Source organism: Clostridium sp. HGF2 (assembly GCF_964240115.1).
Lineage (GTDB): Bacteria > Bacillota_I > Bacilli_A > Erysipelotrichales > Erysipelotrichaceae > Clostridium_AQ > Clostridium_AQ innocuum.
In genome coordinates this window covers 1-57671 of sequence record NZ_CAXSSO010000012.1, presented here as the reverse complement: position 1 = coordinate 57671, position 57671 = coordinate 1, and the positions used below count along the sequence as shown (strand labels likewise).

46 protein-coding genes, 1 tRNA gene and 1 other annotated feature (1 of these 48 running past the window's edge) are annotated in these 57671 nt (G+C 44.6%); of the genes, 42 read left to right on the top strand and 5 right to left on the bottom strand.

Features of this window, described 5'->3' with window-relative positions:
• From ACESPQ_RS17635 to ACESPQ_RS17490, 30 genes are all read left to right on the top strand, one after another.
• Window positions 1-146, top strand: partial view of a hypothetical protein gene (locus ACESPQ_RS17635; RefSeq protein ID WP_373144630.1) — the final stretch only. 391 nt of this gene lie to the left of the window's left edge; 146 of the gene's 537 nt are visible here — the last part of the coding sequence; its start codon lies beyond the left edge, outside the window; its stop codon occupies window positions 144-146.
• Window positions 147-161: 15 nt separating this feature from the next.
• Complete coding sequence (locus tag ACESPQ_RS17630) at window positions 162-977, top strand: class II fructose-bisphosphate aldolase (protein WP_373144629.1); 816 nt, start codon at window positions 162-164, stop codon at window positions 975-977.
• A gap of 42 nt (window positions 978-1019) precedes the next feature.
• Window positions 1020-2990, top strand: a complete 1971-nt coding sequence (locus ACESPQ_RS17625) for a BglG family transcription antiterminator (RefSeq protein ID WP_373144627.1) — start codon at window positions 1020-1022, stop codon at window positions 2988-2990.
• Between the two features lie 130 nt (window positions 2991-3120).
• Window positions 3121-3930: a MerR family transcriptional regulator gene (locus ACESPQ_RS17620; protein ID WP_373144625.1), complete on the top strand. Its 810-nt coding sequence runs from the start codon at window positions 3121-3123 to the stop codon at window positions 3928-3930.
• Window positions 3927-4970: a BtrH N-terminal domain-containing protein gene (locus tag ACESPQ_RS17615; protein ID WP_002607349.1), complete on the top strand. Its 1044-nt coding sequence runs from the start codon at window positions 3927-3929 to the stop codon at window positions 4968-4970. The genes ACESPQ_RS17620 and ACESPQ_RS17615 overlap by 4 nt, the downstream gene beginning before the upstream one ends.
• 185 nt (window positions 4971-5155) lie before the next feature.
• Window positions 5156-5599, top strand: coding sequence for a PTS fructose transporter subunit IIA (locus tag ACESPQ_RS17610; protein ID WP_257327986.1), 444 nt, complete (start codon window positions 5156-5158; stop codon window positions 5597-5599).
• A gap of 173 nt (window positions 5600-5772) precedes the next feature.
• Window positions 5773-6933 carry an iron-containing alcohol dehydrogenase gene (locus tag ACESPQ_RS17605; RefSeq protein ID WP_109770936.1) on the top strand — a complete coding sequence of 387 codons (1161 nt, stop codon included), beginning with the start codon at window positions 5773-5775 and terminating at the stop codon, window positions 6931-6933.
• An 803-nt stretch (window positions 6934-7736) separates the two neighbouring features.
• Window positions 7737-9710: a BglG family transcription antiterminator gene (locus ACESPQ_RS17600; RefSeq protein ID WP_373144622.1), complete on the top strand. Its 1974-nt coding sequence runs from the start codon at window positions 7737-7739 to the stop codon at window positions 9708-9710.
• A 4-nt stretch (window positions 9711-9714) separates the two neighbouring features.
• The gene (locus ACESPQ_RS17595) at window positions 9715-10155 is read left to right on the top strand and encodes a PTS sugar transporter subunit IIA (protein WP_002607353.1); all 441 of its coding nucleotides are present in this window, start codon (window positions 9715-9717) and stop codon (window positions 10153-10155) included.
• Between the two features lie 37 nt (window positions 10156-10192).
• On the top strand, window positions 10193-10480 hold the full coding sequence (locus ACESPQ_RS17590; RefSeq protein WP_009269779.1) for a PTS sugar transporter subunit IIB: 288 nt from the start codon (window positions 10193-10195) through the stop codon (window positions 10478-10480).
• A 31-nt stretch (window positions 10481-10511) separates the two neighbouring features.
• On the top strand, window positions 10512-11795 hold the full coding sequence (locus tag ACESPQ_RS17585; protein ID WP_002607355.1) for a PTS sugar transporter subunit IIC: 1284 nt from the start codon (window positions 10512-10514) through the stop codon (window positions 11793-11795).
• Between the two features lie 10 nt (window positions 11796-11805).
• A complete protein-coding gene (locus ACESPQ_RS17580; protein WP_002607356.1) occupies window positions 11806-12183 on the top strand; it encodes a hypothetical protein in 378 nt (125 codons plus the stop codon).
• 39 nt (window positions 12184-12222) lie between these two features.
• The gene (locus tag ACESPQ_RS17575; RefSeq protein WP_257327985.1) at window positions 12223-13059 is read left to right on the top strand and encodes a class II fructose-bisphosphate aldolase; all 837 of its coding nucleotides are present in this window, start codon (window positions 12223-12225) and stop codon (window positions 13057-13059) included.
• Between the two features lie 82 nt (window positions 13060-13141).
• Window positions 13142-13744: an AAA family ATPase gene (locus ACESPQ_RS17570; RefSeq protein ID WP_002607358.1), complete on the top strand. Its 603-nt coding sequence runs from the start codon at window positions 13142-13144 to the stop codon at window positions 13742-13744.
• Between the two features lie 645 nt (window positions 13745-14389).
• Entirely contained in the window at window positions 14390-14917 is a 528-nt protein-coding gene (locus ACESPQ_RS17565; RefSeq protein ID WP_109770939.1) for an RNA polymerase sigma factor, read from the top strand.
• A complete protein-coding gene (locus ACESPQ_RS17560; protein WP_022300285.1) occupies window positions 14914-15648 on the top strand; it encodes a hypothetical protein in 735 nt (244 codons plus the stop codon). Before ACESPQ_RS17565 ends, ACESPQ_RS17560 begins: the two co-directional genes overlap by 4 nt.
• Window positions 15641-16816, top strand: coding sequence for a hypothetical protein (locus tag ACESPQ_RS17555; protein ID WP_118001812.1), 1176 nt, complete (start codon window positions 15641-15643; stop codon window positions 16814-16816). The genes ACESPQ_RS17560 and ACESPQ_RS17555 overlap by 8 nt, the downstream gene beginning before the upstream one ends.
• A gap of 131 nt (window positions 16817-16947) precedes the next feature.
• Window positions 16948-17811 carry an ATP-binding cassette domain-containing protein gene (locus ACESPQ_RS17550; protein ID WP_118001813.1) on the top strand — a complete coding sequence of 288 codons (864 nt, stop codon included), beginning with the start codon at window positions 16948-16950 and terminating at the stop codon, window positions 17809-17811.
• The gene (locus ACESPQ_RS17545; RefSeq protein ID WP_118001814.1) at window positions 17808-19142 is read left to right on the top strand and encodes an ABC transporter permease; all 1335 of its coding nucleotides are present in this window, start codon (window positions 17808-17810) and stop codon (window positions 19140-19142) included. Before ACESPQ_RS17550 ends, ACESPQ_RS17545 begins: the two co-directional genes overlap by 4 nt.
• A 298-nt stretch (window positions 19143-19440) precedes the next feature.
• On the top strand, window positions 19441-21108 hold the full coding sequence (locus ACESPQ_RS17540) for a hypothetical protein (RefSeq protein WP_257327983.1): 1668 nt from the start codon (window positions 19441-19443) through the stop codon (window positions 21106-21108).
• A gap of 274 nt (window positions 21109-21382) precedes the next feature.
• Entirely contained in the window at window positions 21383-24208 is a 2826-nt protein-coding gene (locus tag ACESPQ_RS17535) for a sigma 54-interacting transcriptional regulator (protein ID WP_118001816.1), read from the top strand.
• 155 nt (window positions 24209-24363) lie between these two features.
• A complete protein-coding gene (locus tag ACESPQ_RS17530) occupies window positions 24364-24798 on the top strand; it encodes a PTS sugar transporter subunit IIA (RefSeq protein ID WP_002607371.1) in 435 nt (144 codons plus the stop codon).
• A complete protein-coding gene (locus ACESPQ_RS17525; protein ID WP_109770944.1) occupies window positions 24792-25262 on the top strand; it encodes a PTS system mannose/fructose/N-acetylgalactosamine-transporter subunit IIB in 471 nt (156 codons plus the stop codon). The genes ACESPQ_RS17530 and ACESPQ_RS17525 overlap by 7 nt, the downstream gene beginning before the upstream one ends.
• A gap of 18 nt (window positions 25263-25280) precedes the next feature.
• Complete coding sequence (locus ACESPQ_RS17520; RefSeq protein ID WP_118001817.1) at window positions 25281-26072, top strand: PTS mannose/fructose/sorbose/N-acetylgalactosamine transporter subunit IIC; 792 nt, start codon at window positions 25281-25283, stop codon at window positions 26070-26072.
• Window positions 26065-26886, top strand: a complete 822-nt coding sequence (locus tag ACESPQ_RS17515) for a PTS system mannose/fructose/sorbose family transporter subunit IID (protein ID WP_118001818.1) — start codon at window positions 26065-26067, stop codon at window positions 26884-26886. The genes ACESPQ_RS17520 and ACESPQ_RS17515 overlap by 8 nt, the downstream gene beginning before the upstream one ends.
• Before the next feature lie 95 nt (window positions 26887-26981).
• Window positions 26982-28055, top strand: coding sequence for an SIS domain-containing protein (locus ACESPQ_RS17510; RefSeq protein ID WP_118001819.1), 1074 nt, complete (start codon window positions 26982-26984; stop codon window positions 28053-28055).
• A 425-nt stretch (window positions 28056-28480) separates the two neighbouring features.
• A complete protein-coding gene (locus tag ACESPQ_RS17505) occupies window positions 28481-28738 on the top strand; it encodes an HPr family phosphocarrier protein (protein ID WP_109770948.1) in 258 nt (85 codons plus the stop codon).
• 3 nt (window positions 28739-28741) lie between these two features.
• Entirely contained in the window at window positions 28742-29380 is a 639-nt protein-coding gene (locus ACESPQ_RS17500; protein WP_118001820.1) for an HAD family hydrolase, read from the top strand.
• 29 nt (window positions 29381-29409) lie between these two features.
• Window positions 29410-30753 carry an MATE family efflux transporter gene (locus ACESPQ_RS17495; RefSeq protein ID WP_118001821.1) on the top strand — a complete coding sequence of 448 codons (1344 nt, stop codon included), beginning with the start codon at window positions 29410-29412 and terminating at the stop codon, window positions 30751-30753.
• Between the two features lie 269 nt (window positions 30754-31022).
• Window positions 31023-32060 (top strand): hypothetical protein, encoded by a 1038-nt coding sequence (locus ACESPQ_RS17490; RefSeq protein ID WP_373144617.1) that lies wholly within the window; start codon window positions 31023-31025, stop codon window positions 32058-32060.
• A 109-nt stretch (window positions 32061-32169) separates the two neighbouring features.
• Here the strand turns inward: ACESPQ_RS17490 and ACESPQ_RS17485 are convergent, their stop codons facing one another.
• On the bottom strand, window positions 32170-33243 hold the full coding sequence (locus ACESPQ_RS17485; RefSeq protein ID WP_109770952.1) for a helix-turn-helix domain-containing protein: 1074 nt from the start codon (window positions 33241-33243) through the stop codon (window positions 32170-32172).
• 137 nt (window positions 33244-33380) lie between these two features.
• On the opposite strand from ACESPQ_RS17485, the gene ACESPQ_RS17480 reads away from it, so the two are divergent.
• Together ACESPQ_RS17480 and ACESPQ_RS17475 are read left to right on the top strand one after the other, a co-directional pair.
• Entirely contained in the window at window positions 33381-34112 is a 732-nt protein-coding gene (locus ACESPQ_RS17480; protein ID WP_002607381.1) for a metallophosphoesterase, read from the top strand.
• A 69-nt stretch (window positions 34113-34181) separates the two neighbouring features.
• On the top strand, window positions 34182-35003 hold the full coding sequence (locus tag ACESPQ_RS17475) for a MerR family transcriptional regulator (RefSeq protein ID WP_109770954.1): 822 nt from the start codon (window positions 34182-34184) through the stop codon (window positions 35001-35003).
• A gap of 94 nt (window positions 35004-35097) precedes the next feature.
• On the opposite strand, the gene ACESPQ_RS17470 is transcribed toward ACESPQ_RS17475, so the two are convergent.
• A complete protein-coding gene (locus ACESPQ_RS17470; protein ID WP_118001824.1) occupies window positions 35098-36066 on the bottom strand; it encodes an alpha/beta hydrolase in 969 nt (322 codons plus the stop codon).
• A gap of 798 nt (window positions 36067-36864) precedes the next feature.
• On the opposite strand from ACESPQ_RS17470, the gene rplK reads away from it, so the two are divergent.
• The 8 genes from rplK to ACESPQ_RS17430 all read left to right on the top strand — a co-directional run bounded on the left by rplK (window position 36865) and on the right by ACESPQ_RS17430 (window position 48207).
• Window positions 36865-37281 (top strand): 50S ribosomal protein L11, encoded by a 417-nt coding sequence (gene rplK, locus ACESPQ_RS17465; protein ID WP_002607384.1) that lies wholly within the window; start codon window positions 36865-36867, stop codon window positions 37279-37281.
• 17 nt (window positions 37282-37298) lie between these two features.
• On the top strand, window positions 37299-37985 hold the full coding sequence (rplA, locus tag ACESPQ_RS17460) for a 50S ribosomal protein L1 (RefSeq protein ID WP_002607385.1): 687 nt from the start codon (window positions 37299-37301) through the stop codon (window positions 37983-37985).
• Between the two features lie 33 nt (window positions 37986-38018).
• Window positions 38019-38145, top strand: a sequence feature (ribosomal protein L10 leader region).
• A 43-nt stretch (window positions 38146-38188) separates the two neighbouring features.
• Entirely contained in the window at window positions 38189-38710 is a 522-nt protein-coding gene (rplJ, locus tag ACESPQ_RS17455) for a 50S ribosomal protein L10 (protein WP_002607386.1), read from the top strand.
• A gap of 21 nt (window positions 38711-38731) precedes the next feature.
• Window positions 38732-39103: a 50S ribosomal protein L7/L12 gene (rplL, locus tag ACESPQ_RS17450; RefSeq protein ID WP_002607387.1), complete on the top strand. Its 372-nt coding sequence runs from the start codon at window positions 38732-38734 to the stop codon at window positions 39101-39103.
• Between the two features lie 71 nt (window positions 39104-39174).
• Entirely contained in the window at window positions 39175-39786 is a 612-nt protein-coding gene (locus ACESPQ_RS17445; protein WP_373144615.1) for a class I SAM-dependent methyltransferase, read from the top strand.
• 100 nt (window positions 39787-39886) lie between these two features.
• Window positions 39887-44098 (top strand): DNA-directed RNA polymerase subunit beta, encoded by a 4212-nt coding sequence (locus ACESPQ_RS17440; RefSeq protein ID WP_373144613.1) that lies wholly within the window; start codon window positions 39887-39889, stop codon window positions 44096-44098.
• Window positions 44099-44102: 4 nt separating this feature from the next.
• The gene (gene rpoC / locus ACESPQ_RS17435) at window positions 44103-47963 is read left to right on the top strand and encodes a DNA-directed RNA polymerase subunit beta' (protein ID WP_008728941.1); all 3861 of its coding nucleotides are present in this window, start codon (window positions 44103-44105) and stop codon (window positions 47961-47963) included.
• Window positions 47964-48118: 155 nt separating this feature from the next.
• Window positions 48119-48207 (top strand) — tRNA-Ser (locus ACESPQ_RS17430).
• A 586-nt stretch (window positions 48208-48793) separates the two neighbouring features.
• Here the strand turns inward: ACESPQ_RS17430 and ACESPQ_RS17425 are convergent.
• The 3 genes from ACESPQ_RS17425 to ACESPQ_RS17415 form a co-directional block, all read right to left on the bottom strand.
• A complete protein-coding gene (locus tag ACESPQ_RS17425) occupies window positions 48794-49093 on the bottom strand; it encodes a hypothetical protein (protein ID WP_002607391.1) in 300 nt (99 codons plus the stop codon).
• A 108-nt stretch (window positions 49094-49201) separates the two neighbouring features.
• Window positions 49202-49762 (bottom strand): IbrB-like domain-containing protein, encoded by a 561-nt coding sequence (locus ACESPQ_RS17420; RefSeq protein WP_373144612.1) that lies wholly within the window; start codon window positions 49760-49762, stop codon window positions 49202-49204.
• The gene (locus tag ACESPQ_RS17415; RefSeq protein ID WP_373144611.1) at window positions 49763-51085 is read right to left on the bottom strand and encodes a phosphoadenosine phosphosulfate reductase; all 1323 of its coding nucleotides are present in this window, start codon (window positions 51083-51085) and stop codon (window positions 49763-49765) included.
• Window positions 51086-51855: 770 nt separating this feature from the next.
• On the opposite strand from ACESPQ_RS17415, the gene ACESPQ_RS17410 reads away from it, so the two are divergent.
• Window positions 51856-52479 carry a superoxide dismutase gene (locus ACESPQ_RS17410; protein WP_002607394.1) on the top strand — a complete coding sequence of 208 codons (624 nt, stop codon included), beginning with the start codon at window positions 51856-51858 and terminating at the stop codon, window positions 52477-52479.
• Between the two features lie 157 nt (window positions 52480-52636).
• The gene (locus ACESPQ_RS17405) at window positions 52637-56899 is read left to right on the top strand and encodes a DEAD/DEAH box helicase (protein WP_373144610.1); all 4263 of its coding nucleotides are present in this window, start codon (window positions 52637-52639) and stop codon (window positions 56897-56899) included.
• Window positions 56900-57671: the final 772 nt, after the last annotated feature.

Genomic DNA, 57671 nt, shown 5'->3' with positions numbered 1-57671 from the left:
CAGAGCCATTCCTGTTTGTGATTGCTTTCCTTGTTGGTGTAGCTGTTACCGCAGGGGTACTGCTTCTGTTAAAGCCGAATCAAAGTGTTGCTGCCGAGGATACCGAGGAGGACTATGATTTTACCATTGAATTCAATACAAAATAAGAAGGAGAATATAATATGCTTGTACCAATGAGGGATTTGCTGGATAAGGCGACGATAGAGGGGTATGGTGTAGTGGCACCAAATGTTATCAACGAATGCACCACCCGCGTTTGTATAGAGGCGGCAGAGGAGATGCATGCACCGCTGATATTGGATGTAGGCTATGTGTTCCATCCGGATCTGGTTTTTCTGGGTCGCATGCTGGAAGAAATGGCTGTTCGATCATCGGTGCCTATAGCTGTTAATCTTGATCATGGCGCAACCTATGAACAGGCCATGTGGGCATTGCGTGCCGGATTTACATCTGTTATGATAGATCGCAGTACTGCATCCTTTGAGGTGAATGTACGTGATACTGCTGAAATTGTTAAAGCTGCACACGCTGTACAGGTCAGTGTGGAGGCAGAACTGGGGCATGTGGGAGATGGCTTCTCCTATGGACGTGAGGCTTGTCTGTATACGGATCCATTGCAGGCCGTTGAATTTGTAAAGCAGACAAGTGTTGATTGTCTGGCGATTTCTGTAGGAACTGCACATGGTGTCTATGCGGGAAAGCCGCAGCTTGATTTTAAGCGTATCCGTGAAATTCGGCAGGCTGTCGATATACCGCTGGTCCTGCATGGCGGCAGTGGAAGCGGCGATGCAAACCTGCAGAAAGCAATACAGTGCGGTATTTCCAAAATCAATATCGGCACCGATAATTTTACAGCTGCTATCAAAGCGGGCGGGCAGGCAGGTGAACCTCATATGGTCTACCATCGTATGCAGCAGGGGTTTAAGGATATGGTTAAGCATTATATGCATATTTTTCATCAGGAGGGGAAAGCATAGAAAGGGGACAGTCTGTCCCCTTTTGTAAAAGGAGGTATACCTATGCTGAGCAGAAGACAGAAAGATATCCTGCAGCAGCTGGAGCGCGCGGATGATTTTATCAGTATACGCACCCTGTGTGATACCTGTTCCCTGTCTGAAAAGACGATGCTTTCAGAACTAACAGTAATCGAAGCCATCCTTCAGGAACAGGAAATCGGTGTGTTGATTCGCAAACGAGGTAGCGGAGTGTCTCTGCAGCTGCAAAAGGATAAACGCAGGCAATACGAAATGCTGCTGCATACCCGTCAGGACCAGGAGGAGGCATTCATTGTAAGGAGTCTGTTCTTTCATAATGCAGACCACGTATGGAGTGAAAAGCGTTTTTGTGAGGCACTGCATGCGGGACGCCATGTTGTTCACGGCTACCTGCGTGAGCTTTCTGAGTTCTGCTGCAATTATAGTATAGTGATCCGCAATCGACAGAAATATGGCATTTTAGTAAAGGGGGATGAATTTCATATCCGTGATTGTATCATTGCCCTGTTCATGGAACGAAGCGACTACCCGTTTGTAAAGGGGAAGGTTGGGCAGATTCTGGATGAGCAGCAGAGCAAGCAGTTTCAAGAGCTGTTTCAGGGATTTTTGTATCATCCGCTTGAAACCTGTGTATTGGAGCTGGAAAAGGACTGTCATGTATATCTGGATCATATCAGTCGATTAAATGTTTTCCTGCATCTTTGCATTTGTATTCTGCGTGTCCAGCAGAAGGCTTATGTGGACATGCGGCAGGAGCAGATGGATATGCTGCATAAAAAGCAGCGCAGCAATCGACTTTTAAAGGTCTTTGAAACAATGGAAGCAATCTATCATATTCCTTTGCCGGAGCAGGAAAAATGCTATATTCAGCTGTATCTTGATATTTACGGTCTGGTAGATGATAGTATGTTTGATGTGGCACGTGAAGATTTGGAGCATACCGAGCATTTTCATATCTTTGTAGACCAGTTTCTGGATATATTAAATGGCATTTTGAGTATCAGCATAGATCGTGAGGAGGAATTGATGGAAGGACTGCTCACACATCTCGCAGGAACGATAATACGTTTGAAAAACGGTGTTCGGATTCATAATCCGCTGCTTCATGAGGTTCGCAACAGCTTTTCATCCATATATCAGGCGACATGGGCAACCAGTATTTTATTTGACCAATATTATAGCGTCACGATTACAGAGGATGAAATTGCATACATAGCTTTATATCTTGGTGTCGTTAGAGAAAAGACAGATTATGATTTGCATGTCTGCCTCCTTGTAAAGCGCTATGACAATGTGATTCGTATTTTGCGGGAGCAGATTCAGAAGCTGCATCATGCCATAAGGATTGATGATATTATGACGGAACAGGAATATCAGAGCAGGAAGCAGCATCGAAGATGGGATTTGGTGATCGCCACGATTGATCTTCATGATGATTTTCCTCAAATTCATGTAAATGAAATTTTAAAGGAGGAGGATTGCCTGTACATTCGCTCCATTGTAAATCATATATTGGACAAGAAGATTCTGCAGGGTGAAAACAATCTGCCACATGCAGATAGCATGTTTGATGAGAATCTGATTTTTCTTGAACAGTCTGTGGAAAGCAAGGAGGAGCTTTTGAAGCAGATTTGTGAAAAATTGCTGAAGGCTGGTTATGTAAAGGAGCCGTTTTTCTCTTCTGTCATGCAAAGAGAACGCGAAATATCAACAGAGATCGGATCAGGTGTTGCCATTCCACACGGCAATGCGCAATATGTTAACGATACAGTGATCGTGTATGCCGGACTGCAAAAAACCATTCCATGGGGACGTGATGAGTCAGTTCAGCATGTGTTTCTGCCGGTGATATCCGTAAGCAATAAAAATGAGGTTGAACGCTCCATCAAGAATTTTTACCGCAGGCTGATTGCTTTGATTGAGCATGGGGAAATCAGAAGGCTGCTGGATATGCGGGATGCCTCAGAGGTAATTGCACATTTTGAAGACATATAAACAGTATACACTTTCAACAAAAAGGAATCGTATACTGTTTTTCAATATCAATTCGCGAAATATGCTATTATCTACTTGACACTCCTGTGCACAGGAACGTTTACAATAAAGCAGAGGGAGGTGAAGCATTATGTACACCATCAGCCAGTTTTCCAAATTGTGCGGTTTAACAGTAAAAGCATTGCGGTATTATGACACAGAGGGATTGCTGAAGCCATCCTTTCGAAAAGCGGAAAATCAGTACCGTTATTACAATGATGAGGATTTAAAAACGGCACAGATGATCCAGTATCTACGCTCTCTTGAATTTACCATCATGGAAATAAAGGATATTCTGGATAATAGCAGAGGGGAAGACCTCTCCTATATTCTGCAGGAAAAAATCAGCCGGATGGAGGCTAATATACAGAAAGAAAGGGAGCTGATTCAGCGAATGCGGGAGCATAGCTTTCCACAGGGTGCGGAGTATGTGGAAAATACGTATGCTATTGATACGGCTACCATTGCAGGACAACTGATCGCATCCATTCGCTTTACAGGCAGATACCGGGATCTGGATACGCACATTCCGTTGCTTTACAAAGCTGTAAAAGGAAATGCGAACGGTAAACATTTCAATCTGTATCACGATGAGGATTGTAAGGAAGCTGCCGATATTGAATTATGTATTCCCGTGAAAAAGGAGATACACCATCCCTCGCTAACCTGCAGATATCTTGAGGAGCTGCATGCCTTGCATACAACACATCATGGCGGCTATGATACACTCTGGATTGCCTATAAGGCTTTGTTTGCCTATGCAAATGACCAAGGCATTCGCATTCTGACACCATCCAGAGAGGATTACGTGAAGGGACCAGGAATGCTGTTTCGCGGTAACCCGGATGCCTATGTAACGGAAATCTATTTGCCCTTTGCAAGAGAGGAGCACCGTAGATGAAAAATACAGTGGAGAATTTCGTCCCGCAGGGAGGGAAGCACTGCATTACCAATTCCCTGAAACAAATCTTTACGTATTACGGATATCCGATGTCAGAGGAGTTAATGTTTGGGCTGGCCTCGGGATTATCTTTTCTCTATCTGAATCAGGCAGCCTCTCCCATGATCAACGGACGTACCAAGGTATTCGAATTTGAAAAAAAGCTGGCAGACAGATTACAGATTACCATTCACTGCAGAGCCGGTAAGAATTATGAGAGAATATTTCAGACAACAAAGCAAATGATTGATGCCGGCGAGCCTGTTCTGGTTTATGTGGATATGCCATTTCTTCCCTATCTCGGCCTGGATGCGAAAAGCCATTTTGGCGGACATGCCGTTGTGCTGTTTGGCTACGATGATGAGCAGCGGAAATTTCTCGTCAGTGACAGGGATCAGCAGGATGCTCCCATACAAACGCCCAACGGACTGCTTGCTAAGGACTATCACATGGTGGATTATGAGGATATCAAGCGGGCCCGCTGCAGCAGCTTTCGTCCGTTTCCTGCAAAGAATAAGTATCTGACCTTTGATTTTCAGGGATATCGCACCGTGGATAAACAAATCTTGCGGGAAGCGATTCTGGATACCTGTGACTGCATGCTGCATCCACCGGCTCAGCTGTTGGGTGTTTCCGGTATACTGAAATTCTCCAGAGAAATCAATAAGTGGAAAGCATTTCATGCAGAAAAGCTGAAGCTGGCAGGAATAACAAACTATTTTCAAATCAATGAGAGAGGCGGAACCGGAGGGGGAATCTTTCGCAGAATGTATGGTGATTTTCTGAAGGAAGCTGCTGGTATATGGCAGGATACGCGTTTATTTGAGCTGGGAGAACAGTTTATTGCGGTATCCTTTTTATGGGATGCTGTTGCAGAGCTGCTGTGGAAGCTGTCGCAAACCAAAGATATACGACTGCTGGAAATGATTTCACAGCGTGTGCTGGTGATTTATGAGCGGGAAAGCTCCTTGTATCATGCGCTTTATGCACTTGCCGCTTAGAGGAAGAGGAGGTAATACAGCAGACGAAAGAATAAATCGGAAGATTTCCACGGTACTTCATTCGTGAGAAAAAAGGAAACATTTACCAATGTATATAGCCATGCTGTCTGCTTTCCTGTAAAATATAGCTGAATAGATGCAGACAGGAATTCGTATCGATGGCTGCACAGGTGGAGGAAATGAACATGAATCTGATTACGGAGCAACATATCATATTGGATATGGAAGGCAATACCCAAAAGGAAATTCTGCATGCACTTGCAGAAATTGCATTTCGTGAGGGAAAGGTGAGTGATGCAGATACCTTCATTCAGGAGCTGTGCAAGCGGGAACAGGAATGCACAACCGGCTTTGGAAAAGGAATTGCCATCCCGCATGCCCGTCATGCCTGTATAAAGGAAGCAGGAATTCTGTTCGTCAGAATGAAACATAAAATAGAGTGGAAATCCATAGATGAAAAGCCGGTGGAAGCAGCTGTCTGCCTGCTTGCCCCGGATGATAAACATGACTTTCACCTCAAGGCATTGTCAAAGCTTGCCCGCAGACTGATGCATGAGGATTTTGTTGACATATTAAAAACGGCAGAGAAACAGCAGATCTTAAGTGAAATTATAGATACGGTATCCTGAAGGATAAATGTGACATCACATGGAAGCTTCCACATGGTATGAATTTCCCGGGAAATATATGTACAAAGACCGTTTTGAGATTTGTCTGTTTTCCATAGGACAAACACTGAAAAAACAGCTATGTTCAAGCTGCTGTGAACGTTGTATAATAAAAGCAAGGAGGGTTTTTGTATATGGAAAACTTTGTTTATTCAATTCCCACAGAAATTTATTTTGGTAAGGGGCAGATTGTCAATATCGGCGATATCGTATCCAGATATGGTAGGAAGGCATTGCTGGTTTATGGTGGCGGCAGTATCAAGCGCAACGGTATTTATGATGATGTTGTAAAAATTTTCAAAGAGAACGGCATCGCATGGTGCGAGCTGTCCGGCGTGGAGCCGAATCCGAGAATTACAACGGTGCGCGAGGGTGTGAAGCTGTGCCGTGAGGAAGGTGTTGAAGTTTTAGTACCGATTGGTGGCGGTAGTACCATTGACTGCGCCAAGGTGATTGCTGGTGCTGTCAGCTATGACGGCGATGCATGGGATATCGTTTTAAATCCTGCAAAGGTAGTTAGTGTGCTTCCAATCGTAACAGTTTTGACCCTGTCGGCAACCGGTAGTGAAATGGATACCTTTGCCGTTATCAGTAATCTGGAAACCAATGATAAAATCGGAACGGGGCATGAGGATATGCGGCCGAAGGCATCAATTCTGGACCCAAGCTATACCTGCAGTGTATCCGCATACCAGACTGCGGCAGGTACGGCGGATATTATGAGTCATATCTTCGAATGCTATTTCTCCAATGTACAGGGCTATATGCAGGATCGCATGGCGGAAGGACTGTTAAAGACATGCATTGAATTCGGTGTACGTGCAGTACAAAATCCTGAGGATTATGAAGCGCGGGCAAACCTGATGTGGACCAGTAGCTGGGCAATCAACAATTTCATTAAGCTGGGAAAAACGGTGGAATGGACGGTGCATCCGATGGAGCATCAGCTTTCTGCATATTATGACATCACACATGGTGTGGGGCTGGCTATTTTAACGCCGCACTGGATGGAATACGTGCTGAATGAGGAAACTGTGGAAAAATTTAAAGACTATGGTGTTAATGTATGGGGCATTGACAGGGAAAAGGATCCGTTTGAAATTGCGCATGAAGCCATCAAAAAGACGAAAGACTATTTTGTTGCTATGGGAATTCCGACAACGATGCGTGAAGTGGGAATTAAAGATGAAACAAACTTTGATGTCATGGCGGAAAAAGCTGCAGCGGATTTGAAGGGAGCTTATGTAGAGCTTACGAAAGAGGATGTAAAAAACATCTACCGCGCCGCATTATAAGTATTTTATAAGGAAGCCAAGGCTGCTTTCATACGCAATATAGAGAAAGCCTGTAATACATAAGGTTCTTTCTCGATTGTGGGTAAACTTAACATAGGGAGACTTCCATACGATTGTAGTTAACAATAGTATGAAAGTCTCCCTTTTGCAAACACTCTAACGTTAGAAAGAACCATGCATAAGCAGGGTTTTTTTCATATGAATCAGTGAGTGAACAATATGCTGGATAAGACTATACAGTTTCTGATGAAAGGTTTCTAAGCAATAACATGATGAGTTTCAAAATAGAACTTCAAGCTTATATAAGGACGCTTACGAAAGGAAGCCTATCTGCCGATAGATGGTGAAAAGGAATACTCGCAGCGTTCGTTGAAATGGCAGGCTATAGCACTTCCTGTACAGGGAGTGATGTGTGATAGCATACGCATATAATGGAATTTCAGTATTTGCTGTTATTTTGGAAAGTAAGAAACCAGTAAACAGAAGCTACATCATTCACTCTTTCCATATAAAAAAAGAGTTGCAGGGCTTTGTAGGATAGCGAAACATTCTGCAGGTCTTGACAGGAGAAACTGAAAGATTGATGAAAAGAAAAAGAAGAGAAGGTATTCATTTTGTCAGGAGTTGTGATGGAACGGATATCATTTTTTTTCGTTTTGTGTCACTATGAATCTGCTTGGTCTATTATAGGAAAGCGATTAGGAAAAGATTTCCTGTTTTTGCCGCAGATAGTGGAAAATGATAGCCTATCAATCCCCCCAATGCTCTTTTATAATAAGACCATAAGCAAGGAGGGAACAGTATTGGAACTATATAACAAACGTATGATTCAGATTCTGGAACTGCTGACACAAAACCGAAAGGTATTGAGCAGCGACCAAATTGCTTTATCGATCGGCGTGTCATCAAGAACGATTCGAAACGATATAAAGGAATTGAACGGCATCCTTCATGCTCATGGTGCAACCATTCTTTCCGAAGCAGGCAGTGGATATTATCTGAATACGGAACAACCAGAGGCTTTCACAGAGCTCATGGATCAATTGCATGCCGAGGAAGAAAAGGATGCGGATACGATTATCCCCAGTGATCCCAGAGACAGGGCAGCCTATATCATGCAGCATCTGTTAAAAAACACGTTGCGCAATGAAGAAATTATTGATCCCAACGATTTGGCGGATGAGGTGTTTGTCAGTATGTCCACGCTGAAAAAGGATATCCGGCAGATTGATAAAATGCTGGAGCGCTTTTCCTTAAAGGTCGGTATCAGCACAAAGAAAGGTGTGCATATCATCGGAAGTGAAGCCAATATCCGTTATTGCATATCGGAATTTATTTTCAAGCACAACGATGCGCGTGCATCCAGAGAAACGGGATTTTTTGATGATATCGTTAGTGAAGAGCTCTTTTCCCAGCTGCATGAAATCCTTCTGGAAACCATGAAAAAGTATGATATGCGTCTTACGGATATCGCATTCAAGAACCTGATCGTACATATTGTCATTATCTTAAAGCGCTCCTTTCATGAACGGCGTGTGGATTATGAAGAAGCGGAAATCCGTCAGCTGGAAAGTCATATGGAGTTTGCGGCGGCAAAGGAGGTTCTGGCTGTTATTTATCATAAACTGCACATTGATATCACCGATGAGGTGTACTATCTGACGCAGCATTTGATATCCAGTAAGAAGTTTCTTACCACAAACTTTACGGATGAAAATGAGGAGTATGAATTTAAGAAGGAAATTCAGGCAATTCTGTATCGAATCAGGGAGGATACCAATGTTGATCTTTCGGATGATACGCAATTGATCAATGGTTTGGCAGTTCACCTCAGTGTTGCAGTTCAGCGGCTTCGATTCCATATGAATATACGCAACGACTTTCTGGACTATATGAAAAACAATTATCCCTTTGCATTCGAGCTGGCAGTCAAGGCGAGTGAAATCGTGGAGCATGTTTTCTCCATTAAGACAAATGAAAATGAAATTGGTCTTCTTGCGATTCATTTCGGTGCAGCACTGGAGCGGAAGGGCCTGAATGAAAAGCAGAAAATCTTTGAAGCTGTCATCGTATGTGCCTCCGGAATGGCAACCGCAATGCTGATGAAGGAAAGAGTGAAACAGTTTTTCCAGAACCGGATTCATATTGTGAAAACCTGCCCGCTGTATGAGGTAACACAGGCACTGATTGACAGTGTGGACCTCGTACTGACAAGTGTGCCGGTGGAGACATTCCATAGTGAAAAAATCCTGCAGACACAATTATTGCTGGATGACCGGGATGTCCGCAATATTGAAACCTTCATGACGCATCACCATGAGGACAGCGGATATTTCAAGGAAATCTTTCGGGAGGATCTGTATTTCACAAATCTGAAGCTGAAAACAAGAGATGAGGTACTGCATTTTATTACCGATGCTATGATCGAAAAGGGGTATATGAAGGAGGAAAACAAACAATCCGTATTCAAACGGGAGGCTATGGCGACGACTGAGCTGGGCAGTATGGTTGCCATGCCGCATTCCTTGGAAAATGATATGCTGGAGGCCAGTGTATCCGTAACGATTCTGGATAAACCGATCGTCTGGGATCAGGAAAAGGTACAGGTTGTCCTGCTGTTAAATATACCGAAGAGCAAATACGGCATGTGGGAAGATGTCTTCAAAACACTGTATAAAAATCTGATACGTGATTTTGGTGTTCGCAGGCTTGCCAAGGGCTGCACCTATGAAGAGTTTATACGGGATTTGGAATATCAGAGGCAGGGAAAGGAATGAGGTTATGAAGGGAATTGAATTAAGTGAGAAAAATGTAAGGCTGCATGTAAGTGCAAGGGACTGGGAGGAAGCAGTCCGCATCGGCGGCAGGATTCTGGTGGAAAACGGAACCGCAAAGGAAAGCTATGTGGAGGGTATTGTAAATTCAATCAAAGAATACGGACCGTATGTTGTCATATCAAAGGGATTCGCCATTCCGCATACAAGAGCAGAGGATGGTTCTCTGGGCATCGGGTTTTCTCTGATTACACTCAGGGAACCGGTTTACTTCGACCCCAAGGATGATCCGGTTGAGGTCATGATCTGTTTTACCGCAATTGATTCCCAGACACATCTGGACATATTGAAAATGATTGTGACCTTTGTGGAAAAGGGGTATGTGGAGAAAATCGCAAAGCTGGATACGATCGATGAGCTCAACGCCCTGTTACAGAATGAAGAATAAGGTAGAAACGGCAACCCCGTGAAGATTGGAGGAAAATATGAAAATTTTAATGGTATGCGGTAACGGTCTGGGAAGCAGCTTTGCCTGTCAGATGACAGTGGAAACCGTGCTTCAGGAGCTTGGTGTCAGTGCCTCGCTGGATCATTGTGATCTATCCAGTGTGAAGGGAATGAAGGCGGATCTGATTCTTTCGGGTAAAAATTTTGAGAGCCAGTTCGCAAATCTGGAGCTGACGACACCGACCATCTTTTTGAACCGTCTGGTGGACAAAAATGAAATCAGGGAAAAGCTTGTACCATTCCTGAAGGAACAGGGCAAACTTTAAATTTTAAAAACAAGAGAGGAAGGGAACTACTATGCAAATTGTAAATTTTATCATTGACAACATTCTGACACAGGCACCGATCACCATCGCATTGATTGCGATGCTGGGATTGCTGCTGCAGAAAAAACCAACCGGACAGGTGATCTCGGGAACCTTTAAAACACTGCTGGGCTTCATGGTGTTATCAGCTGGTTCCAATGTCATTGTACAGGCACTTACGTATTTTGGGGCAATCTTTACCGAAGGCTTTGGCATGCAGGGGCTGGTACCCTCCATCGAAGCGATTAACGGACAGGCAATGGGGGAGCTTGGTCTGGGAAGTGAAATCGCACTAACACTGGGGGCAATCTTCATCTTCAATATTATCATTGCGCGCTTTACAAAATGGAAATATATCTTTCTGACAGGACAGGCACTGCTCTGGATGTCAACGATCTGCGCTGTCTTTGGATACTGGTGCGGACTGCGCGGGGTAACGCTAATTCTTGTTGGTGGACTGATTGGTGGAATCTTCGCTGTTGCCATGCCTGCGATTGCACAGCCTTATGTTAGAAAAATTACCGGCAACGATGATATCGCACTCGGGCATTTCTGTACTGTAGGCTATGTATTAACTGCATGGGTAGGTAAGCTGACCGGTGGTAAGAAATCAGTTTCCACAGAGGAGCTGCAGCTGCCAAAGGGTCTGGAATTTTTACAGGATACCTACTTGTCTATCGGTATCGTCATGATTCCGCTGTTTCTGGTAACGGCTTTCTTTGCGGGACCTGAGTTCTGTGCGGATTATGCAGGGGCAACAAATTATCTGGTACACGCCTTCCTGCAGGCAGTTCAATTTGTTGTAGGCGTATATGTATTGCTAGCCGGTGTCCGTCTGTTACTGGCAGAAATCGTTCCTGCGTTCCGTGGTATTGCTATGAAGCTGGTTCCGGATGCAAAGCCTGCACTGGACTGCCCGGTCTTGTTCCCATATGCACCTAACGCAGTTATTATCGGCTTTGTAAGTACGACGATTGGTTCTGTTATCGGCATGTTTCTCTTCCCGATGTTCGGTCTTCCGATGATCCTTCCGGGAATGATGACCAACTTCTTTGCCGGAGGCTGTGCCGGAATCTTCGGAAATGCGATGGGAGGTACCAGAGGTTGCATTATCTCCGGCATCATTCACGGCTTGTTTATCACACTCCTGCCTGCAATCCTGTCACCGATGCTGGCAGATATCGGATTCCTGAATGCAACCTGTACAGATGTGGATACCATCGTATGCGGGCTGCTGTATGGCTGGCTGTTAAAACCGGTTCTCGGCTTGTTCTAGGAGCTTGTATATGTTCTTTAAACGCAAAGAAAAGAAAGAGGAGCCTGTACAGGAAGAGGTACAGGATACTGGTGAGCTGCTGGCAAACGCACAACGAGCTGTTGCAGAGCTTAAGGATAAGAGTGGAGAGGAACGCATTGCGGCATTAAACGAAATAGGAATCCTGTATGCGGAAGCAAAACAGACTGATGAAGCTATCACATATCTGGAAATGAGTCTTTCGGAAAAGAAGGATCTGGGGAAGGGATATCGTACACTGCTGAATCTGTATAATACCAAACGAAGAGAGGCCGCAAAGGCAAAGGATGATGAACAGATTCAGTATTATCTTCGTAAGATTGATGAAATGATGGCGATTTCCAAGGAAGTCACGAGAGCCAGCTTTTAAAACCGGAAACGATATAATAAAAACAAGGAGGAGCTTGGAATGTATAAGAATCTGATAGAAATATTTAGGGAAAATGAAGGAAAGGGAGCTGTGGGAGCCTTCAATCTGCACTGCTTTGAAATGCTGCCGGCAATGATTGCGGCTGCACAGGAATTGGGAACACCCATCATTATTCAGACGTCTCTGGGGACTGCGGAATATATCGGATTTGAGGCACTGATTGCGGCTGTCAAAGCATTGGCACAGAAAGCGGATATCAATGTATGTCTGCATATGGATCACTGCAAATCCATAGAAGCGTTAAAAAAAGCAATAGATCTAGGGTATTCCAGTGTTATGTATGACGGCAGTGATCTGCCACTGGAGGAGAATATCAAAAACACACAGGAGGTCGTTGCCTACGCCCATGAGCGCAATGTATCTGTGGAAGGGGAAATCGGAAGCATTGGAGGAGCAGAGGATGGTATTGTGGTGGAAAAAAGCGATGCCGCCTACACTAAGCCTACGGATGCAATCCGTTTTGTAAAGGAAACGAACGTGGATGCTTTGGCAGTCGCAATCGGAACTACTCATGGACAGTATAAATCCAAAGCAAACATAAATTATGAGCTGCTGGAAACCTTACAGGATAAGCTGCCGGATGTCGGACTTGTGCTGCATGGCGGTACCGGTGTCAGTGATGAGGATATGAAGCGATGTGCAAAGGGTATGAAGAAAATCAATGTCGGCACGGAATTAAATAAATCTTATATTGAAGAAGTGAATGCCAGCTTCCCGGATGCAACACCGTTAACATCTTTACGAAAGCTGTTTACGCCGGCAAACGATCATATCAAACGTATCATCACAGAAAAATCCACATTATTTAAGATATAGCCAAATGCCAGCGGAACGGTGGGCATTTGTATAACAGAATCAGATAACACCTGATGAAAACAAACAAAGGAGAAGCTGTAAAGTGAAAAAGACACTCGTATTGCTGGCAGGCTATCCGGGCACCGGAAAATCCTATCTGATGCGTCAGATTCAGGAAGCATATCCAACATTTCAAATCCTTTCCCCGGATGAATATAAAGAAGAAATGTGGGATCGTTACGGTTTTGATACGATGGAGGAAAAAGAAGCCGATATACAAAAGGCTTGGCTAGCATATTACAAGGATATGAAGGATATGATGCAGATGGATATACCCATTCTGAGCGATTATCCTTTCAGTGATAAACAAAAAAGCAGACTGGAACAATTGGCAGCCACACACGCCTATCAGATTGTGACCATACGGCTTGTGGCAGATTTAGACATCTTGTATGAACGCCAAAGAGCACGTGATTTGGATGATACACGCCACCCGGGACATATTGCCGGCAGCTTTCACAAGGGAGATATACTTCAGAGCAGGGATGAGCAGCCCTGTATGGTTGGTTATGAGGAATTCATGAACCGGTGTAAGAACCGTGGGTATGGAACCTTTGCATTGGGTACGGTGCTAGAGCTTGATGTTACCGATTTCAGCCGTGCGGATTATCCTGCCCTCATGCAGAAGCTGAAAAGAATATTATGATAAGTCAGTAACTCAGAAAAGCGGTATTTTACATATAAGCGACTAGCTGCTATATTCTTCTGATATACGAAATTAGATAATAGAAATCAAGCCTAAATTTCAGAAAATATTACTTCATTATCAGCAGATCACTTGTCTGCGACAAAAAGATGGAATCATCCATTTTTTTGAGAAATATGTATAATATAAATCGGCTATCTTTGAAAGATAGTGTTGTTCTTGCACATACCGTAAATGATTTTAGCTAGTTTAGCGGTACATGCAACCTTGGCGGCTTTTGAATTTAACGGGTTCAATTGCTGCCTTTTCTTTTGATAAAACTGATTGATGGGAACATGTTTTATACTCTTTTCGGTGAAAAAGAAAACTATCATAATCATATAAAATGGTTGCTGTATTAAAAAATGTTTGATAGACAAGAAAATTGAAAAATAAATGAATTTACGAAGATGACAAACGCTTACTGCCTTGTCATCTTTCTTTAAATAACCATGGACATCATTTTTTGCTTCAAATGCCTTAAACTATAATGTTATATCATATAGAAATGAATGAATCTGGTATCATTTATAATGAGTTGAAGAAAATTGATTTTCTTTCATCTTTTCACAATTCACTGCGTTATACAGAATGAGGAGGGGCGTCATGCAGATGAAAATAAATAAACATGCTGTTTCTAAGGAAGCAGAGCTGGAAACAGCCATACGGGATGCCTATCCGAAAGTGTATTCCTACCTGTATCATCGAACACTGGATGCGGCACTGTCCAAGGATCTGACACAGGAAACCTTTTACCGGTTTTACAGACATCTGGACCAATATGAGGAACAGGGAAAGCTGCTGAATTTTCTATACCGTATTGCTAGGCATCTGGTGTATGACCATACCCGCTCCAGACGGTATACGGACGAGCTGCAGGAGGAGCAGATGCGCGATGATACGTATAATGGTGAGCGGCTGTTTCAGAAGAAGGAGGAATTTGTAATTCTTCGTTTATGGATAAGCGAGCTGCCTCCGCATTTGCAGGATGTGCTTCTGCTGCGGTATGATGAAGGATTGAAATACCGGGATATCTCACAGATTACGGGAATTCATGTTTCCACTGTGAAATCGCAGGTAAGGCTGGCACTCCATATATTGAAAAAACGTGCTCAGAAGGAGGGATGGAAGTGAAAAAAGAAAGGATTCGCCTGGAAACGCTGGAAATACCGGACATACCGGAGGACGATATTGTGGAGGTTATCACAAACGTAAAGGAACTGCTACAAAAGCGTGCTGTGAAAAAATATGAAAGCAGTATACTGAAAAGTCTGCGTGAGCTGCTGTATGTACATGGTTGGAAAAGTATTGTATTACAGGGGGGACTGACACTGCTTGTGGCACTAGCTGTATGGCTGTGTCTGCCAAATGGATATAAGATGAATTCTGTAGCCTTTCTTTCACTTGGAAGCTCTCTGTTGTCTGTTGCTGTTACAGTAGAGGTTTTCCGATGTGATATCTATGGTATGAAGGAGCTGGAAATGGCGTCGCCTTATTCGCCGCAGCGTATGCTTATGTGGAAAATGCTTCTGCTGGGTGGTATCTCCTTTCTGGGAATTCTGATTATCGCAGTCAGCATCTCCCTGCAAACGGATATTCATCTGCTTACGCTGCTGTATAGCGGCTGTATTCCGTTTTTGCTGCTGAATGCCTTTACCTTACACCTATATGCCCATGATCAGGTTTTGCAGGTGTTTCTGACGGTATACGGCTTTGCGGCAGGTGGTCTTGTCCTGCTGGAGCTGTTTGGAGTGGGATATTGGATCGGTTTTCTGGAACAATATGGCGGGCAGCTGTTTCTTGCTGTTCTGGTATACAGCGGTTATGTCCTGTGGGACCATTGCAGGAGGAATCTTCATGTGTAGACTGTGTCTGCGTGAGCTGCATAAATTTTTCCACTCCCGGCTGCATTGTGCCCTGCTGTGTGTCCTGCTGCTGTTTCCGCTTCTGCATCTTGCTTTTACGCTGCATGCGCAGACACAGGAGCGCTACGCCTTGCTCAATGATAAGGTATTGAACGCAAAAGAAGCAAAAGCCATAGCGGACGATCTGCGCAGAAGCATGTCCGGGACAGTGCAGAAGAGCTGGATTGCCGATCGAAAGCAGGAGCTGGAAAAGCTTGTCGAGCAGGAAATCCAGAAAGAGGATATTCGCTATCAAACACTGGATCAGGCATACTGGGACGGCTATCGTACCATGGAAATGGTGGATGCCATACGATTGGACCCGCAGACACCTGCTATCGTACGACATGATTTGAACACACACCAATGGCGCTATGGTCCATACGAGGGCTGGATGAGCCGCATGAAGATATTTGAGAACACTGCCAAACTGTATGCACTCTTCTGCCTGTTTCTGTTTGGAAGTATGTTTAATCAGGAGGAATCCTGCGATATGCTGGAGCTGTTGAAAAGCTGCCGAAAGGGGAGGAGGAAGCTTGCCTGTGCCAAACTGATTGTCTCTTTTTCACTGGCACTCATGCTGGCGGCCGCGCTGTATATCATACTGTCTGTATCAACCTCTATGATCCTGGACTTATCCGGTGGGGATACGACACTCATGATGCTGAGAACACTGCATATCTATACATTTTCACAGATTGATTTGCAGGCGCTTGGATTGTTGCTGCTCAGTGGAATAGCGTGTACTCTGTTTGCTGTCTTCACCTCCGTCATAGTAAAAAAACCGGCAGTTTCGCTGGGACTTGGCATGCTCTTTTTTCTATTGCCGATGCTGATAGCGATGGATGGTCTGCAAACCTCGTGGACATCATTTTTTCCATCCAATTTCCTTTCCTTTCGGGCAATCGATCAGCTTATGACAACGCCATGGCTTGCTGTTTTGGGAAACCTCTATCATCGTTTGCCCCTGTTGTACGCTGTATGGAGCTTTCTGTGTATCGTGCTGATTCCGGTTATGATTGCAAAACACAGCAGCATCCGTTCATGGTCGATCATGCGCATGATGAGTACATTGGGGAAGAGTACAAAACGGAAACCGAACCATACCGATCATAATATCCGTTCATAGGCTAATCATAGAAGTCTGTACAGCTTCCACCATGAAGGTGGAGTGAGGGAAAGAACAGAAATGAAGTGATCCGGCAAATGAAACATGCAGAAAATTATATACTTGTATTCAGCAAGAGATAGGAGATTTATATGAATGTAAAACTGGAACAGCTGTCCAAGCACTTTGGAAGCGTCATTGCGGTTCAACATATGAATGCCGTATTAAAGCCGGGAATCACCGGTCTTTTGGGAGCGAATGGCAGCGGAAAAACCACACTGCTGCGCATGATGGTCAACGTACTGCCTCCGGATGAGGGACATATCCTATACGGTGATATTGACATACGGGAAAAACGGGAGGAATATCTTGCCAATATCGGCTATATGCCGCAGCATCTGAGTATGTATCCAACCTTTCGGGTTGAGGAATTCCTTCAGTATATGGGGGCTGTCAAGGGCTTGACGAAGTCCTATACGATGCAGCGTATACAGGAGCTTCTTCCTGCAGTTCACCTGGAGCCACAGCGGAAAAAGAAGATTCGGACGCTTTCCGGCGGCATGCGGCAGCGCCTTGGCATTGCACAGGCACTCCTGAACGATCCTGCTGTCCTGATTCTCGATGAACCGACCGCAGGGCTGGATCCAAAGGAACGAAACCAGTTTTCCCAGCTTTTAAGCGAGATGTCCAAGGATAAAATCATTTTACTGTCAACACATATTGTCAGTGATGTGGAAGCCATAGCCGATCAGATTATGATCATGAAAAAGGGGTGTCTGATTGCCCATGATACACCGCAAAAGCTTCTTTCGATGCTGGACGGCAGGGTGAAGGAGCGTCAGGTATCACAAAAAGAGCTGGAGCAGCTGCGTGGGCATGCCGTTATATGCTATCAGCGTGCATCAACACAGGGAACACTTGTCCGCTATCTGGATGAAACAGGCAGGGATGCCTGCAGTGTGGAGCCGACCCTGAACGATTTGTATTTATATCATTTTCAGGAGGAAGAGGCATGAGACTGTATTTGCTGGAATGTAAAAAAATAATGACCTCCCGCTTTCATCTGATTCTTTTACTGCTGTTTATGATGCTTCCGATGGTCATTTTTCAAAATAGAATTACGGATACCGGAGAAAATACGAATCCTTATCGGCATGCGGATGGAAGCAGGATGAGCAAGGAAGAAATTCAGGAGGAAGTGCATCATGAAAAATTAAAATGGACCGGTACCATGGATACAGCGTGGTGGAACCGTTTAAAGGTGGCAAAAAAAGCGGCAGATAAACGCATAGATACGCATTTTTTCAACATGGAGAAAATGAATGCACTGTATGGGAAAGACTGGTATGAGGATTATCAAAGCAATAAAAGAGATTACGCCTATGCGGATGATACAAAGGAAGCAAAAAAAGGAAAGCGGATTCTCTATCTGCGCGAGGAGTTTCTACCAAATTATAAAGAGGATATCGCAGATGAGGTGGTCAGCATGCTGTATTTGAATTATGGAAAGACTATGCTAGCGGATAAACCATGGAACAGTGAGGATGGCACCTTTGGGACGATGTACAGCTCATTTAATAATGAAAAGGTCGCAGCCCCGGTATATTCCCTTGATGTGAGCAGGGCTGAGCTTCAGCTGCTGAAGGATTACATGAATGAAAAGAAATCCTTTCATTACGGAGACAGCAGAGAATGGTTTTCCTTACTGGAAACCTATTCCACAGTAGGCATCGTGCTTATGGTGTGGGTACTGGTGATATCCAGCAATGTGGTCAACAGGGAGCGTAAACAGAATATGCTGGAGGTGCTCAGCTCCTGCAGCAGAGGCGGCAGCGCTTTATTCTTGTCCAAGCTGGCCGCTGTGATAACCTGTGCACTGATTGGCTTGCTGCTGATGATTCTGCCGGTAACACTGTATGCGTGGCTGTCCGGAAATCTTGGTGATATGGCAGTAAATATCACCGAGGGTCTGCATATGATTTCTGTATTTACCTATCAGGAGGGATTCCTCATATCCATGGAGGTCCTTGTACTGGGAGCTGTGGTCTGTGCAATTCTGGGAACACTTGCCTCCACCTGTCTGAAATCCTCCTATGTATCTCTTGGACTCTGCATGCTGTGTATGCTTGCAGGTACTGCTCTGTCCTCCTACGCATCGTGGATGAAGCTGTTTCCCTTTAAATTTATGGAACTTACATGTGTCGCAGTCAGAGGCTTCACCTGCAATCTGTTTGATCAGGCCTTTTTCCTCTGGAAGCTGCTTCCTCTTGTATGGATTCCCTGCAGTTTTCTGCTTTGCTATGCAACCCTACGCATCTATCGCTCCCGCTCTTATCACAGAATTTAGAAGCTATAAAGCATGAAAAGGAACATGCTGTCCATGAAAGAGGATGCAAGGCATAGCTGTAGCTGAAATAAGCTGAAATGAGGATATATCCTATACGTGATTGATTGCACCCCTGTGGATATGAGGAAGGGGTGACCTTTATTCATAAACAAGGTCAATGGACTTAACTGGTAACAGATATGTTTGCACAGCATAGAGCTAACGTAGTTGTTTGAAAGACAAACTTATATGGAAAACAGTGTACGAACAGGCCGGAATATGATATATTTATAACAAATTCAAAAGCGAGGGATAAGCAATGAAGAAATATATATATTTTCTGATTCCTGTATATGCACTGTACATATTCGGAATGTTTTATGTGATGCTGCCACCATTGAACTGGCATGCACCGGCTTTCTGGAAGTTTCTGGCACTGAGTGCAGGACCGCTTCTGGTGCTGCTGATCGTGTTTTCCTTTACCAAGCGTCAGATCGATTCCTTTCAGAACTGGCGTTCATCCTTTCATAACAAGAATGCCGTTAACCTGACCAGTGAACAGAAGCGCTGGGGAACAATCTGCAAGGCTTCCATTCTGGCACTGATGTTTGTGGTTGTCTTTCCATCCGCAGCTACTCTGGTTACTTCACGCATTTTCCATGCAAAGGCATTCTCACAGAGAATTGAACCAAAGGATGTGGAATTCAGCGAGGTTCCGCAGGTGGATTTCAAAAAGACACCGATTATTGACCGTGACAGCTCCATCCGTCTGGGAGATAAGGTTATGGGAAACATGACCGAATGGGTTTCCCAGTTTGATGTCAGCAATGAGTATACACAGATTTCCTATAAGGACAGTGTGTATCGTGTGACACCGTTAACCTATAACGGATTTATCAAATACTTTAAAAACAAGAGCGGCGGGGTGCCTGCCTATATCACGGTGGACAGCACCAGTGGGAAAACAAAGCTGGCAAAGCTGAAGGATCTCGGAATGGATGGTATGAAGTATGTTCCATCTGCGTATTTCAATGAAAACCTGAGCCGTCATTTGCGTTTCCAGTATCCGACTGAAATTTTCGGAGAGCCATCCTTTGAAATTGATGAGGAAGGAAGACCATGGTACATTTGTACAACCTACACGTATTCCGGCGTTGGAAATAAGAAACGTGTCACCGGAGCTGTGTTTCTGGATCCGATTACCGGTAAGAGTGAGAAATATGACACCAAGCATATTCCATCCTGGGCAGACCGCATTTATCCGGAATCTCTGGTCGTGGAGGAGCTGGATGACAATGGCAGTCTGAAGAAGGGGTTCTGGAACTCCCAGTTTGGACAGACCGGTGTCATTGTAACCTCCGAGGGCTATAATTATCTGGAAAAGAACGGGGATATCTGGCTGTACAGCGGACTGACCTCCGCAAATGCGGATGAATCCAATCTGGGCTTTGTACTGGTAAATCTGCGTACACATGAAGCCATGAAAATCGCTACGGCGGGCGCCAATGAAAAGAGCGCGATGAAGAGTGCGCAGTCTGAGGTGAAAAACTACGGTTATCAGTCCACCTTCCCGTTACTGATCAATATTAAGGGGAATCCGGTATATCTGATGTCGTTAAAGGATAACGGTCTGATTAAGATGTATGCGACGGTTTCTGCTGTGGATTATCAGAAGGTGGCTACTGTATATACGGATGAAGGTCTGGATGCACTGTTTAAAAAGACACTGAATCTTTTAGGAAGCGGCAGTGAGGACAATATCAGTAAGGAGTCCTTAAAAACAGAAGATATCACGGTTGCCGGAGTGGAAAAAATCAACATGGACGGTAATACGATTTACTATATTCAATCGGAAAAGGGCGATATCTATAAGATTAGCTTTACAACGAAATATGAGAGTCAGCTCGTATTCCTGAAGGCCGGCGATAAGCTGAACATATCCTATATCGATGCCGAGGGCATTAAGACGATTAAGGAACTGAAATGAGGTAAGCATCCCTGAAACGGGGATGCTTTTTGTCTGGGCAAGATATTAAAGGTATACATTTTTTACCATATAGGTTTCACTTATGCTTCTCTACAACATCTTTTTCGCAGATAATGGTTCTTTCTTTCGTGAAACAGAAGGAAATTCATGTATAATAAAGAGTAATAGGAAGCATTTTGTATAATCAAATACATTATCTAATAATTATACAGAATATGTATGGGTGGTTCACTTCTGAAATACATGTATTTCATGGAAGAAAAGGAGAGAGTGCATGAGCGATAATACGATCAGGCAGGGCATTCTGGAACTGCTGGAAAGGGAATGCAGTATTCTGGATTTTGACAATTTATGGTCGTCTGAGGAACTGGAGGCACTGACGGCAACGTGGCTGAGCGATCATTTCCAATGCAGCCGAAATCTGATTTCCCATTACATGAGTGAGCTGCAGCAAAAGGGGCAGATTATCAAAATCAATACACGCCCGGTATACTTCTTTCTGCGAAAATCACTGGAGGAACGCTTTTCCGTACAGCTGCAGAGCGATATTTATGAGACACTGGAAGAAATGCGCAATGAATTAAAGGCAGCGGATAAGAAGCATGCATTTATGAATCTGATTGGTGCACAGGACAGTCTGAGCTATGTGGTAGAGCAATGCAAAGCAGCTGTCTCCTATCCTGATCACGGACTTCCGATTCTTTTACAGGGACCTACCGGAACCGGGAAAAGTCTGATCGCACAGCTGATGTTTCAATATGGGAAGGATACGCATATTCTATCCGCAGACAGCCGGTTTGTGACGGTAAACTGCTCGGAATATGCAAACAATCCGGAGATGCTGATGACCAATTTATTCGGCTATAAAAAAGGTGCCTATACCGGTGCGGAAAAGGATACCCCCGGATTGCTGGCACTGGCTGATGGCGGTATTCTGTTTATGGATGAGGTACACGGACTGAAGCCGGAATGTCAGGAAAAGATATTTCTCTTCATGGATAAGGGCATTTATCATATGGTCGGGGATAATGATGTATGGTATGAATCCAATGCGAGAGTGATTTTCGCGACAACCATGCAGCCAAGTGAGGTGCTGCTGAAAACACTGCTGCGAAGGATACCGCTGATTGTCAAGGTGCCTTCCCTTGCAGAGCGCCCTCTGCAGGAGAAGCGAAGACTTCTGCAATTTCTGATACAGGAGGAGGAACAGCATATTCAACGGGAAATCTGCCTGTCGGATCTGGTCTATCGCACGCTGGAGCGTCATGTTTTTGCCGGCAATGTCGGAGGGTTGAAAAACTGTATCCGGGCAAGCGTTGCCAAGGCATTTCTACGCAGTCAGGAAAAACAGAAGCATGTGGAGCTGCATCTGTATGATCTGCCCAGCGACCTGCTGGAAAGCACAGGTCAGGACCTGACACTGTACAGCTATGACGATAAAACAATGATTCGCAGCGGTGATATGCTGGTAAATATACAAAAGGACGGGCATCTGTATAAACTGAATTCCTACCTTGTTCACAAATACCGTACCTTGAATCATGCCGAGCTGAAGCTTTCCTCCTATGTGGAAAGCTGCTGCCGAAAGCTGGAACAGTATGTGGATTATCTGTTTGCGGGAAATACCTATGAATCGCCGAAGCTCGATATGATGAATCATCTGGTGAAGAATATCATGAATATAGTGATTCATAAGTATCATCTGGAAACATTCTCCAACAATGAAATATCCGTGCTTGTTCATTTTATGAATGATTATATGCAGAACTATGCTTCCATCAACCAGCTGAGAATCTGTAACCGCAAGGATGTGGAGCAGCTGCAGAATCTGCTGCATCGTGAATACGGACTGGAATATGATATTGTCTGTGATATCTGGCAGCTGGTCAGTGATGCGTTAAACTTTGTGCCCGGACCGTTTGCTTTTCTGGACCTGTTCCTATTTATCCGGTATTTTGACCGGGACATGCAGGCTGCGGATATTCCGGCAGTGATTATCGCCCATGGCTATGCAATTGCCAGCGGAATTGCCGAGGTTGCCAATCAGCTGTTGAAGCAGCATGTTTTTGATGCTATCGATATGCCGATTGAAAGTGACTTTGAAGTTATCGTAACGAAGCTGAGCGACTATTTAAAGGGGAAAGAAAGCAGTAAGGAAGTAATCGTCCTTGTCGATATGGGCTCCTTGGAGGATATCTATCAGCGATTGGGCAGTGTTAAGCTTATGGATATCGGTATCATCAATAATGTTACGACAAAGCTGGCGCTCGATATCGGCAGTATGATTTTGGAAAAAATGACGATACAGGATATCCTCAGGGAAGCCAGCAGTCATCTTCCTTATCATTATAAAATCATCAAAAACCGTGTGAAGCAGGATGCCGTCTTATCGGTATGTGAGACAGGAATCGGTACGGCGGAGAAAATCAGTAATCTGATGGAGGAATCATTACCTGAACATGTATCCATCAGTGTGATTCCCTATGATTTTGATTCCCTGATAAAATCGGGAAGAAGCTCTTCTATTTTTGAAAAATATAATATTCTGTTCATTGTTGGCACAAAGAATCCAAAAATAGCTGATATTCCTTTTATTTCATTGGAGGAAATGATTGAACAGAAGAGTGTGGAGAAAACGAATGCAGCGTTTGCCCAACGTATGCGTCCGGATCAGATCGAAGTCTTTAATGAAAATATGATTAAAAATTTCTCTATGGATAATTTACTGGACTATTTAACCATTCTGGACAGCGATAAGATTATCAACAGTGTGGAAAAAATCATTAAGACGATCCAGCGGGAACTGCAGATGGTTCTCAGCAGCAACATCGCACTGGGCCTGTATATCCATATCAGCTGTCTGATTGAGCGACTGATTATCAATAAGAATGTGACAAAGTTTCATAATCTGGATACCTTTATACAGGAGCATGGAGATTTCATCGCTATTGTAAAACGGGCATTTCATGATGTAGAGGTGCATTACAATGTGGAAATACCGGTTAGTGAAATTGGCTATATTTACGATTATATCTTTAAGCGGGACAGTGTCAAGGCGGTGGATGACAGTGTCAACGAATTATGGGAAACGATTGAATGATGGTTTTTTGATAGTAGCTGCAATATCTTCAATAAAATTAAATAAGCCCCTGTTTAATGGGGAAACAGGAACTGCGTGTCGATTTTACGAAAATTGGCACGCAGTTTGCTTATAGATTAGTGAGACGTGAAATATCAGGAAAGGAGGGGAGGAATTTGAGAAACATCATACTGGCTTCTCATGGTTCATTGGCCGAGGGCATGCTGAGTGCTGTGCGAATGATTGTGGGAAGCACGCAGGGAATCGCCGCATATGGATTGGACACTTATAAGACACCGCAGGATATCTACCAGCTGCTGAAGGAGCAGATTGAACAAAATCAGGATCAGGAGTACATCCTGCTCTGTGATATCAATGGCGGAAGTGTTCACAATCAGCTCATGCATTTATGCATCTTTCCCAAGGTTTATCTGATGACCGGAATGACGCTGTCTGTTGTATTGGAGCTGCTGCTGACACAGGATCATGGAAATACAGAGGAGCTTTTAAGGAAAACGATGGAGAATGCCAGGAAAAACATTCTGTTATTTAATTATCAAAGTGTTAAAAGTGAAATTGACAAAGGAATCGAGGATGATAAATTATGGTAGAACTTTGTAGAATTGATGATCGTCTGCTGCATGGACAGGTGGCGGTAACATGGGTTAGTGCAGTAGCGCCGGAAGCCATTCTGATTGCGAACAATGAAGCAGCGACCAATGAAATGAGTAAGCTCGCACTGAAAATGGCGAAGCCGGCCGGTATTAAGCTGGCAGTTAAAACAATCGATGATGCAGCTGCTCTGCTCAATAATCCGAACGCAAAAAAGATTAAGATTTTCCTTATTACAAGAACCATTCAGGATACATTGAGGCTTGTGAAAATAACAGACTGTATTCATCGTGTGAATATCGGCGGTGTTAAGAACAAGGAAGGAGGTAAGATGATTGCGGCAACCGTGTGTTTGAACGATGAAGATATTCAGGCACTGAAGGAGCTTAAATCGCTGGTAGATGATTTGGAACTTCGCATGGTGCCATCAGAAAGTAAAACGAATATTGATAGGTATCTTTAAAGAAAAGGAGGAATTATTATGATTCAGGCGCTATTAGTTGGATTAACAGTAACAATTCTGGGCTTTGCCGATTTCTGGTTATGCAATCCGATGCTGGATCGTCCGCTAATTGTCGGTACAGCGATTGGTATTGTCTTGGGTGATGTGAAAACAGGCGTTGAGGTAGGCGCTGCATTGGAACTGGTATTCATGGGGGTTATGGCAATCGGCGGAACAGTGCCGCCGGATTCCGTGTCCGGAACAGCTGTTGGTACAGCATATGCAATTATTCTGGGGGCAGGTGTTGAAACAGCGTTTGCACTGGCTGTCCCTACTTCTATTTTTTGCCAGATGTTATTCGTGCCGAAAATCGCAACACGTTCGCTTTTTACACCGTTTATTGATCGTATGGTAGAAAAAGGAAACTACAAGGGTATCCAAAGACTATTCCCCTTAGTTTCTATCACTACATGCATAGTCAGTGGTCTAATCTGTGCATTGGGTGTTGGACTGGGGGCAGATGTTATGAAAGAATTCATCAATATTTTACCACAGACGCTGCTGGATGGCATGGGAGTTGCGGCAGGAATGCTGGGAGCTGTCGGATTCGGCTTGCTGCTGAAGATGATGTGGCAGAAGAAAATGGCTGTCTATTTCTTCCTTGGATTCATCATGGCTTCCTATTGTGGTATGCCGCTGATGGCGATTGCAATTACTGGTGTGATCCTAGTCGTTATTCTGTATTTTGAAGGTGAATTCTCAAAGCGCCGGCAGGCAAATAAGCTTGTCGCAAGTGGTGATACAGGGGAGGAGGACTTGTTCGATGATTAAGGAAAAATTTGGCTTAACTGATGAAGAAGGGAAATTGATGGCCAAAGTAGCCCGTCGTTCTCACCAGGTTGGATCTGTATATACATGGGAGAAATTTCAGGCAATGGGGTATATGTGGGTTATGATTCCGGTTATCAATGCGATGTATGACAAAAAGGAAGATCGTATTGAGGGATATAAACGTCATTATGAATTGTTCAACACAAATCCGGTTGTCGGAGGATTTATCACCGGTCTTAGCGCTGCAATGGAGATACAATGCGCACGCGATAGGAATTTCGATAAGGCTTCCATCGGCGCTGTGAAAACATCCCTGATGGGTCCGTTTGCCGGTATTGGTGATTCCATTTTCCAGAGTACATGGCGTGTTATCACTATGGGAATCGGCTTGAGTATGGCGAAAGATGGAAATATTCTGGGTCCTATCGTCTTCCTGATACTGTTCAATCTGCTGGCAGAGCCTGTACGTATTCTATTTCCTTATATAGGATTCAAAATGGGTACAAAGTTTATGACACAGGCTGAAGAAAGCGGCATTATGAGTTATGTCACGAAAGCAGCGGGTATCATCGGTTTGATGACGGTTGGTGCTATGACAGCTACCATGGTATCTTTGAATATCGGTTATGTCTTTACTATGAACGGGGCGGAACAGTCTTTACAGGAAATGCTGGATTCTATTTTTCCATGCATGCTTCCGTTACTGTTGACGCTTGGCTGTTTTAAATTATTGAATAAGAATGTGAAGCCAACCACCCTGATTGTTTTAATTATGGTCCTTGGTATTGCCGGAAAATACATAGGTATTTTCTAAAGCTGAAGAATCTAAAGCTGAAGAATTTAAAATTGAAAGAACTAAAATTGAAAGAAACGCAGAGCCTCAAAGGAGGCATATAGGAGGAAATTAAAATGAGTTTAATTGATACAATAAGACGAGTACCAACACCGGTAAGAGCTGTGATAAACAATCGAAAAGAAATAACTGCAGGCTTATTCACCTATCTGGGGGATAGACTTGCAACAGTTAATGAAATCGTTTTGATCGGCTCTGGAACAAGTCATACCTGCTGCATGACGTCACATGTATTTGTAGAACAGGCAAGCGGTATCTCCACAACGGTAATACTGCCGAATCTCTTTCTTGAGAAAAGTGTTTTGAATCCGAATGCACTCTATGTTTTTACATCACAGAGCGGGACTTCATCACTGACGCAGGCATCACAGAAAAGAGTGAACGATCTGGGATATCTGAATGTAGCGGTTTCAGAAGAACCGGATTCTCCTTTGGCAAAAGCCAGCGGCTGCTGTATCCTGCTGGAAGTGGATCATGAAGAATACGGCTGTCGTACGATCGGCTATTGTATGTCTGCATTTACTCATATGATCATGGCGATGGAAATCGGACTGGCAAGGGGAACGTTATCAGAAACCGAATATGCATCCTATTTGAAGGACGCAGAGGCAGCAGCCAATCATCATGGTGAAATTTGTGATGCTACCATGCAGTGGTTTGATAGAAATAAATGGAAGCTGATGAATAAGGACGGATATGCTCTGTATGGTGCAGGCGCCCTGTATGGTGCTGCTGTAGAAGGCGCCTTGAAAGTGCTTGAAATCGCACAACGCTATCTGTGTGTCGGTTATGAAATGGATGAGGGGATGCATGGACCTACGATGGGATTTACAAACCGTGTCGCTGTTATCATACTGAATGACGGAAAGAATGAACGTCTTGCGAACGGACTGGCAGATTATATCAAGGATATGGTAGGAGATGCTTTTGTTATCGGAAAGAATACGAAGGATGAGCGAGATCTTGCATTTGAGCCGGTGGGCGGTCCATTCGCCTATCTGGAGTATACTCCGGTAGTAGAAATACTTGCGGCACGACTGGCTTTTGACTATGGTATTACTGTCAATCCTATCGGAGCTAATGCAGAATCCATGCCAGAAACAAACTATTTCAATACGCATGATGAATAAGCGATAAATCGATTTCCAAAAGATGCTGGTTAGTTCCATTCTCGTTGAAGAGCAGAATCTCAACAAGGGAAGCTGCATAGCGGCTTATTCCGTGCTGATGGATTTTACTTAAGAAATGGCTGTATCAGCATCTTCTCTTGCGAATAAGCCAATATTTATCGGGCTGAACTTTATAAGCTGTCATGCTCTGCTTTGCTGCATTGAAGAGCATGCGAGTAGAAATAGGTGCTTTCCGTACAGCGTTTGATATAGGACCCGCTCCTTTCTCGGCATCCGCTTGCCGTTGTGCGGTTTTATTCTTATGGTATCAGCTTCACTTGTCTTTACACTGCTTCGCTACGTTGACAGATAACAGGCATGACCCAATCAGGAGAAAAAGGAATCAATGGATGTAAAATCTGGAAATAAAACAGTGAGGTGACAGGATGATAACATTCCAATATACAATCAAGAGCCACATGGGGCTTCATGCACGTCCGGCAAGTGATCTTTCCTCACTTGCGAGGAAATTCAGCAGTTCGATTACGGTGTACAGCAGGAGGCGAAGAGCCAATGTGCGAAGGATCGTTGAACTGATGGAGCTTAATGTGGGAAGAAATGAAATTTTGTTATTTGAAATCCAGGGCAGTGATGAGCAGCAGGCGGCAGAAGAACTGCTCTGCTATTGTGAAAGAAGGTTGTGAGAGTTGCGAAATTATAAGATGGTTGTGTTTGACTGCGATGGTACTCTGGTGGATTCCGCCATCATGATTGCTATGCTTTATGAGGGGTATCGGAAAATGTATCCGAATCGTTCTTTCTTGCCGTATGAGCATTTCATCCCCTGTTATTTTCAATCAGATCAGGAGAATTGTGCATATCTGCAGATTCCCAAAGAGGATAAGGAACGCTTTGAGGATATTTGTTTTCACCAGCTGGAATTCGGAATGAGCAGCGTAAAGCCATTTTCCGGAATCAATGAAGTGCTGATTGAAATACGAAAGCTCGGGTATGAGGTTGGTATTGCGACCTCCAGAAGCTATGAAGCCTTTTATGGTATACGAGAACAGTTATCAAAGGAAGCGTTTGATTGTTTTTCCTGCATCGGTGTTCAGGATGTTGTTCACCATATGAAGCCTGCACCGGATGTGCTTCTTTATATCATGGAACAAACCGGCTTACCAAAGGAACAGCTGCTGTTTGTCGGTGATTCTATGAATGATGCCCGGTGTGCAAAGGCTGCCGGTGTGGATTTTGTGTGGGCGAAATGGGGAAGTATAGGCACAGAAGTATTCCCCTGTATGTATGCCGCAGAAAAACCGGAAGAGCTTTTATTTTTATTGTGAGCTTGTGAAAGCTGATCAGGAGGGTATCCATGCAAAAGAAAATAGATTTACTACACGGTAATTTATATTCAGTTCTGCTGTGGTTCGCCCTGCCCTTTCTGGCAGCAAATCTGATACAGGTACTGTATGGCACCGTCGATCTACTGGTGGTCGGATGGTACAATGGCGAGGCACAGATTTCTGCCGTATCACTGGGGTCGCAGATCACCCAGCTGCTACTGTCTTTGATTACCGGTCTGACCATGGGCAGTACCGTACTGATTGCACAGTATGCAGGAAACGGTAAAGAAAAAGATATTGAATCCTCCATAGCTACAACCTTTACACTTTTTCTTTTTCTGGGAGTTATGCTGACTGTCGTGATGTTGGTGCTGACGCCGCAGCTGCTACAACTCATACAGACACCGCCGGAAGCCTATGGAGATGCCTGCAGTTATGTATATATATGCAGTATAGGTATCATTTTCAGCTTTGGTTATAATGCAGTCAGCGCAGTTCTTCGAGGTCTGGGTGATGCTAAAAGTCCGCTGTACTTTATCATAACAGCCTGTATTGTCAACGTCGTGCTGGACTTTCTGCTGGTTGCCGGCTTCCATATGGGAGCCGCAGGTGCTGCAATAGCGACGACATTTTCTCAGGGTGTATCGCTGATTCTGGCAATCATGTTTTTGCGCAAACAGAATTTCAGCTTTGATTTTCATGTATCCAGCTTTCATCTGCATAAGGATAAGGCATTGCTGTTGTTGAAAATCGGACTGCCTATTTCTTTGCAGGAGGTCATATCAGCAATCTCTTTTCTTTGCATTGCCGCAATTATCAACGGCTTCGGTGTCGCTGCCAGTGCTGCTGCCGGTATCTGTAATAAATTCGAAGGCTTTGCCATGCTTCCGTCAACGGCAATCGCATCCGCCATCAGTACAGTAGCCGCACAGAATATCGGAGCCGGTAACTGGAAGCGTGCTGGTAAAGCCTTGTGGATCAGCGTTCTGTTTGCCTTTACCGCTTCCATGGTATTCTTTATCTGGGCCGGTATATCGTCTGAAAGCATCCTGCGGATTTTCAAAGCAGAGGGTGCAGTTATCATTGCAGGAGAACAATATCTGCATTATTTCCGCTATGATTTTCTGCTGGTTGCCTTCGGATTTACAATGAACGGCTTTTTCAATGGCTGCGGACGAACACTGTTCGCCATGGTCAATGGAATAGCAGCATCTCTATGTATTCGTATCCCTCTCGTATTTATTCTGTCGCAATACGGGAATCATGATCTTACCGGAATTGGTCTTGCAATTCCTGCCGCAACGCTTGTATCTGTGATTGCCGCAATCATCTATTACCGCCGCGGCAAATGGAAACAGGCACTTACGGTGTAAAGCAGAACTCAAAACTGCATGCATCTGGTTTTGGAAGAGGAGGACACTTATGCTACATAACTTCGATAACCAGTGAGTATATAGGAATCAAAATCTGTCACGCATCCCTGTGTACTTGTAAAAAAGCTCCTTTGTTCTTATGAAGAGGAACGCTGTTTGCAGTCATACAGGGATTTTTTATAAAAAAGAAGTCCTGTATCGGGTTTCGGTGAGTGCTATTTACTCGCTTTTCCTGTATAATATTGCCATACGAATAAAAGGAGAAATGCATGGAACAAATAAAAGAAACAAGCCTGAAGTTTTCAGAATCACCGCTCTGTCCGATTGCGGCTGACGTCATCAGTGATGGAGAGAGTATTTATTTTTATATGTATGATCTGGATTTTGAAAATGAACGATTGATTGCCCGCTCTGCCTGCTGGGTGAAAAATCTGGTGGAGGCACCTCTTTCCTTTCAGAAAGATAAAATTGATGAGGATCATCAGCCGGTACTGCCTGCTATGTTTGTAGATGAGGATATGGATATAAAACCATGGAATGAGGATGAGCTGGAAATTGTCTGGAGTAAGGAAGGACATATCGCCGGTTTACTGCATAACAATGAAATTGTCTGTGTCATACCATCCTGGGCAGACGGTCACAACTTTCCCGGCTATGCTCTGTATGCGAAGGAAAACAATATGGTTGCGTGGAAGCTGAAGGATGCCAGTCCCATGGTGGAACGGATACTGGAAGGGAAGGCTTTCTGGAAACAGGAATTTAATGAGGTGTGGAAAACCTATAACACCCCTTATTTCTCACAGCTCAGTGATTTGTTCGGGGCTGCTACCAACTGCTATGACTTAAACAAGGACCGTTTTCCAAGCAGACTGCTGTTAACCTTTGAAAAGGATGGGATGTCGTATGCCTTTACCATTGGTGCCGGTATGTTTTCCATGCCGAATGCAGACCGTTATTATGCGGAGTATGAAGACTACGCCCGATGTGAATACGCAGTTCAATATCCGAGCAGTTCGTTGAGCAGGGAAGAGGAAATGGAGCTGTTCTCCTCGATTGCCGGTTTGTGTTCACTTCCATGGCATGCGATTGACTGTGTCGGACACGGGCATACACTGGATATCCCAATCAAAGATAAGTATGGCTGTGTGCTGATCGATGATGATAAAAGCGGGGATCCGTTACCTCTGCATTTAAAAAAGGAAGGCGTACATGTATACTGGATTCGCAGTGTGGAGGATGAGATATTTGCACAGCTCAAGGATGAGGAAAAGAAAGAGCAGCTCTGCCTGCATACCGAATTGCTGTAAGGTACAGTACGAAAACATCTATATACGTATACGGGAGAAAGGCAAAAAGAACAGAACCATATGTGAGCGCTCTGTTCTTTTTATCTGGAATCTTCTGGTTTTTTATGCATCATTCTTTCCTTGATAAGGCGATTTCCTCTTTCAACAGCTGCTGTACACTGGCAAATGATAAGATGGAAGACTGTGCCATATCCTCTAACATATCTTTTATGTGCGTCTGCATGATTCCCTTGGCGAGCCCCTGAGCGTTCAGCTCTACATGATCAAACCAGGGAATGTCATGTAGCTGCATCTGCCGCTGTTTCTGAAGATTGTCCATTGATTTCAACTGCTCGATATATTCCTTTACATAGCGAAGAGTGGCTGCTTCATCATGCAGTGCCGCACTGTAGATATACAGCTGGGACATTACCGAGAGAGGGAGCTGAAACAGGTGGCTTAAGCCTTCCATCAGCTGCAGATAGCTTCTTAACATATCCATACGGTTGTTGCGCTTTGCCAGATTACACATATTTAATAGGATCATGCCTATCTGATGATAGTGGGAAAACAGCTGAGCCTGCAGCATATGCATAGCTTCGTCTTCATCCTTGATCTGCATGGCAAGCGTACCTTCCAGAGAAGAGGTATCCGCAAGTCTGGGCAGTTTCTGCAGCAGCTGCAGACCTTCCTCATAGCGCTGTTCCATTGCCAGAAAATTCACCAGAAGAATACCGGCAAGCTGCTTTTTCTCTAAATCCGCTGACTGTGAAACCTCCTGTGCCAGCTGCTTTGCCAGTGCCAGAAACTCATTTGCCTGATCTTCCTCCTGAAGCAGAAGAAGTACCTGCATAGATAAGCGGGCAAACGATAATTTCAGGCTCTCACTGTTGGGATACTGCCGTAAAACTTTTTTCACATATGCCATGGCTTCAGGGAAAGGTGCACTTTGAAACTGTCCCAGCATTTCTTCACATAGCCTGTTCACCTGCTCCTCGCTCAGATTTTTTTCAAAATTCAACAGCTCATCAATACTGATATCAAAAATTCGTGCTAAAATGGGAAGTGTAGATATATCGGGACAGCTGCTGCCGTGCTCCCATTTACTCACTGCCGCAGAGCTGACATGAAGAAGTGATGCCAGCATTTCCTGTGTATAACCCTTTTCATTGCGCAGACGAACGATGTTTTTACCTATATCCATATATATGCATACCCCTTACTTTCTACAGGTACCTGTAACTATAGTATAAAGCAGGACAGGGCTTCCTGCAATGGAAGAAGAGTTAACATACTGTGGTATAAATCAACTGCTGGTTAAGGCATAAAGGAGGGATGTTTTTGAGTACCTATGTGATGAGTGATGTCCATGGCCTTAAGGACCGCTACGATGCCATGCTGGAGGCACTTGCGTTACAGAATGAGGATACGCTGTTTATACTGGGGGATGTGATTGACCGCGGAAGGGATGGAATTGCCATCCTTCTTGATATTATGAATAGAGATAATGCACATATGCTGCTGGGAAATCATGAATATATGATGAAGCAGTATTATGAGGCGGTGCACCATGTGATAACCGATATGCAGGAGGCATGGGTGGTAACCGATCGCTGGCAACGCAATCACTGCAGCCCGACGATCGATGCCTTTGAATGTCTGAATGAAAGGAAGCAGCGTGAGCTTCTGGATTATCTGGATGAACTGCCGATTGCAATCTGTGACCTTAAAGTGCATGAGGAACTGTTTTACTTAACACATGGCAGTGCGCAGCCACAGTTTACGCATGGTATCGTAACACAGCAGGATGTGAAAGACAGTGATGTTACAATGGAACGCTTTGTATGGGACCGTATGGATGTACATGAGCGTCTGTTTGATGACCGCAGTGTGATTGTCGGTCATACACCTACCCTGTTTTTTCAGGAGACACATCCCTATACTATTTGGACAGATACCGGTGATGTAAAGACTGCCCGTGTGATGGATATCGACTGCGGGTGTGCGGCAAATGATATTCACAGCAGACTGGGGGTTGTCTGTCTGGATACAAGAACCGTACAGTATTTCTAAAAGCGGGTTGACTCTGACATTGTGTCATGGTGTATACTTCCTGTGAGCTCAGAAAGCGAGGTGCCTTGCATGTTAAGGATTGGTGATTTTTCGAAGCTGTCCAGGATCAGTATCCGGATGCTGCGGTATTATGAAAAGCATAATCTGTTGAAGCCCCGTTATGTGGATGAGGAAAGCGGATATCGCTTTTATGCACATGAACAGATTTTCGAGGCTGCCAAAATACGGTTTCTAAGAGAAGCCGGCTTCAGTGTCGCCATGATGGAGGAAATCATGACGCAGTATGACAGTCCGCAGGAGATTCAGCGGTATTTTCAGATACGCATGAAGGAGCTGGAAGAGGAACGGCAAAGGATCTCGAATACACTGATCCGACTGGAACGGGCGCAGAAGCTGCTCGATACGGAGGATACGTTTATGAAGTATACGGTAGAAGTAAAACAAATCAAGGGAATGTATGCCGCAACCCTGCGCAGCATGATTCCCACATATGAGCGTGAGGATCTGGTATGGAAGAGGATGTACAGCATCCTTGCGGAAAAGCATCTGGATATCACCTTTGCACAACCGCAAAATGCACGGGCATATTTTTTTGATGAGGGATTTGCAGAAAAGAATGTGAATATAGAAATCGCCACGGAGGTAGTCGGCAGCTATGAGGATGTTGAGGATATCTGCTTTCGTCAGCTGAAGGATGAAACGGTTGCCAGTGTTACCTTTACCGGTGATTACAGCCAGATTACGGAGGTCTGCATGGCGATTACGATGTGGATCAAGGAAAACGGCTATGAGCTGGATGGAGCGAATTTCTGCATCTATCACAAGGGCTGGGGGCAGTGTGACAATCCAAAGGAATTTATGACAGAAATCTGTTTTCCAATTCGTAAATAAGAAAAGAAGGTAGAAGAAAACAATCCTGTTTAAGGTACGCAGGATTGTTTTTTGTTGTTTCTGAAGGTATCTGTAAGGATACCTTCCATATGCATTATTTCATATGCTCATCGAGGAAGTGGAAAATCTTCTGATAATACGCCTTTGGCTGTTCATACATATTGGCTCTGTGTCCGCTGTTTTCCACAATGTAGAGATCCTTCGCGGACTGACAGGCATCATATAGGCGAAATGCCATATCACAGGGCACATGCACATCCTTTTCACCATGGAGAAACAGAGTTGGAAGAATCGCCTTTTCCATCTTCGGCAATGCGCTTGCCTTGCGGATGCCGAATTTCATTTTCTGTTTTACAAGGACACCCATGGAATCCAGAATCGGGAATGGAGGCATTTTATAATAGTGCGTCATCTGCCATGATAATATATCATACACCGAGGTGTATCCGCCGTCTTCAATGATACAGCGTACTGCGGCAGGCAGTTTTTCCTGCGGACAGAACAGAATTGTGTCCGCTCCCATGGAAATACCGTACAAAACGATTTCCGCCTGTGAATCCATTTCCAGAACCGCATCGATCCAGCGAAGTAAATCCTTACGCTCATTCCAGCCCAGAGATATCAAAGAGCCTTCGCTCTCTCCGTGTGCACGTGCATCCGGGGTAAGCACATGATAGCCCTGTTCATGAAAGGCTCTTGCGACTGTCCGCATATCCTCCTTGGTGCAGGCGTAGTCATGCATAACGATAGCCCAGCGGTGTGATGTATGGTCCTGGGAAGGATAAATCATACCAACCAGCTGCAGACCGTCTTCACTTTCTACAGATACCTTGTCAACCGCAACATTCTGTATCCATTTCTTACAGAGCAGCAGCTCCTTGTGGCGCCGTGTTTTTTGTTCATCATTCAGATCCGCGTCTACCAGACTCAGCTGCTTCCCCTTTTTCAGTTTTTTCCGGTTTAGCGTCTGGTCAAACAGTGTCCGGCACAGAAAGAAATCGGTTGCGGCCGCAAGTGTGGACGCTGCCCCCAGCCCGGTAATGATTTTTGATTTTTTGCTCATGTTGTCAGCTCCCATCTAATTTGTTTCATTATCTATATTATATAATGAAATCTGTGAAATTACGAGCGGAAACGTTTACATATCGTATGAAAGGTACAAAAAAGTTGTTTTTAGCACGTTGCAGGCTGAGCATTCTGCAAGGGGAATTTTAAGATGGAAAGCCAGGGCGGTATCTGTCATAAAAGGCAGGTCTGTAAGGTAGAAGGGGATGAGGTACACCATGGTTGTCTAATGGTAAGAATGTCTTTTTATTGTGATAAGGGAAATTAAGACTGTTAATCTATCGTGCTAAAAAACAAATAGTAGTAAACATCAGGGATATTCATAATAAACGTAAGCAAGGCAGTGATATTGCAGAAATAATGATATGGATATGCAGGTGAATCTGCTGTACTCTGTATGGGATATACATAGATTCAATGCAATGAATCTATGCATTTGCAGAAACCTTATGCTTTGCTGTATGCCGTAACCTGCTGTAAGAGTTTCATAGTTAGCGTTGTTCTGCTGTCGTGGATGCTATTGATATAGAAAGCCGCTTGCGGATAATCTTTGATTCCTTCAGCTGTAGCAGGTATGGATAACTGAAAAAGATCTCTTTTTCTGAATACAAAAGAAGCGATAAAAGAGAAAGGGATATTACTTGCGTAATTTATGAAAAAAACAGTTGCAATTCCAATAGAATCATATTACAATACTAAGTACCGCGGTTTCGTGGTATTTTCATGCGTGGGAGAAGGAGGCAACCCTTCATTCTGACCACTGCATAAGACTTTTTAAATATAGGAGGAATGTCTTGTGAGTAAGAAAGTTGCAAAAGTTTGTAAACTTCAGTTCCCTGCAGGGGGAGCTAGACCGGGACCTGCACTGGCTTCTGCCGGTATCAACATGCCGCAGTTCTGTACAGCATTTAATGATGCTACGAAAGAACGTGCCGGTGATGTCGTTCCAGTTATCATTACTGCATACGAAGACAAGAGCTTTGACTTCGTAATCAAAACAACTCCGGCTGCTATGATGATCAAAAAAGCTGCTGGAATCAAAAAAGCTTCAGGAAACCAGAAAGAGATCTCTGGAAAAATCACAGTAGATCAGCTGCGTGAAATCGCAGAATACAAAATGCCAGACTTGAATGCCAACGATGTGGAAGCTGCTATGCGTATTGTCGCAGGTACTGCTAAAAACATGGGTGTTGAAGTTGAAGGTTTTGAATAAGAAAGGCGGAAAACAAAATGGCAAAATTCGGTAAAAAATATGTAGAAGCTGCTAAAAAAGTTGATCGCACAAAAACTTATTCAGTAGCCGAGGCAGTAAAATTAGCAAAAGAAACAAACATCGCTAAATTCGACGCATCTGTTGAAGTTAGCTTCAAATTAAATGTGGATCCTCGTCACGCAGATCAGCAGATTCGTGGTGCGATGGTACTTCCACACGGAACTGGTAAAACACAGAAGGTCTGTGTTATTACACAGGGACCGAAAGAGCAGGAAGCGAAAGATGCCGGTGCAGATTTCGTCGGTGGAAAAGAACTGCTGGAAGACATCCAGAAGGGATGGTTCGACTTCGATGTTATCGTTGCGACTCCGAACATGATGGGTGAGCTTGGTAAGCTGGGACGTCTGTTGGGACCAAAGGGCTTAATGCCAAACCCTAAGACTGGTACAGTTACCATGGATGTAGCAAAAGCTGTTGAAGATATCAAAAAGGGTAAGGTTGAATACCGTGTTGACAAAGAAGGAAATATCAACCTGATGATTGGAAAAGTAAGCTTTGACGATGAGAAGCTGGTTGACAACTTCAATGCACTGCTGAAGGTAATCTCAAAAGCACGTCCTGCGGCTGTAAAGGGTACTTACATCAAAAACCTGGTGATTTCCACTACCATGGGACCTGGTGTCAAAGTAACTGTTGAAAAATAACGATTGACAAAATCTCGTTAGCAGGTTAGAATATCAGATGTTATCAATATACCATAGACAGTAACGGCCCTACGGCTTAATCATGTTACCGAGGTAAAAGTTGGATACTAAACTTTCACCCGTAGTCTGTCTATGCCTGCGGGTGTTTTTATATCACTCTTAAAGGGTATATTGTTACATATAAATTTAGGAGGTGTGAAGTTATGAACCAGGCGATTATCGATAGCAAGAAAGCGGTCGTTTCTGAAATTGCTCAGAAAATGAAAGAATCTCAGTCAACTGTTGTTGTTGAGTACCGTGGACTTAGCGTTGCCGAAGTAACCGAGTTACGTAGAAATCTGCGCGAAGAAGGTGTTGAGTTCAAGGTTTACAAAAACTCACTGGCTCAGCGTGCTGCTGTTGAAGCAGGTGCGGATGATCTTACAAAGGATCTGATCGGACCAAACGCCATCGCATTCGGTGGTGACGCAGTTGCTCCTGCGCGTGTTCTGGCAAAATTCGCTAAGAAACATGAACACTTGGTATTGAAAAGCGGAATCGTAGAAGGAAAAGTTGTTGGTGTAGATACCATTAAGGAACTGTCCAGTCTGCCGAACCGTGAAGGTATGTTATCAATGCTGTTAAGCTGTCTGCAGTCTCCAGTACGTGGATTTGCATGTGCTGTTAAGGCAGTGGCTGACGCAAAAGACGGAGGTTCTGCTGAAGAAGCAGCTCCACAGGAATAAACTTACAGGAGGAAAATGAAAATGGCAAAATTAGCACAGGAAGATATCTTAGCTTACTTAGAAGAAGCTACCATCTTAGAACTTAACGAATTAGTAAAAGCAATCGAAGAAAAATTCGGTGTAACAGCTGCTGCACCAGTTGCTGTAGCTGCTGTAGCAGACGACGCTGCTGCTGCAGGACCTAGCGAAGTAACAGTAACTCTGACTGACATCGGTGGAACAAAGGTTGCTGTCATCAAGGCAGTACGTGAAATCACTGGTTTAGGTCTGGTTGACGCTAAGGGTCTGGTTGACAAGGCACCAAGTGTAATTAAGGAAAACATCAAACCGGAAGAAGCAGAAGAAATCAAGAAGAAACTGATGGACGCTGGTGCTTCTGTAGAAATCAAGTAATTCATACTTACACATTTTACAAACAACAAAAAGCCGAGAGGCTTTTTGTCACCTAAAAAGGCGGGATAACGATGGATCATTACTATACAGATAATCGTCATTTAGCAGAAAACCGGAAGGAAATATCTTTCCGGTTTTGGTGTTTTAACGTTTCTTTTATTACTGATAACGGTGTGTTCTCCAAAGACAGTGTCGATTTTGGTACACGGGTACTGCTCAACACGCTGCATGAGCATGAGGAAGAGCTGGGAAATCAACTTCTTGACATGGGCTGCGGCTATGGCGTTGTGGGAATCGTTACCAAAAAGGCATGGCCGGATAAACAGGTTGAAATGGTGGATGTCAATCCCAGGGCGGTGGAGCTTGCCAGGGATAATGCTGAAAAAAATAATATCGAGGCAAACATTCATGTATCCGATGTATATGAGCAGGTAAGTGGGAATACTTTTACTGATATCATAACAAATCCTCCGATTCGTGCCGGTAAAAACGTCATCTATAACATCTTTGAGGAGGCATGGAATCACCTTGCGGACCAGGGGACACTTTGGGTTGTGATTCGCAAACAGCAGGGAGCACGCAGCGCCGTGACGAAAATAAAAGAAGTGTTTGGAAATTGCGATATCATTCACAAGGAAAAAGGATATTTCATACTAAAAGCAAAAAAAGCATTGACAATTTGACAAACAGTTGATATTATAATAAATTGCATAATACTAAAATATTAAAATGGGTTTTTATGCCTTATTTTGATAGGTGAAACTTGTAGAAAGGATGGCGTACATGGACAAAAAACAGCCTTATCGTATTGTCGCTTCCGGTAAAAAGGCAGAGCGTCGAGACTACTCAAAAGTAAGCGGGCATCTGGAACTGCCAAATCTGGTAGAAATCCAGACAGACTCCTTCGAGTGGTTCAAGAACGAAGGAATTGGGGAAGTTTTCAATGAGATTTACCCGATTCAAAACTATGGAGGAAATATCAAGCTGAAATTCGCCGGCTATGAATTCGGAGAGCCGAAATTCAATGCGGAGGAATCAATGTATCGCGAATGTAATTTCGCGGCACCTTTGAAAGCCCGTATGGAGCTTGAAATTACAGATAACACCACTGGTGAGGTTATCAACAAGTGGGAGGATGTCTTCCTTGGGGACTTCCCGCTGATGACGGAAACCGGTACCTTTATTATCAATGGTGCGGAGCGTGTCATCGTTTCGCAGATTGTGCGTTCCCCGGGTGCGTACTTTTCCACTGGTTATGAGGAAAAAACAGGGAAGGAATCCTTTGCCTGCGAATTGATTCCAAGCCGTGGAACATGGCTGGAGTTTCTGACAGAAGTGAAAAAGGCGTCTACAGGACGTGTTTTAAACATGAGCATTGACCGGAAACGTAAAATGCTGTCTTCCATTCTGTTCAAGGCGATCGGTATGTCTGTGGATCTTGACAGAAGTGAGGATGCACATGACACGATGCAGATCAAAACCTTCCTGAAGGCTATGGGAAGAGATATCGTGGAAAATGTAGCGATTGATGATGAGGATCGTGAGTTCATGAATCTGTACCTTACATTATATGCATCCTTCTTCGGCAAATACGAGGAAATTGAAAACACACTGTTGGCAGATAAGGTCAAGACAACACAGGAGGCATTACTGTCCATTTACGAAAACCAGCGTTCTGATGAAATCCCGACACTGGATGGTTCCATCACGTTAATGAATGCGAAGTTCTTCGATCCGCGCCGTTATGACCTGACAAAGGCCGGACGTTATAAGCTGCGCAAGAAGCTGAACGCGATCAACCGTGTTGATAAGCACCATCTTGCGCAGGATATTCTGGATGCGGATGGCAATGTGTTTATGGCCAGTGGTACGATGGTCAACCGTGATGAGCGAAATGCACTTCGCAAGGAGCTGGAAAAAGGTATGCATGTCAATGCATTCCCGTTCAATCCGCTGTTCAACCATCCGGATAAGGTATATGTACCAAGCAGCAATCACCTCGGTCTTGTCGGACGTGTTCTGGCGGGCGATGTGGAGCTGGAAGACGGTACGCTGTATGAAGGAAGCATTCTGAGTGAGCAGGATGTGGAAGCAATCGTCAAGGGTGTGGAAAAGGTAGCTGTACATGGCGGTATCATCGCCAAGAAGGTTGCTTTAACAAGCGCTAACGTGAATGCCGTATTGAACTACGGACAGAGAATGTACGCGTTTGCCCGTTTGACGGACGCAAATGGAGAAGATGTAGTCAACGAGGAAGGCGATTTCTTCGTGGATGGCTATACTCCTCGCCACAAGCCGGAAGCACTCAGTGTGACTGCCGTAGATGAAATCAAAGCAAAAGTTAACAACGGTGCTGTATTATATGCATGGCTGGTCGGGGCTGCGATTCAGGAAATCCTGATCCGTGACCACGACGGTGCAGTTGTGAAGGTTATGGGAAATGACCCGTATGCTGACAAGCACACCATTACTATTTCCGATATGTACGCATTCTATGCCTACAATCTGAACAATATGGAGGGTGTTGGAGATACCGATGATATCGATATGCTGGGGAACCGTCGTATCCGTTCCGTCGGAGAGCTGATTCAGAATCAGTTCCGTATCGGTTTAAGCCGTATGGAGCGTGTTGTTAAGGAACGTATGTCCATCGCGGATATCGCGACCCTGACACCGAAGAAGCTGACCAATATCCGTCCGCTGACAGCGGCAATCAAGGAATTCTTCTCCTCTTCGCAGCTGTCTCAGTTCATGGATCAGCAGAATCCGCTTGCTGAGCTGACAAACAAGCGTCGTATTTCCGCATTGGGACCTGGCGGTATCACCCGTGACCGTGCGAGCTACGAGGTTCGTGACGTTCACAGCTCTCACTATGGGCGTATCTGTCCGATCGAGACACCGGAAGGTCCAAACATCGGTCTGATTTCCAATCTGACGACGTATGGAAAAATCAATGAATACGGCTTTATTCAAACACCTTACCGTATTGTAAATGCGGATGGAACCGTACAGGAAGAGGCACTTTACCTGTCTGCGGATGAAGAAGCCGATTATGTAATCGCACAGGCCAACGAGGTTGTTGAAGGCCGTCTGATCAACGAGCATGTCGTTGCACGTAAAGCCGGAGATACCATCATCGCAAGACGTGAAGAGGTAGAGCTGGCCGACGTTTCTCCGAAACAGATCGTATCCGTTGCGACTGCCTGTGTACCGTTCCTGGAAAACGATGATGCTTCCCGTGCCCTCATGGGTGCGAACATGCAGCGTCAGGCCGTTCCTCTTCTGCAGCCGCATTCTCCGTATGTCGGAACCGGTGTGGAATTTAAAATCGCAAAAGACTCCGGTGTCGGTATCGTCGCAAGAGAAAACGGTGTCGTGGAATATGTTGACTCTCAGAGAATCATCGTCAGTGAGAATGACGGAAACCGCAGAGAATACCGTCTGCGTAAATTCCAGCGTTCCAACAACGGAACCAATATCAACCAGAGTCCGATCATTTCCAAGGGAGAGCGCATCGAAAAGGGGGATATCCTTGCCGATGGACCATCCATGGAGCGCGGAGAGCTGGCATTAGGACAAAATGTTACCATTGCCTATATGACATGGTACGGTTATAACTACGAGGATGCCATTATCATGAGTGAACGTCTGGTTCGCGATGATGTGTATACATCCATTCATATTGAGGAATACGACATTGACTGCCGTGAAACAAAGCTGGGGCCAGAAGAAATCACCCGCGATATTCCTAACGTGAGTGAAAACGCATGCCGTAATCTGGACAGCCGTGGTATCATCATGGTCGGTGCAGAGGTTATGGAAGGCGATATTCTGGTCGGTAAGGTAACGCCGAAGGGGCAGAGCGAAATCTCTCCTGAGGAAAAACTGCTGCTGGCTATATTCGGTGAGAAATCACGTGAGGTACGTGACAACTCTTTGAAGGTACCGCATGGTGGTGCCGGAATCGTTCACTCCATCCGCGTCTTCAAAAGAAGCGAAGGACACGATCTGCCGCCTGGAGTCAATGAAACAGTAAAAGTATACATCGTTCAGAAACGTAAGATTTCTGAGGGTGACAAAATGGCCGGACGTCACGGTAACAAGGGTGTCATCTCCAAGATTCTTCCTGTAGAGGATATGCCTTACATGCCGGATGGAACACCGGTTGATATCATGCTGAACCCGTTTGGTGTGCCTTCCCGTATGAACATCGGTCAGGTACTGGAAATCCATCTGGGATATGCTGCCAAGAAGCTGGGTGTGAAATTCTCCACACCGGTATTCGATGGTATCAACAACACCGAGCTGAGCGATATCATGAAGGAAGCGGAAATGACCGTGGATGGAAAACAGGTACTGTATGACGGACGTACCGGGGAACCGTTTGATGAACGTATTTCCGTCGGCGTCATGTACATGATCAAGCTGGCCCACATGGTTGACGATAAGCTGCATGCCCGTGCAACCGGACCATACTCTCTGGTAACTCAGCAGCCGTTGGGTGGTAAGGCACAAAACGGTGGTCAGAGATTCGGTGAGATGGAGGTCTGGGCACTGGAGGCTTATGGTGCCGCTCATACACTGCAGGAAATCCTGACAGTGAAATCCGATGATATCGTTGGTCGTACAAAGACCTATGAAGCAATCATCAAGGGAAAAGATATTCCGGAACCGGGTATCCCGGAATCCTTCCGCGTATTGAAGCACGAGCTGCAGGCTCTTGCCATTGACGTGAAGATGCTGGATGAAGACGGTAACGAAGTAGATATCAGCAAGGAGGATAACAGCGAAGCAGCTGCAACTCTGCCTCCGATTCCTGCCGCTGAGCCTGTCGGTGAGGAAGACATCAATGATCTGGAAGTAGAAGAGGAAGATGCTGTCGCAGATGACGAATCCGAAGATGAAATTCTTCTGGATGACGATGCAGAGGCTGATGACTTCATAGAAGATGAAGACATTGAGCTGAGCGATGATGAAAACGAAGAGGAGGCGTAAGTAAATGAGTGTTAATAATTTTGCCTCAATTCAGGTAAGCCTGGCTTCACCTGATAGAATCCACGAATGGAGTCATGGTGAAGTAAAGAAACCAGAGACGATCAACTACCGTTCTCAGAAGCCTGAAAGAGATGGATTGTTCTGTGAAAGAATTTTCGGACCGAGCAAGGACTGGGAATGTTACTGTGGAAAATATAAGAAGGTACGCTATAAGGGGGTTGTCTGTGACCGCTGTGGTGTAGAAATTACAAAATCCAGCGTTCGTCGTGAACGTATGGGACACATTGAGCTTGCGGCTCCGGTTGCGCACATCTGGTATTTGCGCGGTATTCCAAGCCGTATGGCACTGCTGCTGGATGTAACACCGAAGCAGCTGGAAGAGGTTGTATACTTCGTGTCCTGGATTGTAACAGATCCTAAGGATACAAAGCTGGAATACAAGCAGGTGCTCTCTGAACGTGAGTACCGCGAAAATATGGCAATTTACGGTCCGGGCAGCTTTACTGCCCAGACTGGTGCCGAGGCTGCGCTGACGCTGCTGACAGAGGTTGACCTGGAGGCTGAATTCAAGCATATTCAGGATGCACTGGAGTCTGCACAGGGTGAAAAGCGTAAAAAGCTGATCAAGCGTTTGGATACCGTAGAAGCCTTCCGTAACTCCGACAATAAGCCGGAATGGATGGTAATGACGGTAATTCCGGTAATCCCGCCTGATCTGCGTCCGATGCTGCAGCTGGACGGCGGACGTTTTGCGACAAGTGATCTGAATGATCTGTATCGCCGTGTCATCACACGTAACAACCGTCTGAAAAAGCTGCTGGAGCTGGGAACCCCGGCTATCATCGTACAGAATGAGAAGCGAATGCTGCAGGAAGCGGTGGATGCGCTGATTGATAACGGACGTCGTTCCAAACCGATCACCGGAGCCGGTGGACGTGCATTAAAATCTCTGTCACATTCCTTAAAGGGAAAACAGGGACGTTTCCGTCAGAACCTGCTCGGTAAGCGTGTTGACTTCTCCGGTCGTTCTGTTATCGCGGTCGGACCGGATTTGAAAATGTATCAGTGCGGTCTGCCTCGTGAAATGGCAATTCAGCTGTTCAAGCCGTTTGTCATCAATGAAATCGTAAATAAAGAAATCGCAAGCAATCCAAAGACTGCGGAGAAGCTGATCGATCGTCAGGATCCACGTATCTGGGATATTGTGGAAAGTGTCATTGACGGCTATCCGGTTCTGATGAACCGTGCGCCTACACTGCACCGTCTGGGTATCCAGGCCTTCAAACCGAAGCTGGTGGAAGGACGTGCTATGCGTCTGCATCCACTGGTATGTACTGCCTTCAACGCCGACTTTGACGGTGACCAGATGGCTGTTCACGTACCGTTGAGTGAAGAAGCAAGAGCCGAAGCACTCGTCATGATGCTTGGTAGCAACAACATCCTTGGTCCTAAGGATGGAAAGCCAATCGTTACACCTGGTCAGGATATGGTCATGGGAAACTTCTATCTGACGATGGAAGAAACCGCAGAGGAATTCTATCAGGAGGCTGACCGCTACAATGCGGTAGACTGCCCGAAATCCGCTGCGATCTGGACCCGCTATGGTGATAATGAGGGACATGTGTTTGGAAGCATCAATGAAATCCTGATGGCATATCAGACACAGCAGATTCATCTGCACTCCCGTATTGCGATTCCTGCACGTGCATTAAAGAAAGAAAGCTTTACAGAAGAACAAAATAAGAAATACCTGCTGACGACCGTTGGTAAGGTAATCTTCAACAATATGTTCCCAACCGACTTCCCGTTCCTGAACGAAGTCAGTGCGGAAAACTTTGTCGCAACACCGGAGCGTTTCTTCCTGGAGATGGGAAAAGACGTGAAGGAGGCAATCAAGTCCATGCCGGTAACCGCGGCTTTCAAAAAGAAGGACCTCGGTAAAATCATCGGTGAAATCTTTAAACGCTATTCCACAGAGAAAACAAGTGAGATCCTTGACCAGATCAAGGATATGGGATTCCAGTATTCCACCGTTGCCGGTGTTACCGTATCCCTGTCCGATATCGAGGTCGCACCTCACAAGGAAGAGCATGTGGAATATGGTAAACAGAAGGCCGAAGAGCTGAAAACACTGCGTAAAAAGGGTAAGCTTACCATGATGGAGTGGGAGCGTCACCTGAATAAGCTGTGGGCGGATGTCAAGGATGATATCGCCGAGGAGCTGCTGGGAAACCTTCCTCGTAAAAATCCAATCAGTATGATGGCGCGTTCCGGTGCCCGTGGTAATACCTCCAACTTTACACAGCTGGCTGGTATGCGTGGTCTGATGGCAAAGCCAAACCAGTCCAAATCTGCCAAGGGTGAATATGTTCCTACCATCATAGAGGTTCCGATCTACTCCTGTTTCCGTGAGGGTCTGAATGTGTCCGAATTCTTTATCTCCACACACGGTGTGCGTAAAGGTCTGACCGATACCGCCCTGAAAACAGCCGAATCTGGATATCTGACACGTCGTCTGGTTGACGTAGCACAGGATGTTATCGTTAAGCAGGAGGACTGTGGAACGGATAAGGGCTACTGGGTGGAAGCAATCGTTGATCGTAAGACAAATACGATCATCGAGAGTCTGTTTGACCGTCTGGTAGGACGTTACAGCAAGCAGGAAATCACAGATCCGAAGACCGGAGAGGTCATTCTGGAAAGTGATGAATTTATTACCGATGCACTTGCACAGAAGGTTGTGGATGCCGGTGTTGAGGGAATGTATATCCGTAGTGCGTTTACTTGTAAATCCATCTATGGTGTATGTAAGAAATGTTACGGACGCAACATGGCGACCGGCAAGGATGTTGAAGTCGGAGAAGCTGTCGGAATCATGGCTGCCCAGTCTATCGGTGAGCCAGGTACGCAGCTGACCATGCGTACCTTCCATACCGGTGGTGTGGCAAGTGCCGACGGTGGAGATATCACACAGGGTCTTCCTCGTGTCGAGGAGCTGTTTGAGGCTCGTTGTCCGAAGGGTGTTGCCGTACTGGCACAGATCACAGGTGAAATCACCGATGTTCATCAGATTGATACAGGATATGAGGTTACCGTATCCAATGATAAAGAAAGCATTGTCCACAAGGTTACCCTGATCCAGGCAATTCGTCCTTGGATGAAGGTGGGAGCACATGTGGAAGCCGGTGACAAGATTACCGAGGGTCAGGTTGATCCGAAGGAGCTTTTAAAGGTTGCCGGTGTACGTCAGGTACAGAACTACATTCTGAAGGAAGTCAAGAAGGTTTATCAGAGTCAGGGTATTGAAATCAGTGACAAGCACGTTGAGGTTATGATTCGTCAGATGCTTCGCAAGGTTGTCGTACTGGAAGGTAACGATACACACCTGAACCCTGGTGTTCAGATTTCCCTGACGGAAATTACGAAGATCAACCGTAAGGCACTGCTGAGCGGTCAGGTGCCGGCTACCTTCAAACCGGTATTGCTGGGTATATCCAAGGCGTCTGTTGAAACAGATTCCTTCCTGTCTGCCGCATCCTTCCAGGAAACCACAAAGGTTCTGACCGATGCCGCAATCAAGGGTAAAAAGGATTACCTGATTGGTCTGAAGGAGAACGTTATCATCGGTAAGCTGATTCCTGCCGGAACCGGTGTAGGCGATGAGCGTCCAATGAATCTGATTATCGGAGAAAAGGCAAAAGAACTGAAGGAAATCCGTGAGGAGCGCAACCATAAGGAAGACGATGACAACTTTATGGCATACGTGCCTGCCGGTCCGGAACGTCTGACCACTGAGATGGTTCAGCAGATCATGGACGGTGAGGATACCACCCTGGAACAGCCTGCTGTAGAAGTACAGGAATAACATAAAAAACATGTAGTAGCGGTGCTCTGCCATACTGCATGTTTTTTCTTATCATTTTAAAAAGAATATAGAATGAAATATCACATAAAGCAGAACGATTTTACAAATAGTCTTGAAAAAGGCCTGTATTCTGTTATATAATCTTCAATGGATATGCAGCAGTGGCAGAGTTTGGTTTAATGCACCGGTTTCGAAAACCGGCGTGTCATTGACACCGGAGGTTCAAATCCTTTCTGCTGCGCCAGAAAAAGATACAGGTATATTTACATCCCAGAGGCAAACGTAGACTTTGCGATGCTTTTATACCTTTTTATATGCTAGTTTAAAGAGGCAATTATTAGGATTATAAATAACTTTATTATGCAAAAATGCAGAGAAGGGGAAGCTATGATAAAATTCTTAAGTAGGTTTTGTAGGATTCTAACATTTTCTCAACAAGCTGATCTACCATATCAAAAGAATTATGCTGTGAACGTATCAAACGATTATGGTTCAGTATGGAAGCCGATTGATTAAAATGAAAAATATGTCAAAAAACATAAGGAATGTTATTATCTGGTATATTATCTTTATTTTTGCTACATGGTTTTTCCTGTCACTAACTCTGTTGAATGCATTTGATTTTCTGATATGGTATATTTCCATTATATCGTTGGCTTTACTTATCGCCATAAGTATTATAGTCTGTGAACTCTTTAAAGCTTTGCAAACTATGAATGAAAAGTAATTATACAAATATGTGAAGATGGTTTTAATTTTCTTTCATAAATGTACTTAATTAAGTGAGAGTAGAGTGGTCTGGTTTGGTATAAATTATGAAGGCTGATGTCTCATTGACACAAGTTATTGAAAAAAGGCGATCGAATGAAAGGGTTAAACCTTGTTTGATCGTCTTTTATTGTGCCGAGATTAACAGCTTTGATTATCTTTTGTGATAAGAAACGTAGAATCAAGCAATTCGTTGGCGCATATGCAAATAGGGTTTCATAATCCGTGTTCTTTGGATCATTCTGCAGCTTTGTTAACTCATGCTCCATTGTATTGTAGAATGCATCATACTTTTTCCAAAATTCCTTTTTCTGAATCATTCTTATATTAAAAGACCAGAATCCGACATTCTCTGTTGTCATTTCTATGATCTTCCTTTTTTTTGTCAACTTTTTTAACTAAATGGCATGTTGAATACAGCCGAACGTTTTTTTACGTTTATTGATTCCTATAAATTCAATCTAACTGTTTTAAGCATCGACAAATTGATCCTCAATACTCTGCAGTTGCTCCTCATCCTCAACCGGTTCCCATGATTGACTGAAATCTACCTCTTTAAACAATGCGGCAAGTCCTGTAATCTGCTTTAATCTCAGTATTTCATCACGATCCATACCCAAATGCTTTGCAATCCATGCATCTGAACGTCCAAGCTCATGTAATTCCTTAACAATGTTACTCATCAAATCCACATCGTGACTACCTCTTGCTCGATTGTGCCGTATAGTACTGGCCATACGCTGGTCAAGCGGCTTATTGATTACTGAAACCGGTAAAACCCCCTTCTCACGCTCATAGATATCCGGGTATTCCTTCATGATGCGATATCTGTGAAAGCCGTCAACAATGATATAATGATCGCTAGCCTCATCGTAATAGCATACGATTGGCATGGTGTAGCCGTCGGCCTTTATACTGTCATACAATAATTTCATTTCAGGTGGCGCAACGGCATTCGGGTTATAATCATTCGGTATGATTTTTTTTATTGGAACTGCACGTATATGATAAACCGGACTCTTACTCATCATCTAAACCTCCGTACCCTTGTATTTTTCTTTTAAATGATCCAGTCGTCTCTGCTGTTCCCGTGTTAATCCAAACCCCATGGAACGGCAGATATGGTCATTCTTTAAAATGCAGAAGCACATACGCTTCCAACTGGGGATATCCTTTGTGGATTTTATATCGTCGGTATCATCCGGTATACGATCCAGAAATATGATTCTGGAATTTTTAAAAATTGTATAATTGGATACCCCGTTTCGCTTTATGTGATAGCCATGCTCCTTTAGCTCTTCGATTGTTTCTTCCTCAAGCCCTCCTCCTACCGTATGCCAGAAGGTTATCGATTTATTGAATTTTTCAATATAGTTTTGCCGCAGCCGTTTGGGAAGTGTTGCCAACAGGAACATTGTATACGATTTCCAGGTATGTCCCTCCGGCAGTTTTATGGTTCGATATCCGACTGCCTTTGTTTTGGCATAGATTGCCGCAAAATTCGCTCCCTGAACACGGCCCAGCAGCTTCACCCACATCTGTGGATCAATCACGCGATATAGATTCAATGAGTCCTTAGCATAATCCTGAAATGGAGAAGCCACCCGCATTTGTGAAATTGTCAATCCCGCCTTGTAATACAAATCATACAGACTGTTATAGCTATATCCGAACTTATAATAGGCATGCCATATATCCTCGACTGACCAGTCATACAGAGGCGAACCTGTCCAAACCTCCTTGAATTGCTGTGTAATCCAGCATTTGCCTTTATAGCTGTGCTTTTTATTAACAAAACCGCTGTAACGCTGCATAGACTCATCAGCACGTAGACCCAGCAGACAAATCGTTTTTTTGTTATCATGCACACTGCGATACCATCTGCCGAATTGCTTGGCCAGATCCTCCTGATGCATTTTATAGTGATATGTCGTTACAGGATTATTTTTCAGGTTAATGACATAATCATATTCAGGCATTGGCCGTACCCATAATGTCTCTTTTTTATCATCCCATGGATACCAGTACATTTCAAAGCTGCTTAACGCTGTTCTTGTTGCCATCGGTAGGCAAAGCCAATACAATTCCACCCCGGGGCGTTTTTCCAGCATCCTGAACGTTTCTTCTACATACTCCGTAGTAGCACGGTACTGAGCTTCGAAATCCTGGTGAAATACACCGATGGATGTCGAGGGATAAAATTTATCTCGAAAGTCCAAAAGAATATTCAGCAGCAGCCCGCTGTCCTTTCCTCCTGAAAAAGACACATATACGACATCAAATTCATGAAATATAAAGTGGAGACGCTCCAATAAGGCCTGATATACATTTTGTTGCAAATATCGTTTTTTCATAAGCTATTTTGTTTACACAGCAATATTTCATTACAGGATTCGAAGAATAAACCACAAATACAAATATCAGTATGCAGAGAATCACACAAGATCACGTTCATGCCAATTCCTGAAATAAAAACATAAAGGGTATTGCAGGTCCTGCAAAAAATCTGATACGGCATATGATATCAGGAAAGCGATTGCCATGTAAAAGATGTCTCCCTCCCTTTCGATCAAGCATTTATAATTTGTCTTATTCAATGATTTGTATAATGATTTCTTCTGTTTCTAAAGCTTGCAGTGATAAATACCGATTATATAAAACAAATTATGTAATATTATAGCACTGATGGAAAAAAATGTATAGATAACGACCCGGATATTCACATAAGTAGACATAAATATAATTACATTCACGACGCAACTACTGCGAATCCTGCAGAAAACATAAGCGATAACAGGGGGGATCTATCATAGTGCGGATTTTCCTGATGTATGGAAATTCTGTAATTCTCTCAAGGATTGATCGTTGAATAGCTGCAAAAGGAAGCCTTATAAATGAATAGGAAAATACCTTTTCCAGTGTTTTATTCAAAACGAGAACAAAGGTATGCGGCAGCTGCTGGCATACAGAATGCTCCGTTTACGAAAGGGGGGGAATGCCATGTATAGCTTTTTGTTCTCTTTTCAGATTATTTTGAAAATAGAATCAAGGAAATTCAATAGGCGGTAGTGGTGAATAAAATACATCTTTCACATAGCATAAGGAGAAGGTGAGGTGAAAATCTATGAATGAACACTATCCTTTTGTATTGCCACCGCTTCCGTATCGGTATTATGCACTGGAGCCGTATCTGGAGGAACAGACCATCCGCATTCATCACGATACACTTTTTCAGGGATATGTTGACAGATTAAATGCAGCTCTCCAGAAATATCCACGCTTTCAACGCTGGAATCTGGAACGGCTGATCGTAGACAATGATCGTCTGCCTGTGGAAATACGAACTACGGTATATAATAATGCAGGCGGTGTATATAACCATGATGCCTACTTTGCAGCCATGACGCCCAAGTATCGCCGGCCGAGTAACTATATGCGTAATGTTCTGGAGGAATCTTTTGGCTCTTTTGAAAATTTCAAGGAACAAATGCTGAATGCAGGACTGCGTGTGTTTGGTTCCGGCTGGGCATGGCTGGTACAAGATCGCGGTACTAAACTGCGTATCGTTACAACAAAGAATCAGGATACGCCGCTGCCACAGGGACTTGTACCACTGCTACCGCTGGATGTCTGGGAGCATTCCTACTTTCTGCAATATTACAGTGAACGCGCTGCCTATATCAAAAACTGGTTCGCGCTGATTGATTGGAGCTATGTGGAAAAACGTTATTTAAATGAGCATTCATAAAGACCTGCACGGGTCTTTTTCGTTTCCGGCGAAGCAGATATCCTTATGAGTGGCTCAATCAGAAAAGCTGATTTGGCACAACTCCGGAAGTATGATAAAATCGTTATAAGTATACGAAATTCGCAAAACATATAAGTAGAAAGCAGGAGGATATCGAATGGGAAAAAAGAAAGACAGCTATATGCATGTGTTTACACAGCCCACTAAAGACTGGATCAGCCATACCTTCGCTGCACCAACCGCTGTACAGCAGGAAGCATGGCCTGTAATTGCGGAAGGCGGCTCTGTTTTGATCAGCGCTCCAACCGGAACAGGAAAAACACTCTCTGCCTTTCTGGTTTTTATCGATAAGCTGCAGGCATTGGCTCATCAGGGAAAACTGAAGAATCAGCTGTACCTGATTTACGTATCTCCCTTGAAATCACTCGCACAGGATATTCGTGAAAATCTGAATAAGCCCTTATCTGGTATTGCACAGGAACAAAACGGGCAAGGCGCAGCGAATATCACAATAGGCATACGTACCGGTGATACACCGCAAAGAGATCGGCAGAGAATGATCAAGCATCCTCCTCATATTTTGATTATTACACCGGAATCTCTGTTTTTAATGCTGACTGGCACTGGAGGTCAAACGATATTGCATACGGCAGAGGCATTGATCATCGATGAGCTGCATGCCCTCATTGACACCAAACGAGGTGCGCATCTCATGCTTTCCATAGCCAGGCTGGAAAAGCTATGTAAACGAAAGCTGCAGCGCATTGGCCTGTCGGCAACAATTGAGCCGCTGCAGACAGCCGCTGACTACCTGTCTCTGGATACCGTAAGCATGATCGCTCCCAGTATGCAGAAGCAAATACATATCGAGGTGAACGGCTTGACTCCTGCGCTGGGCAGAAGAAAGGATCCGGTCTGGGAGGAGCTCGCAGAAAGTGTTTATGCAAAATGCCTGGAAAGCAGAAGTGTCATCGCATTTTCAGAGGGACGCAGATATGCTGAAAAGCTGGCCTATTATGTAAACCAGCTTGGCGGTGAGGACTTTGCGCGTGTACATCACGGCAGTATGTCAAAGGAACAGCGTTTAGAGGTAGAGGCATCCCTGAGAAACGGTACACTTCGTCTGCTCTGTGCCACCTCCTCCATGGAACTGGGGATTGATGTGGGAAATATCGATCAGGTTTTACAGATTGGCTGCCCACGCTCGATCTCCAGTACGATGCAGCGTCTTGGACGTGCCGGTCACAATCCCGGTCAAACCAGCTATATGTTTATGTACCCAAGAACCTCACAGGAAACACTGTTTTGCGGTATGAGTGCAGCTGTTGCGAAAGCCGACGGTATTGAGCAGGCATCCCCGCCGAAGAAATGTCTGGATGTTCTGGCACAGCATCTCGTCTCCATGGCCGCAATCGCAAGCAGTTCCCATACGGAGCTTGAAAGAAAATGGCATCTTACCGGGATCGCCTATACGATTGACGATGTCATGGAGCTTTTGCAAAGCACCTACACCTTCCAGGATGTCAGCAAACAGGAGGTAACCGGTATTCTATGCATGCTGGCTGGTGATTTTGAGCATAAAAGAGAGGTTCCGGTTCGCCCGCGCATACTTTATGACCGATTACACGGATGTGTTCTTGCGGAAGCCTACAGCAGAATGCTCGCTGTCGCTGCCGGGGGAACTATCCCGGATAAAGGACTGTACGCGGCAAAAACTGAGGATGGTGTTAAAGTCGGAGAGCTTGATGAGGAATTTGTCTATGAAACCCGTCTGGGTGATCGCTTTATGCTGGGGGCGAATGCCTGGCAGGTTGTCGGAATGGATAGAGACAGTGTGGTCGTGACGCCAACCTATCCGCAGGGGGCTCGTCTGCCCTTTTGGAAAGGGGAAATCAAGGGGCGGAGTCTGAAAACAAGTCTGGCCTTTGGCACTATTATGAGGAAGCTGTCAGAGGCATATCGTCAAAATACACTGCAACAGGAATTACAGACGCTGGGGCTGGATGCTGCAGCAGTCGAAAATACGAGCGAGTTTCTAAAACGGCAGATCAAGGCAACCAAAATCCTGCCGGATGATCAGACAATTCTGATTGAGCATTTTAGAGATTCCTCCGGAAGTCCGCAGGCTATGCTGCATACCATGTTCGGTCGAAGAATCAATGCTCCTCTTGCCCTGCTTCTGCAGGAAGCTGCTCAGAGAGTGACCGGGACGCATATCGGAAGTGTGGATGAAGAAGACGGTATTCTTTTATATTCCTATGGTGAAGGGAAAATCGAAGAAGGGCTGCTGTACAATATCAATCCGGAAGCAGCTTCGAAAATTCTGGAAATCATGCTTCCACTGACACCTGTTTTCAGTATGAATTTCCGCTATAATGCTGCACGTGCTCTCATGATGGGAATGCGTAGAAACAAAAGACAGCCATTGTGGATGCAGCGGCTTCGCAGTACGGAAATGCTGGAAGCACTGCTGCAGGAGGAACATCATCCTCTGATTATGGAAACCAAACGCGAATGTATGGAGGATCAGTGGGATTTAAAGGGATTACTGGAAATTCTATATGCAATTCGCAGTGGGGATATCCATGTGCATGAACTGCAGCTGGACACGCCTTCCCCGTTATCACTGCCACTGCAGTGGCGTGTGGAAGCTGCTGAAATGTATGAATATACACCAACAACACCGGGGATCCAGCAGGCAGTATATGAAGAATTACAGCAAATGGAACAAATAAAGCCTTCCCTGGAGGCACTAAAGCATATGGGGAAGCGGAAAAAGACGATTCAATCTGCCAATGAGTTGCATACGCTGCTTATGATGGAAGGGGATATGACAGCACAGGAAATTAAGGCTGCATGTACGGACAAAATGGATGTTAAACATGCGGAAGGTCGGATAGCGGACTGGCTGCATGAACTGACCTCTCAGGAATTGATCACCTACATAGAACCCGGTCTCTGGATCGCCGCAGAACAGCGCGAGGAGTATGAGCAGGCACTGCTGGAGCATAAGTCTGAAGCCGGAATGCATATCATACGCCGCATGCTGTACTATCGGCAGGCACAGACGCTAAAGCAGCTGCAGGAGCGATATCTTGCGCAGGAGGAAGCTGTACAATTCTGGTTGCAGCAGCTTTGTTGGGAAAAAGAAGTCATCGAGGATGGTGGCTGCTATTATCATTCCAAACAGTATGAACGTGCAAGAAAACAAACAATTCGCAATTTACGCATTCAGGCTGTAACACAGCCATCTCATCACTATGCCGCTCTCCTTGTGAGCCGTGTTTTTCACAATGCCCCTGTCAAAGATCAGCTGAAGGATACACTGTCTCTATTCTGTAATCAGAAACATGCAGCCTCATTATGGGAAACGGTTTTATTGCCATCCCGTATAAGCGGCTATCAGCCGGAGCTGCTGGATCAGGAGCTGGCACAGGGAGAATATTTCTGGAAGCTGCATCCCGATGGCATGCTGAGCTTTCATCGTTACGAGGATATCGACTGGGAACAATCCACAGCTGCTGTAAACGACGGCAGCAGGGAAATGCAGACAGAGGACACGCAGGAGCAGCGGATTTATCAACGACTCAAAATTCAGGGAGCAAGCTTTCTGCATGCACTCAATCGTATACCGCAGGCCGGAGATGTGCATGCTAATCTACTGCGGCTTGCAGAGCAGGGCCTTGTCTGTGCGGACAGCTTTACGCCGGTGCGACAATGGCTGAATCGAAAGAAAATGAAAAAGGCAACCACTAAGCAGCAGCTCCATGCCAGAGCCTATGCAATGTCATCCGGAAGGTGGGATATACTGCGTCCGTTAAAGTCGATCCCGGAAGAGGCGCTGATTCAGGCATGCTTTCAAGAATACGGTATTGTATGCAGAGAAACCTTTCGCATATTCCTACAACAGCTGGAACAGGAACAGAATTTCAGCTGGCGGGATGCTTTGCATCTGCTTAGTATCTGGGAATTCACCGGCCGTGTACGCAGAGGATATTTTGTAAAAGGGATGTCCGGTGCGCAATTTATTAGAAAGCAGGAATATGAAGGCAGTATGCATATTCTGGCTCATCCAAAGCAACAAATCTGCTGGTTGAATGCTCAGGATCCTATGCAGCCATGGGGGAAGCTATTGGAGCATAAGGATTCTGCGGCCTTTATGAATATAGCAGGAACTGCGGTGGCTCTGGCAGGAGGAACTGCTATCATGGTTTTTGAACGTCAGGGGACTGTTTTAAAAATTTTTGATATAAGCTTGGCTGAAGAAGCACTGCATGCCTTTGTTCAGACGTATCGTGAGCAACGGATTTATCCTGATAAAAAACGTCTGCTTGTGAAAGAGTATCCAAAAGCAGCTGCAGCGTTGTTGGAAAGGGCTGGGTTTTATAAAGATATGCTGGATTATATGCTGTATCGTTAAATACATATATGAAATGAAAAAAAGCAGGCTTGCTGAATGTGCATTGCTGCCTATAAAAAGGAAATTTAAAATACATTGACCCGCGCAATCTTTTGGATTTCCTTTTTTCATATCGAAATGATTTGATACTTCTTTTTCGGTGATAACGCAGCTGGGGATACAGAAGAGAAAGAAAAGGGGTGGAGGAGAAAACCTGCAAGCCAAGGTTAATGTATTGCAGATAGATACCGATACAAAGAAGATGTTATCATTCATATATATTAAAGAATGGTAGCGAATAGAAGCTGCACTTGGTATGTGAATCACAGTGACAGTATTTGTCACATGCGAGTGTGCTGGTAAGGTGCTTCCTTGTCATAATTGCATGATTGTGATGTCTGTATATGTGCTATGATTGCGGAGAATGCTCCTTACTCATTTTGATTACAGAAGAAACGCTGTGTTAGCTGCTGACCTATGAATGTAGGAAGGAAATGAAGTACAATAGCATGCAGGAGCTGGAAAGCACATAAACAGGTGTAAAAGAAGAAAAGGTCTGTTATAGGTAAGGATTCTATAAAGAAATAGGCGATAAATTGAAAAAATGTTACATTCATAGCGGTTTAAAATAAAAAGGACAAAAAAATATAAAAAAAGAGTAGAAAATCGTTGACAATCATCTTTAAAAGAGGTATTATATACAGGCACCGAACGAAACAGCGGCGCACGAAATAGAAATTTCGGTCTTTGAAAACTGAACAGGAAACGTCAATTATTTGAGAAAACAATATTC

Excerpts from the sequence above, each read along its gene's own strand:
- ACESPQ_RS17410 (WP_002607394.1), top strand. The coding sequence starts at position 51,856 with ATGAATGAACACTATCCTTTTGTATTGCCACCGCTTCCGTATCGGTAT.
- ACESPQ_RS17610 (WP_257327986.1), top strand. The coding sequence starts at position 5,156 with ATGAATCTGATTACGGAGCAACATATCATATTGGATATGGAAGGCAAT.
- ACESPQ_RS17545 (WP_118001814.1), top strand. The coding sequence starts at position 17,808 with ATGAGACTGTATTTGCTGGAATGTAAAAAAATAATGACCTCCCGCTTT.
- ACESPQ_RS17615 (WP_002607349.1), top strand. The coding sequence starts at position 3,927 with ATGAAAAATACAGTGGAGAATTTCGTCCCGCAGGGAGGGAAGCACTGC.
- ACESPQ_RS17630 (WP_373144629.1), top strand. The coding sequence starts at position 162 with ATGCTTGTACCAATGAGGGATTTGCTGGATAAGGCGACGATAGAGGGG.
- ACESPQ_RS17445 (WP_373144615.1), top strand. The coding sequence starts at position 39,175 with ATGGATCATTACTATACAGATAATCGTCATTTAGCAGAAAACCGGAAG.
- ACESPQ_RS17535 (WP_118001816.1), top strand. The coding sequence starts at position 21,383 with ATGAGCGATAATACGATCAGGCAGGGCATTCTGGAACTGCTGGAAAGG.
- rplJ (WP_002607386.1), top strand. The coding sequence starts at position 38,189 with ATGAACCAGGCGATTATCGATAGCAAGAAAGCGGTCGTTTCTGAAATT.
- ACESPQ_RS17595 (WP_002607353.1), top strand. The coding sequence starts at position 9,715 with ATGAAGGGAATTGAATTAAGTGAGAAAAATGTAAGGCTGCATGTAAGT.
- ACESPQ_RS17440 (WP_373144613.1), top strand. The coding sequence starts at position 39,887 with ATGGACAAAAAACAGCCTTATCGTATTGTCGCTTCCGGTAAAAAGGCA.
- ACESPQ_RS17555 (WP_118001812.1), top strand. The coding sequence starts at position 15,641 with ATGTGTAGACTGTGTCTGCGTGAGCTGCATAAATTTTTCCACTCCCGG.
- ACESPQ_RS17485 (WP_109770952.1), bottom strand. The coding sequence starts at position 33,243 with ATGGATATAGGTAAAAACATCGTTCGTCTGCGCAATGAAAAGGGTTAT.
- ACESPQ_RS17605 (WP_109770936.1), top strand. The coding sequence starts at position 5,773 with ATGGAAAACTTTGTTTATTCAATTCCCACAGAAATTTATTTTGGTAAG.
- ACESPQ_RS17590 (WP_009269779.1), top strand. The coding sequence starts at position 10,193 with ATGAAAATTTTAATGGTATGCGGTAACGGTCTGGGAAGCAGCTTTGCC.
- ACESPQ_RS17420 (WP_373144612.1), bottom strand. The coding sequence starts at position 49,762 with ATGATGAGTAAGAGTCCGGTTTATCATATACGTGCAGTTCCAATAAAA.
- ACESPQ_RS17625 (WP_373144627.1), top strand. The coding sequence starts at position 1,020 with ATGCTGAGCAGAAGACAGAAAGATATCCTGCAGCAGCTGGAGCGCGCG.
- ACESPQ_RS17490 (WP_373144617.1), top strand. The coding sequence starts at position 31,023 with ATGGAACAAATAAAAGAAACAAGCCTGAAGTTTTCAGAATCACCGCTC.
- ACESPQ_RS17510 (WP_118001819.1), top strand. The coding sequence starts at position 26,982 with ATGAGTTTAATTGATACAATAAGACGAGTACCAACACCGGTAAGAGCT.
- ACESPQ_RS17415 (WP_373144611.1), bottom strand. The coding sequence starts at position 51,085 with ATGAAAAAACGATATTTGCAACAAAATGTATATCAGGCCTTATTGGAG.
- ACESPQ_RS17540 (WP_257327983.1), top strand. The coding sequence starts at position 19,441 with ATGAAGAAATATATATATTTTCTGATTCCTGTATATGCACTGTACATA.
- ACESPQ_RS17580 (WP_002607356.1), top strand. The coding sequence starts at position 11,806 with ATGTTCTTTAAACGCAAAGAAAAGAAAGAGGAGCCTGTACAGGAAGAG.
- ACESPQ_RS17475 (WP_109770954.1), top strand. The coding sequence starts at position 34,182 with ATGTTAAGGATTGGTGATTTTTCGAAGCTGTCCAGGATCAGTATCCGG.
- ACESPQ_RS17470 (WP_118001824.1), bottom strand. The coding sequence starts at position 36,066 with ATGAGCAAAAAATCAAAAATCATTACCGGGCTGGGGGCAGCGTCCACA.
- ACESPQ_RS17405 (WP_373144610.1), top strand. The coding sequence starts at position 52,637 with ATGGGAAAAAAGAAAGACAGCTATATGCATGTGTTTACACAGCCCACT.
- ACESPQ_RS17550 (WP_118001813.1), top strand. The coding sequence starts at position 16,948 with ATGAATGTAAAACTGGAACAGCTGTCCAAGCACTTTGGAAGCGTCATT.
- rpoC (WP_008728941.1), top strand. The coding sequence starts at position 44,103 with ATGAGTGTTAATAATTTTGCCTCAATTCAGGTAAGCCTGGCTTCACCT.
- ACESPQ_RS17520 (WP_118001817.1), top strand. The coding sequence starts at position 25,281 with ATGATTCAGGCGCTATTAGTTGGATTAACAGTAACAATTCTGGGCTTT.
- ACESPQ_RS17620 (WP_373144625.1), top strand. The coding sequence starts at position 3,121 with ATGTACACCATCAGCCAGTTTTCCAAATTGTGCGGTTTAACAGTAAAA.
- rplA (WP_002607385.1), top strand. The coding sequence starts at position 37,299 with ATGGCAAAATTCGGTAAAAAATATGTAGAAGCTGCTAAAAAAGTTGAT.
- ACESPQ_RS17565 (WP_109770939.1), top strand. The coding sequence starts at position 14,390 with ATGCAGATGAAAATAAATAAACATGCTGTTTCTAAGGAAGCAGAGCTG.
- ACESPQ_RS17505 (WP_109770948.1), top strand. The coding sequence starts at position 28,481 with ATGATAACATTCCAATATACAATCAAGAGCCACATGGGGCTTCATGCA.
- ACESPQ_RS17525 (WP_109770944.1), top strand. The coding sequence starts at position 24,792 with ATGGTAGAACTTTGTAGAATTGATGATCGTCTGCTGCATGGACAGGTG.
- rplL (WP_002607387.1), top strand. The coding sequence starts at position 38,732 with ATGGCAAAATTAGCACAGGAAGATATCTTAGCTTACTTAGAAGAAGCT.
- ACESPQ_RS17495 (WP_118001821.1), top strand. The coding sequence starts at position 29,410 with ATGCAAAAGAAAATAGATTTACTACACGGTAATTTATATTCAGTTCTG.
- ACESPQ_RS17575 (WP_257327985.1), top strand. The coding sequence starts at position 12,223 with ATGTATAAGAATCTGATAGAAATATTTAGGGAAAATGAAGGAAAGGGA.
- ACESPQ_RS17515 (WP_118001818.1), top strand. The coding sequence starts at position 26,065 with ATGATTAAGGAAAAATTTGGCTTAACTGATGAAGAAGGGAAATTGATG.
- ACESPQ_RS17425 (WP_002607391.1), bottom strand. The coding sequence starts at position 49,093 with ATGACAACAGAGAATGTCGGATTCTGGTCTTTTAATATAAGAATGATT.
- ACESPQ_RS17585 (WP_002607355.1), top strand. The coding sequence starts at position 10,512 with ATGCAAATTGTAAATTTTATCATTGACAACATTCTGACACAGGCACCG.